The sequence below is a fragment of the Streptomyces sp. NPDC046197 genome (assembly GCF_040646295.1).
In the GTDB taxonomy this organism is placed as follows: Bacteria; Actinomycetota; Actinomycetes; order Streptomycetales; family Streptomycetaceae; genus Streptomyces.
On the sequence record NZ_JBEYZY010000002.1, the window covers coordinates 465,925 to 516,562 of the forward strand.

Here is a 50,638-nt window from a genome sequence, read left to right on the forward strand (position 1 = left end):
ATCGGCAGCTGGTCCGTGCGCCGGATGCGCCGGCACACCTCGAACCCGTCGATGCCGGGCAGCATCACGTCCAGCACGATGAGGTCCGGCCGCTGTTCGCGCAGCAGCTTCAGACCGTCCTCACCGCTGGCAGCGGTGGCCACCCGGTGTCCCTGGCGAGTCAGTGAGAGCTCCAGGGCCGTCCGGATGGCGTCGTCGTCCTCGATCAGCAACAGGGAAGGCACGGGGCTCATTCTGGCCCATGCCGGGTCGGGGTTTCGACACTTGGAGCGCTCCCACACATCTCCCGCAAATGATCAAGAGTGGTGCGTGCGTCTGCGTAGCCGTGGCGCTCTGCTCTGTGACCGCGCTGTGCCGCGGCCGGGCGGGCCCCTGTGACAGGTCTGTGACAGTCGGCGGACACGGCCATGAAGTGGCGGCGGCAAGCTTTTCGGCACAGGCAAGGAAGCAGGGCAACACCGGAAGTCCACGACGGGGGGCGCGAGATGAACACGCTGCACAGCACCAGCACCAGCGCTGTGGTCACGCGTCTGCACGACGTGACCCGGGGTTCCGAGAAGTCCGGCGCCGAGGGGGGTCCCTCCCGCACGAGCGTGTTCGAGCGTGGGGGAGGGCGGGGGTGCGCTCGCGGCGCCGGGCGTCAGCACGCCGCCTACATGACGGTGGTTGACGCCCACACGGGGGAAACACACGGGGGAAGCGCGTACGGGGAGGGCTCGGGGGAGCGTCGTCCGGCGGAGAGGGTGGATGCGGAAGCGGCGTTCACCGCCTACGTCCAGGAGCGCCGTGCCTCCCTGTACGCAACCGCCTACCACCTCACCGGTGACCGCTTCGAGGCCGAGGACCTGCTGCAGAGCGCGCTGTTCTCGACCTACCGGGCCTGGGACCGGATCAGCGACAAGGCGGCCGTCGGCGGATACCTCCGCCGCACCATGACGAACCTGCACATCAGCGCCTGGCGGCGCCGCAAGCTCAACGAGTACCCGACCGAGGAACTGCCGGAGACGCCCGGCGACACGGACGCGATGCGCGGCACCGAGCTGCGCGCGGTCCTGTGGCAGGCGCTGGCCCGGCTGCCCGAACTCCAGCGCACCATGCTGGTCCTGCGCTACTACGAGGGCCGCACGGACCCGGAGATCGCGGAGATCCTCGGCATCAGTGTCGGCACGGTGAAGTCCAGCATCTGGCGCTCGCTGCGCCGGCTGCGCGAGGACGAGGTCCTCGCCTTCGGCCGTGACGAGGAGGAGTCCTTCGGAGAGCTCGTCGCCTGAGCCGTCCGAAGGTCTGGGGGACCCCCCGGGGGGGACCTGGGGGGAAAGCACGGGGGAGCAGTACCGGGGGCCCACGGGGGGAACGGGGACCGCGGGGAAGTACGGGGGATGCAAGGGGGAGCACCAAGGAAGCGGGGCTGGAGGGCCGGGGGGTCCGTCCAGTCCCGCTTTTGCTTGAGGACCGCCCGTCGTGTCTGCGTCGTCCATGGCCGTCCCCGTGGAGCGGGCCGGGCCATTGCGGCGCCCTACGGCGGTGAGCGGGTGAGGACTTGCCGCTACGCCAGGTCAGGCCGCCGTCCGTGCCTGCACCTGTCGCCCGGCCGCAGCGGCGGTGAGCCGGCCCAGAGCCTCGTCCCGGTCGCACGGGTGGGCGCCCAGGGACACCTGGCGGGCGATGATCGACCGCTCGGCGCGCATCAGGCGCCAGCCGCGGCGCAGCAGGAACGGGACCGACTTGCGGCCCTCCTTCAGGTCCCGCAGGAAACGCCGGCGGAACGTGGTGACCGGCCCGCGCGTCAGGCACAGCGCGTCGGCCAGAACGCCCAGCTCCCGGCAGCGGTCCACGATTTCGGCGGCGAACACGCCCTCCGCGATGAACAGCGGGGTGCGTCCGATGTGCAGGCTCTCCTCGCCGGTCCGGGCGCTCAGCGAGATGTCGTACACCGGCACGTTCGTGCTGCCCGAGGCGCACAACCGGGTGATCGCCTCCACCGCGACGTCCGCGTCCCACGACCGCGGATGGTCCCAGTCGATGTCCGAACTCCCCGTCACCAGGGGCAGAGTCGGGTCGTCGCCCTCCTTGTAGAAGTCGTCGAGGCGCAGTACGGGCAACCCGGAGCGGGCCGCGACCAGGGACTTGCCCGAGCCCGAGGGGCCGCAGAGCAGCACGACGCGGGCGGGTGACGGGGGATGAAGGCTCACGGAACATCAGTTTGACGCATGGTGGACCCGCTGCCGACCCCGCGGGTCGGCTTTGGAACGTGCGTTACGTCTCAACTACTCTGTGTGCTGTTCTTGTTACCCTGTGCATCAGAAGGCGGCACCAGAAATGGCTCGACGCGAGTCCTTCCCCCACCCCACCGCCCGGCGTGCCCTGGTGACCCTGGCGACCGCCGGTGTCGCCCTGGGCGCGGGCGCGACGGCGGCCACGGCGGACATCCTCCCCCTCATGAGCGGCGCCGAGCACCGGCCCGTCTCCCTCGACCGGAACGACACCCGGGCGAGCCTGCGGGCACTGACCGGCTCGGCGCAGTACGTCACGGGACCGGTCACGGATCTCAAGCCCAACCCCCTGGCGGACACCGGCTCCGACCCGTTCAGCAACAGCGTCGCCACCGAGGTCGCCGACTTCCAGCCGATGGACTCCAGGATGGTGACCAGCCCGGTGGCGGAGGCGCCGACGATCGGGAGCATTCCGGGGCAGCTCGCGGGGCGGACGGGCGACGGCACGGACGGTCCGCGGGGCTGAACGGCCGCACCGCACGCGGAGAGCCGCGCCTCCCCCGGACGGAGGGGAGACGCGGCTCTCGTCTGTGGAGCGCCTCAGTAGGCGGAGCCGGAGGCGCCCAGTGACCCCGTCGGGTGCCAGACCGTCTTGGTTTCCAGGAAGGCCGTCAGCCGCTCGGTGCCCGGCGTCGCGAAGTAGTCCACAGGCTGTGGACGAAGGACGCGCTTGAGGTTGTCCGCCGCCGCGATCTCCAGCTCCTTCGCCAACTCCTCGTCGGCGCCCGCGAGGTCGATCGCGTTGACGTCCTGATGCGCGGCGAGCGGCGCCGCGATCTCCGCGGTACGGCCGGAGAGCACGTTGACGACGCCGCCGGGCAGGTCGGAGGTGGCGAGCACCTCGCCCAGCGACAGGGCGGGCAGCGGGGACTTCTCGCTCGCGATCACGACCGCGGTGTTGCCGGTGGCGATCACCGGGGCGATCACCGAGACCAGGCCCAGGAAGGACGACTCCTGCGGGGCCAGGACGGCGACCACGCCGGTCGGCTCGGGGGAGGACAGGTTGAAGAACGGCCCCGCGACCGGGTTGGCGCCGCCGATCACCTGGGCGATCTTGTCGGTCCAGCCCGCGTACCAGACCCAGCGGTCGATCGCCGCGTCCACGACCGCGCCCGCCCTGGACTTGGACAGGCCCTCGGCCTCGGCGATCTCCCGCACGAACTGCTCGCGGCGGCCCTCCAGCATCTCGGCGATCCGGTAGAGGATCTGACCGCGGTTGTACGCCGTCGCGCCCGACCAGGCACCGAACGCCTTGCGCGCGGCGACCACGGCGTCACGGGCGTCCTTGCGGGACGACTGCGGGGCGTTGGCCAGCCAGTTGCCCTTCGAGTCCGTCACCTCGTACACCCGGCCGCTCTCGGAACGCGGGAACTTCCCGCCGACGTACAGCTTGTAGGTCTTGAAGACAGTCAGTCGCTGCTCGATCTTCTCGATCTTCTCGATCTTCTCGGACTTCTCGGTCTTCTCGGTCTTCTCAGACATCGAGGTACGCCTCCAGGCCGTGGCGGCCGCCCTCGCGGCCGAAGCCCGACTCCTTGTAGCCGCCGAACGGTGAGGTCGGGTCGAACTTGTTGAACGTGTTGGACCACACCACACCGGCGCGCAGCTTGCCCGCGACGGCCAGGATCCGGGAGCCCTTCTCGGTCCAGATGCCGGCGGACAGGCCGTACGGGGTGTTGTTGGCCTTGGCGACGGCCTCGTCCGGGGTGCGGAAGGTGAGGACGGAGAGCACCGGTCCGAAGATCTCGTCACGGGCGATGGTGTGCGCCTGGCTGACGTTCGTGAACAGCGTCGGGGCGAACCAGTAGCCGGAGGAGGGCAGTTCGCAGGCAGGGGACCAGCGCTCGGCGCCCTCCGCCTCGCCCCGCTCGGCGAGCGCGGTGATCCGGGCCAGCTGCTCGGCGGAGTTGATCGCGCCGATGTCGGTGTTCTTGTCGAGCGGGTCGCCCAGGCGCAGGGTCGACAGACGGCGCTTGAGGGAGTCCAGCAGCTCGTCGTGGACCGACTCCTGGACCAGCAGGCGGGAGCCCGCGCAGCAGACCTGGCCCTGGTTGAAGAAGATGCCGTTCACGATGCCCTCGACGGCCTGGTCGATCGGGGCGTCGTCGAAGACGATGTTGGCGCCCTTGCCGCCCAGTTCGAGGGTGAGCTTCTTCCTCGTGCCCGCGACCGTGCGGGCGATCTCCTTGCCGACGGCCGTGGAGCCGGTGAAGGCGACCTTGTTCACGTCCGGGTGCGCGACGAGGGCGGCGCCCGCGTCACCGTAGCCCGGGAGGATGTTGACGACACCCTTGGGCAGGCCCGCCCGGCGGCAGATGTCCGCGAAGAACAGGGCGGACAGGGGAGTGGTCTCGGCGGGCTTCAGTACGACCGTGTTCCCGGTCGCCAGCGCCGGGGCGATCTTCCACGCCAGCATCAGCAGGGGGAAGTTCCACGGGATGACCTGGCCGGCCACGCCCAGTGGCTTCGGGCTCCGGCCGAATCCGGCGTGCTCCAGCTTGTCGGCCCAGCCCGCGTAGTAGAAGAAGTGCGCGGCGACCAGCGGCAGGTCGGCGTCGCGGGTCTCCTTGATGGGCTTGCCGTTGTCCAGCGTCTCCAGGACGGCCAGCTCGCGGCTGCGCTCCTGGATGATGCGGGCGATGCGGAACAGGTACTTGGCGCGCTCGGAGCCGGGCAGCGCCGACCACTTCCCGAAGGCCTTGCGGGCGGCCCTCACCGCGCGGTCCACGTCCGCCTCACCGGCCTGGGCGACCTCGGAGAGGACCTCCTCGGTGGACGGGCTGACGGTCTTGAAGACCTTGCCGTCGGCCGCCTCGGCGAACTCACCGTCGATGAACAGGCCGTAGGCGGGGGCGATGTCGACGATCGAGCGGGACTCGGGCGCCGGTGCGTACTCGAATGCGGATGACACGTTGTCCATGAGGGTCTCAGTCCACCGTCACGTAGTCGGGGCCGGAGTAACGGCCGGTGGCCAGCTTCTGGCGCTGCATCAGCAGGTCGTTCAGGAGCGAGGAGGCGCCGAAGCGGAACCAGTGGTTGTCCAGCCAGTCCGGCCCGGCGGTCTCGTTCACCAGGACGAGGAACTTGATCGCGTCCTTGCTGGTACGGATGCCGCCGGCGGGCTTCACGCCGACCTGGACGCCGGTCTGCGCGCGGAAGTCGCGCACCGCCTCCAGCATCAGCAGCGTGTTGGCCGGGGTCGCGTTGACGGCGACCTTGCCGGTGGAGGTCTTGATGAAGTCGGCACCCGCCAGCATGCCGAGCCAGCTCGCGCGGCGGATGTTGTCGTACGTGGACAGCTCGCCCGTCTCGAAGATGACCTTCAGACGGGCGGACGTCCCGCAGGCGTCCTTCACGGCGACGATCTCGTCGTACACCTTCAGGTAGTTGCCCGCGAGGAACGCGCCGCGGTCGATGACCATGTCGATCTCGTCGGCGCCGGCGGCGACGGCCTCGTGGACGTCGGCCAGCTTCACCGCGAGGGCGACACGGCCCGCCGGGAAGGCGGTGGCCACCGAGGCGACCTTCACGCCCGAGCCCGCGACGGCCTCCTTGGCGGTGGCCACCATGTCGGGGTAGACGCAGACCGCGGCCGTGGTGGGGGTCGTACGGTCCGTCGGGTCGGGGTGGACCGCCTTGGCGCCGAGCGCCCGGACCTTGCCCGGGGTGTCCGCGCCTTCCAGCGTCGTCAGGTCGACCATCGAGATGGCGAGGTCGATGGCGTACGCCTTCGCGGTGGTCTTGATGGATCGGGTGCCGAGCGAGGCGGCGCGCGCCTCCAGGCCGACCGCGTCGACGCCGGGCAGCCCGTGGAGGAAGCGGCGCAGCGTGCTGTCGGACGCGGTGACGTCACTGAGCGCGATGGGGGTACCACCCTGCTCGAGCGAAGCCGAGAGCTTGGGGGAGGATGCAGAGGTGGGCATGGTCACCAGGCGAGCATATCTACGCGCGTAGCGGCTGTACACCCCCGCGGCTCATCTCACATGTCCGGCGCGCAGACGAGCGGGGCGCGGGCAGTGGCGGCCGGGTCCGGAGAGGTGTGCCGGGGAGGTGGGGCACCGCGGGTGAGCGTCCGCGCGGCCGTCGGGCAGAATCGGGACCATGACGACGCCCGAGCACGAGTCACCAGCGCCGCAGCCGCCGGCCCCCGAGGCCGGGGACCGGGTGTACCGGTCGTCCGGAGGCATCGCGAGCGGTGTCCTGCTGCTCGCCGTCGTGGTGTGGCTGGGCTTCGACGCGCTGTTGCGCGGCCACGGCCGCACCCCATGGCTGGCACTCGCCGGGATGATCCTGATCGTGCCGCTCGTGGTGGCCTTCACCCTGCGGCCGGCCGTGTACGCCAACGACGAGCGGCTGCGCATCCGCAATCCCTTCCGCGTGATCGTGCTGCCCTGGGGGCAGGTCGCCACGCTGCGGTCCGGTTACTCGAACGAGGCCGTCGCCAAGTCCGGGACCAAGTACCAGATGTGGGCGGTGCCCGTGTCGATGCGGGCACGCAAGAGGGCCGTACGGCAGGAGACCCGGACCGCCGCGGCGGGGGACCCCGGGACGGGGGCTGGGCGCGGCGGCGGCACCTTCGGGCGCGGCGCCCCGGTCGGCGGCTCGCGCGGCGCCGCCGGGCAGACCGGGCCCGCCCGCGCCGCGACCGACCAGATCATGGACGACCTGCGCGAACTCCACGAGACCCGGGCCGACGCCAGGACGGCCCAGGGTGAGATCACGCTCCGCTGGGCCTACGAGATCCTGGGACCGGCGCTCGCCGGAGCCGTCGTACTGGCAATCCTGCTGGCAACGGGCTGACCGGAGCGGCCTCGACAAGGACGCGAACCGGTTGTGGATCGGGCGCGGTCCGCCCCGTCACTCGCGTGGGTGACACTCCCCAACTGTCGGCCTGTCCTTGTGCGGCGGCTGCCCGCCCGCGGGCGTCAAGGCCGCGGGCGGGGAAGCGGGGTCAGATGCCGGCGGCTGTCGACAGGTCGTGCTCGAGGGTTGTCAGCAGCTTTGCCGCCTTGGCCCGAGCTGCCGGGAGATCGGCGTGTGTCGCTGCGGGGACCACGACCTGGAGGTAGCACTTCAGCTTGGGCTCCGTGCCGCTGGGGCGCACGATGACGCGGGCGCCGTCGAGGGTGTAGCGCAGGCCGTCGGTGGGCGGCAGCTTGTCGGTGCCCTGCGTCAGGTCCTCCGCGCTGGTGATCGGCAGCCCGGCGAGGTGGGTCGGGGGCTGCTCGCGCAGGCGGCGCATCGCGTTCGCGATGACGGACAGGTCCTGGACGCGGACCGAGAGCTGGTCGGTGGCGTGCAGACCGTGTTCGACGGCCAGGTCGTCGAGCAGGTCGAGCAGGGTGCGGCCCTCCGACTTGAGCCGCGAGGCCAGTTCGGTGATCAGAAGGGCAGCGGTGATGCCGTCCTTGTCCCGGACGCCCTCGGGGTCGACGCAGTAGCCGAGGGCCTCCTCGTAGCCGTAGCGCAGGCCCTCGGCGCGCGCGATCCACTTGAAGCCCGTGAGGGTCTCCTCGTAGGGCAGGCCCGCCTTCTCGGCGATCCGGCCGAGGAGGGAGGAGGAGACGATCGACTCCGCGAACGTGCCGCGCGCGCCGCGCCCCACCAGGTGGGCGGCGAGCAGCGCGCCGACCTCGTCGCCGCGCAGCATGCGCCAGTCCTCGCCGTCCTTCACCGCCACCGCACAGCGGTCGGCGTCGGGGTCGTTGGCGATGACGAGGTCCGGGTCGGTCGCGCGGGCCGTGGCGAAGGCCAGGTCCATCGCGCCGGGCTCCTCGGGGTTGGGGAAGGCGACCGTCGGGAAGTCCGGGTCGGGGTCGGCCTGCTCGGTGACGAGAACGGGCGCCGGGAAACCGGCGCGCGCGAAGGCGGCGAGGAGGACGTCCCTGCCGACGCCGTGCATCGCCGTGTAGACGGTACGGGCGGTACGGGGTGAGCCGGGGGCGAGGACGGCGTCCGTGCGGGCGAGGTAGGCGTCGAGGACGCCCTCGTCGAGGGTTTCCCAGCCGGTGTCCGGGCGGGGGACGTCGTGCAGGGAGCGGATGGCGTCGATCTCGGCGGCGATCCCGGCGTCGGCGGGCGGGACGATCTGGGAGCCGTCCCCGAGGTAGACCTTGTAGCCGTTGTCCCGGGGCGGGTTGTGGCTGGCGGTGACCTCCACGCCGGCGACCGCGCCGAGGTGCCTGATGGCGAAGGCGAGGACGGGGGTGGGCAGGGGGCGCGGGAGGACCGCGGCGCGCAGGCCCGCGCCGGTCATCACGGCGGCGGTGTCGCGGGCGAAGTCGGCGGACTTGTGGCGGGCGTCGTAGCCGATGACGACGAGGCCGGCGTTCCCGTCCCCGTGCGGGGTCCCGTTCTTCTTCAGGTACGCGGCGAGGCCCGCGGCGGCGCGGATGACGACGGCGCGGTTCATGCGCATCGGGCCGGCGCCGAGTTCACCGCGCAGGCCCGCGGTGCCGAACTGGAGGGTGCCGCTGAAACGCGCGGCGAGCTCGTTGACGTCCCCGGCCTCGAAGAGCTCGGCGAGTTCCTCACGGGTCTCCGCGTCGGGGTCCTCGGCCAGCCACGCCTTGGCCCGTGCGATGAGGTCGTCGTGCACGTTCGGTCAGCCTCTCGTGTTGTGTGGGTTGGGGGAGAAGTGGCGCGCTGCGCCTCGTGCCGGTGGGTGGGGGAAGGGGCGTTGCGCCTCGTGCCGGTGGGTGGGGGAAGGGGCGTTGCGCCTCGTGCCGGTGGGTGGGGGAAGGGGCGTTGCGCCTCGTGCCGGTGGGTGGGTCGGGGTCGCGGTGTGCGTCCGGCCCGCCGCGGGTCGGGCGTACTGCGGTCCGGTGCACCGTTGCCGTCGGCAGGGACGAAGTGGGCGGCGGGCTGCGACGCACCACCGCGGCCCGCTCCCGCCGTCGGGCGGCCTTCCCGCCATCGTGGCGGGGAAAGCCCCGAGCGGCACCCGCCGGTGCGGGTCGACCCGCTTACGGCAGCGACGGCACGCGTGCCTTGAGCCCCGGGGCGCCCGCCTCGGCACCCGTCGGGCCGTGCCTTACAGGCGCCCCAGCACCTGGGCCAGCAGCGAGCCCATCCGGGTCGCGCTGTCCCGGCCCGCCTGGAGGACCTCCTCGTGGTTCAGGGGTTCCCCGGTCATGCCCGCGGCGAGGTTGGTGACCAGTGAGATGCCCAGGACCTCGGCGCCGGCCTCGCGTGCGGCGATCGCTTCGAGGACCGTGGACATGCCGACCAGGTCAGCGCCGATGACCCGGGCCATGCGGATCTCGGCCGGGGTCTCGTAGTGCGGGCCGGGGAACTGGGCGTAGACGCCCTCCTCCAGCGTGGGGTCGACCTCCTTGCACAGCGCGCGCAGGCGGGGCGAGTAGAGGTCGGTCAGGTCCACGAAGTTGGCGCCGACGATCGGCGAGGTCGCCGTGAGGTTGATGTGGTCGCTGATCAGGACCGGCTGGCCGGGACGCATGCCCTCGCGCAGACCGCCGCAGCCGTTGGTCAGGACCACGGTCTTGCAGCCGGCCGCGACGGCGGTGCGCACGCCGTGGGCGACGGCGGCCACACCGCGGCCCTCGTAGTAGTGGGTGCGGCCCAGGAAGACCAGGGCCCGCTTGTTCCCCATGGCGTACGAGCGGATCTTGCCGCCGTGGCCCGCGACCGCCGGCGGCGGGAATCCGGGCAGCTCGGTGACCTGGAGCTCGGCGTCGGGGGTGCCCAGGGCGTCGACGGCCGGTGCCCAGCCGGAGCCCATCACGAGAGCCACGTCGTGGGTCTCGGCGCCGGTGAGTTCACGCAGGCGCGCGGCGGCGGCGTCGGCGGCGGCGTAGGGGTCGCCCTGGATGTCGTCCGGAAGAAGAGATGCGTTCACGCGGTCGAGGGTAGCCGGTCTGGGCCTACGCGCGTAGATGACGGAGGTCACGGCAATGCGATCGTTGTCTTGTCGTTTCCCACGACGCGACGGGACGGTGCCCGGCGGTACCGGAGGGGGGACCCGGGGGCCGGCGGGCGGCCGAGGGGGCCGAGAGGGGATCAGCCCTCGTCAGGGATGAGGACGTCCTTGTCGTTGAAGACCTCGACGATGAAGATCAGCAGCCGTCCCCGGCTGACCGTGTACTCCACCAGGATGTTCTGGGTGAGCCGGATCGTGCGGTCGTCCCCGGTCGAGCTTATGGGACGGGACACCGAGAGGAAGGGATCGCGGGCCAGGAGCGAGATGCCCTTGTCGAAGGCGATGCGCTGCTGGTCGTCCAGCCGGTCGCGGGCCGCGGCGGCCTGTTCGGTGTAGTAGACGTCGTACGTGGCGATGGGGGCCATGGCGTCTCCCCTCGGTCCGGCAATCGGCCCAATTTTATGGCCGCTCCGCCTCAGCACGGCCTCTTGCGCAGTTCCATCACGTAATCGTGTGGTGCCCCGGCGGACTCCGCCGCGTCGGCGATCTCGCCGAGGTAGCGGGCCGAGGGCAGGCCGCCCTCGTAGGCGTTCAGGACGAAGGCCCACGCCGGTTCCTCGCCGTCCAGAGTGTGCACCCTGACCCGCAGCCGCCGGTAGACGCCGAGCCCCACGCCCTCCCAGCGGTCCAGGGACTCCTCGTCCATGGGGGCGATGTCGTAGAGCGCGACGAAGACCTGGGAGAGCGGGTCCTCGACGACCGTCGCCAGCGCGCCCTCCCAGCCCATGTGCTCGCCGCCGAAGGTCAGCCGCCAGCCGTTCAGCCAGCCCGTGGCGCGCAACGGCGAGTGCGGGGCGCGGCGGGACATCAGCCGCGCGTCGAGATTGCCGGCGTACGCGGCGTAGAGCGACATGGGTCGAGGGTACGGCAGGGGCGCGTGCGTCTCTCGGGTCCCAGAGGTAACAGAACGGGCCCGGCCCCGCCCCCAAGGCGTTAGCACCTTGAGCCGTGCGGGACAATGGGGTACGTGACTCGGATCGTGATCATCGGTGGCGGACCCGGCGGATACGAAGCGGCGCTGGTCGCGGCGCAGCTCGGCGCGGAGGTGACCGTCGTCGACTGCGACGGTCTGGGCGGAGCGTCGGTGCTGACCGACTGCGTGCCCTCGAAGACGCTCATCGCGACGGCCGAGGTGATGACCACCTTCGACTCGTCGTACGAGGAGCTGGGCATCATCGTCGCGGACGACACCCCGCACATCGAGCAGGCCGCCCGGGTCGTGGGCGTGGACCTCGGCAAGGTCAACCGACGGGTCAAGCGGCTGGCGCTCGCCCAGTCGCACGACATCACCGCGTCCGTGACGCGGGCCGGGGCCCGGGTCATGCGCGGACGCGGACGGCTGGAGGGCATGCAGGCCCTCGACGGCTCGCGGAAGGTCGTCGTCACGGCCGCCGACGGCACCGAGGAGACGCTCACGGCCGACGCCGTCCTGATCGCGACCGGCGGACACCCCCGCGAACTGCCCGACGCACAGCCCGACGGCGAGCGCATCCTCAACTGGACCCAGGTCTACGACCTCAACGAGCTGCCCGAGGAGCTCATCGTGGTCGGGTCGGGTGTGACCGGTGCCGAGTTCGCGGGCGCCTACCAGGCGCTCGGTTCGGAGGTCACCCTCGTGTCGTCGCGCGACCGGGTGCTGCCGGGCGAGGACCCGGACGCGGCGGCCGTCCTGGAGGACGTCTTCCGCCGCCGCGGGATGAACGTCATGGCCCGGTCGCGGGCCGCTGCGGCCAAGCGGGTCGGGGACCGGGTGGAGGTCACCCTGTCGGACGGGCGGGTCATCACCGGCACCCACTGCCTGATGGCCGTCGGCGCCATCCCCAACAGTGCGGGGCTGGGCCTGGAGGAGGCGGGCGTCAAGCTGCGCGAGTCGGGCCACATCTGGACCGACAAGGTCTCCAGGACGACGGCTCCGGGTGTGTACGCGGCCGGTGACGTGACCGGTGTCTTCGCCCTCGCGTCCGTCGCGGCCATGCAGGGACGTATCGCCATGTACCACTTCCTCGGCGACGCGGTGGCCCCGCTGAACCTGAAGACGGTCTCCTCCAACGTCTTCACCGACCCGGAGATCGCCACCGTCGGCTACAGCCAGGCCGACGTCGACGCCGGCAAGATCGACGCCCGCTGCGTGAAGCTGCCGCTGCTGCGCAACCCGCGCGCCAAGATGCAGGGCATCCGGGACGGCTTCGTGAAGATCTTCTGCCGTCCGGGCACCGGGATCGTGGTCGGCGGTGTCGTGGTCGCGCCGCGCGCCTCGGAACTCATCCACCCCATCTCGATCGCCGTCGACAACAATCTGACGGTCGAACAGATCGCGAACGCGTTCACCGTGTACCCCTCCCTTTCGGGGTCGATCGCCGAGGTGGCACGACAGCTCCACACCCGCAAGACGACCGCCGAGTTCTGACCGGGCGGCCCGACTCCCCGCTGGTCACGGGGAGTTGTCGACCATGCGTACGGCATAGGCGGCGCGACTAGGTCCCTATACCACTTCCCGTCCTGCTGTACGAACAACTTCTGTTATTCGGCGCAAACTGCTGAAAGCAGACGGTCGCTGGGGTTACTGTCAGTTTCGTGTTCGCTGCTGAACGTCGCCAATTGATCCTCGAAATGGTGCGAGCGAACGGTGCGGTATCGCTCCGTGAACTCGCCCGCGTCGTCCAGACCTCCGAAGTGACCGTACGGCGGGACGTGCGGGCACTGGAGGCAGAAGGACTCCTCGACCGCCGGCACGGCGGTGCGGTACTGCCGGGCGGGTTCACGCGGGAGTCCGGCTTTCCGCAGAAGTCCCATCTCGCGACCGCGGAGAAGACGGCCATCGCCGACCTCGCCGCGGGCCTCGTCGAAGAGGGCGAGGCGATCGTCGTCGGGGCGGGGACGACCACGCAGGAGCTGGCGCGCCGGCTCGCCCGGGTCCCCGGCCTGACCGTCGTCACCAACTCCCTCCTGGTCGCTCAGGCGTTGGCCCACGCCAACCGCGTGGAGGTCGTGATGACCGGCGGTACCCTGCGCGGCTCCAACTACGCCCTCGTCGGCTCCGGCGCCGAACAGTCGCTCCAGGGGCTGCGGGTCTCCAAGGCCTTCCTCTCGGGGAGCGGCCTGACCGCCGAGCGCGGGCTGTCCACGTCCAACATGCTGTCGGCGTCCGTGGACCGGGCCCTGGTCCAGGCGGCGGCGGAGGTGGTGGTCCTCGCCGACCACACCAAGCTCGGCACGGACACGATGTTCCAGACGGTGCCGACCGATCTGATCACCCGCCTGGTGACGGACGAGCCTCCGGCCCATGACGACCGTGCGGCGACCGAGCTCCAGGCGCTCGCCGACCAGGGTGTGCAGATCGCCGTGGCCGGCGCGGCGGGAGCCCCGGGAGGCGATCCGGGCCCGGCGCGCGAACGGCGCCGGGAGGTTCCCCTGCCCGGCCCCCGCCGCAGCCAGGGCCCCGGCCCGGGCCTCCGCTCCGCGACACTCGGCGAACAGCCGGGTACGGAGCGAGCCCGGGTGGCGGACCTTCGCAGGCGCTGAGGCGGGATTGGCGCCCCGCCCCGCGCCGCGCTGAGCGTCGTGCCGCGGTGGGGTGGGTGCCGAGGGCAGCGCTGACGCCGTTGGCGCGGCCGGGCGATGCCGAGTGGCGCGATCGGGTGGTTGCCCGGCGCCGGCTTGAGCCTGGGCCGCGGTCGGGTCGTTGCCCGGGGCAGCGCTGACAGACGTGGGCGCGGCCGGGCGATTGCGGGGTCGCGTCGTGTTCACGGTGTCTGTGGACACGAGCGTGACGCACACGAACGCCGTCGGCCGCTCAGCCGCGCGCGAGAGCCCATGACGCGAGGCGCCCGGCGGACCGGTTCACCGGTCCGCCGGGCGCCTCGGGACGTCGTACCGCTCAGTCCTTGATCTCGCAGATCGCGGCGCCGGACGTGACGGAGGCGCCCACCTCCGCGGACAGGCCCTTGATGGTGCCGGACTTGTGGGCGTTGAGCGGCTGCTCCATCTTCATGGCCTCCAGGACGACCACCAGGTCGCCCTCCTTGACCTCCTGGCCCTCCTCGACGGCCACCTTGACGATGGTGCCCTGCATCGGGGAGGCGAGGGTGTCGCCGGAGGCCACGGGGCCGGACTTCTTGGCCGCGCGGCGCTTGGGCTTGGCGCCCGCCGCCAGGCCGGTGCGGGCCAGCGACATGCCCAGGGAGCTGGGCAGGGAGACCTCCAGCCGCTTGCCGCCGACCTCGACGACGACCGTCTCACGGCCCGGCTCCTCGTCCGTCTCCGCGTCGGCGGGGGCGGTGAAGGGCTTGATGTCGTTGACGAACTCGGTCTCGATCCAGCGGGTGTGCACCGTGAAGGCCTGGTCGGAGCCGGAGAGTTCGGGGGCGAACGCCGGGTCCGTGACCACCTTGCGGTGGAACGGGATGGCGGTGGCCATGCCCTCGACCTGGAACTCCTCCAGGGCACGGGCGGCGCGCTCCAGCGCCTCCCTGCGGGTACGGCCGGTGATGATCAGCTTGGCCAGCAGGGAGTCCCAGGCCGGACCGATGACCGAGCCGGACTCCACGCCCGCGTCCAGGCGGACGCCGGGACCGGCCGGCGGGTCGAACCGGGTCACCGTGCCGGGGGCCGGGAGGAAGTTGCGGCCCGGGTCCTCACCGTTGATGCGGAACTCGAAGGAGTGGCCGCGCAGCGCCGGGTCGTCGTATCCGAGCTCCTCACCGTCGGCGATGCGGAACATCTCGCGCACCAGGTCGATGCCGGCGACCTCCTCGGTGACCGGGTGCTCGACCTGGAGCCGGGTGTTGACCTCCAGGAAGGAGATCGTGCCGTCCTGGCCGACGAGGAACTCGCAGGTGCCGGCGCCCACGTAGCCGGCCTCCTTCAGGATGGCCTTCGAGGCGCGGTACAGCTCGGCGACCTGCTCCTCGGAGAGGAAGGGCGCGGGGGCCTCCTCGACGAGCTTCTGGTGGCGGCGCTGCAGCGAGCAGTCACGGGTGGAGACGACGACCACGTTGCCGTGCTGGTCGGCCAGGCACTGGGTCTCCACGTGGCGGGGACGGTCCAGGTAGCGCTCGACGAAGCACTCACCGCGGCCGAAGGCGGCCACTGCCTCGCGCACCGCGGACTCGTACAGCTCGGGGACCTCTTCGAGGGTGCGGGCGACCTTCAGGCCGCGGCCGCCACCGCCGAAGGCGGCCTTGATGGCGATCGGCAGGCCGTTGGCCTCGGCGAAGGCGACCACCTCGTCGGCGCCGCTCACCGGGTCGGGCGTACCGGCCACCAGCGGCGCACCGGCGCGCTGGGCGATGTGCCGGGCGGCGACCTTGTCGCCGAGGTCGCGGATGGCCTGCGGCGGCGGGCCGATCCAGATCAGGTCCGCGTCCAGGACCGCCTGGGCGAATTCGGCGTTCTCCGAGAGGAAGCCGTAGCCGGGGTGGATGGCGTCCGCGCCCGACTCCTTCGCGGCCTTCAGGACCTTCTCGATGTCCAGGTAACTGGTGGCCGGAGTGTCACCGCCCAGGGCGAACGCCTCATCCGCGGCGCGGACATGCAGAGCGTCCCGGTCCGGGTCGGCGTAGACGGCCACGCTCGCGATCCCGGCGTCCCGGCAGGCCCGGGCCACGCGGACAGCGATTTCGCCACGGTTGGCGATGAGCACCTTGCGCACGATTGAGGCTCCCTCCTTGAAACAAGCCGAGTTTAGGGACTGCCGACACGGCACTTCGACCCGTCCCCAGTGGTGAGCTTGCCCACACGGAGCGTGATTCGAGGCTCGCTCGACCTGCGAAATCCCTTGTCGCATCGCTGTACGCAGGACTCCTCGGGCAAACCCTAGCCCTCCTGTGTGGTCAAGGTCTCTGTGAGGGCGTGCTGCGGCCCACTTCGTTTCTTTGTGGAGTCCCTACGAATGGCCCAATGATTCTTTGCCGTTCGCAGGACCCTTGTCCCTGGGTTTACCCGTTAGTAGCGTTCGCGATGTATCGAACGTACCTGGGGTAACCGAGGCTCGCGCGGATGCGTGGAGCGGCAGTCGGAAGTGGGTGGGGCCGGTGGTGCGCAGACCGGTGGCGTGGGTCGTGGCGGTCGTGCTCTTCGCCGAGGCGTTCGGCGTTGCGGCACTGAACTGGTTCCTCGGGACGGTCGTCCATCGGCAGCGGATGTCCCTGGCCGGCCTGGACCCGAACATGATGTCGACCTCGTCGAAGGCCGGCGGAGTGCTCTTCGGCCTCTACTTCGCCCTGTGCGGGCTGGTCGCCCTGCTGGTCGCCGTACGCGGCCGCCGGCCGGCCGGCTTCGGCCGCATCCTGCTGATCAGCGCGGCCGTGGTGCACGGGCTGCTGGGTGCGTTCGCCTGGGGGCTCGTGGGCTGGCGCGCGTTCCTGTTCATGGTGGTGGTGCTGGGGCTCATCGTGCTGCTGCTGATGACGTACGACCGTGAGGAGGGGCCGTCCGGGGTGGCGCACGACGGCGGCCCCCGGGGCACGGGCGACCCGTCCGGCGGCGGTACGCCCGACGGCGGACCCGCGGACGAGGGACACCCCACGACCGACGGCGGCCCGTCCGGTGAGGGCGGTCCGGTGCAGGGGGATCCTGCGTCCGCCGGTCCGGTGAAGGGGGCGCCGCGCTTGGCGGTCCGGTGCAGGGGGATCCTGCGTCCGCCGGTCCGGTGAAGGGGGCGCCGCGCTTGGCGGTCCGGTGAAGGGGGATCCTTGCGTCCGCCGGTCCGGTGAAGGGGGCGCCGCGCTTGGCGGTCCGGTGAAGGGAGACCTTGCGTCCGCCGGTCCGGTGAAGGGGGACCTCGCGCCCGGCGGTTCGGTCGCAGAACACCCTGCGCTCGTCGGTCCCGCGCAGGACGGTCCCGCGCCGCTCACCTCCGCGGCGCCGGCCGGTGCCCGCTGATCACTTCTCGGCCGCGGCCCACAGTTCGGTGATGCCGACGCCCAGTTCGGCGAGCAGTCGCCGGATCAGTGGCAGGCTGATGCCGATGACGTTGCCGTGGTCGCCGTCGATGCCCTCGATGAACGGGGCCGAACGGCCGTCCAGGGTGAAGGCACCGGCGACGTGGAGGGGCTCGCCGGAGGCGACGTACGCGGCGATCTCCTCGTCCGTCGGTTCGCCGAAGCGGACGACGGTGGAGGCGGTGGCGGAGGCGTACCGCTCGGTTCTCGTGTCCCAGACGCAGTGACCGGTCTGGAGCGTCCCGGCCCGGCCGCGCATCGCCTTCCATCGGGCGGTGGCCTCCTCGGCGTCGCCCGGCTTGCCGAGGGCCTGGCCGTCGAGATCGAGCACCGAGTCGCAGCCGATCACCAGCGCACCCTGCACCTCGGGCTTCGCCGCGACCACGGAGGCCTTCGCCTCGGCGAGTGCGAGCGCCAGCTCGGCGGGGGTGGGGGCCGTGATCGCGTCCTCGTCGACGCCGCTCACGATCACCTCGGGATCGAGTCCGGCCTGCCGGAGCAGTCCGAGCCGGGCGGGGGACTGGGAGGCCAGGACGAGTCGGCGGCGCGGCTGATCTGTCATGTGGTCAGCGTATCGGCGCGGACGGGCGGGTTCCCAGTGAGTCGATCTTCTCCTCACCGCAGTCCGATCACGATCATGGCGAGCACCATGGCCAGCGCCATGAGAACGCCCAGCCGCCGCATCATGTCCTGCGTCTCGCGCAAGTCCTCCGGCGGCTCGTTGTCGGGGTCGGACCACAGCATGCCTTCGATCGTCCGGCCGTGACCGGCTCCGGCGCCTGAGTACGCGTACTCAACTTGGCTGCCCCCGGCCTGCGACTTCGGCGACCACCCGCACCGGAGCGACGCGGATGACGAGGTCATGGCCGAAGTCGCGGGTCGGAAGTGGAGGCCGGATCGCAGGCCACGAGGCGAGGGCCGGAGCCGCGGCCCCGGTACGATCCGGAAGACAGGCTCAGCCCGGCCAGTAGGTCCGGGTCCACGCCGACGGGCTGGGCCGGGGGACCCGGTGCCCGGCGATCCGGGCCGGGTCGGCCCAGGAGTCACGCGGAACGGGCGCGCCGGACGCCGCGGCGGACGCCACCGCGGCGCGGGCCCGGACCACCGCCAGGGCGGCGGCGAGCTCCTCCGGGGTCGGATTGCCTCGTACGACCTTGATCGTCATGTTCGTCAACCAATCGTCGGTCAGGGCCTAGAGGGGGATGTTGCCGTGCTTCTTCGGGGGCAGTGATTCCCGCTTGGTGCGCAGCTGACGCAGGCCGCGCACGATGTGGGCGCGGGTGTCGGACGGCTTGATCACCGCGTCGATGTAGCCGCGCTCGGCCGCGATGTAGGGGTTGAGCAGGGCGTCCTCGTACTCCTGGATCAGCCGGGCGCGGACCGCCTCGACGTCCTGCCCGCTCGCCTCCGCCTCGGCGATGGTCCGGCGGTGCAGGATGTTGACCGCGCCCTGGGCGCCCATGACGGCGATCTGCGCGGTGGGCCAGGCCAGGTTGAGGTCGGCCCCCAGGTGCTTGGAGCCCATGACGTCGTACGCGCCGCCGAACGCCTTGCGGGTGATCACCGTGATCAGCGGGACGGTCGCCTCGGCGTAGGCGTAGATCAGCTTGGCGCCGCGCCGGATGATGCCGGTGTGCTCCTGGTCGACGCCCGGCAGGAAGCCCGGCACGTCGACGAAGGTGAGCACCGGGACGTTGAAGGCGTCGCAGGTGCGCACGAACCGTGCGGCCTTCTCGCTGGCGTCGATGTCCAGGCAGCCGGCGAACTGCATCGGCTGGTTGGCCACGACACCGACCGGGTGACCCTCGACCCGGCCGAAGCCGGTGAGGATGTTCGGCGCGAACAGCGGCTGGGTCTCGAAGAACTCGGCGTCGTCCAGCACGTGTTCGATCACGGTGTGCATGTCGTACGGCTGGTTCGCGCTGTCCGGGACGAGGGTGTCCAGCTCCAGGTCCTCGTCGGTGACGGAGAGGTCGGCCTCCTCCGGGAAGACCGGCGCCTCGCTGAGGTTGTTGGACGGCAGGTACGACAGCAGCTGCTTGACGTACTCGATGGCGTCCTTCTCGTCCCCCGCCATGTGGTGGGCCACGCCGGAGGCGGTGTTGTGGGTGCGGGCGCCGCCCAGCTCCTCGAAGCCGACGTCCTCGCCGGTGACGGTCTTGATGACGTCCGGACCGGTGATGAACATGTGCGAGGTCTGGTCGACCATGACCGTGAAGTCGGTGATGGCCGGCGAGTACACCGCACCGCCCGCGCAGGGCCCGACGACCAGCGAGATCTGCGGGATGACACCGGAGGCGTGCGTGTTGCGCCGGAAGATCTCCCCGTACGCGCCGAGGGAGGCGACCCCCTCCTGGATGCGGGCGCCGCCGGAGTCGTTGACCCCGACGACCGGGCAGCCGGTCTTGAGGGCGAAGTCCATCACCTTGACGATCTTCTGCCCGTAGACCTCGCCGAGGGCCCCGCCGAAGACGGTGAAGTCCTGCGAGAAGACGGCGACCGGACGTCCGTCCACGGTGCCGTATCCGGTCACGACCCCGTCCCCGTACGGGCGGTTCTTCTCCAGCCCGAAGTTGGTGGACCGGTGCCGGGCGAACTCGTCCAGCTCGACGAAGGACCCTTCGTCCAGCAGGAGCTCGATCCGCTCGCGAGCCGTCAGCTTGCCTTTGGCGTGCTGCTTCTCCACGGCGCGTTCCGAGCCGGCGTGCGTCGCCTCCTCGATACGGCGCTGCAGATCCGCGAGTTTCCCCGCGGTCGTGTGAATGTCGATCTCTTCCGGCTCGGACATCGGGATCGCGGCTCCCTGCCTGCTCAAAAGGGGGGACGGTTACTCATCCGTAGCGTAGTGCGCTGCCTCCGCATCAGCAGTGCGGCGTTTACCACACCTAGGGTGGCTTGCATGACGCCGCAAGATGCACCAGACGAGAACCCGGACAACTCTTCGGACTCCGCGCCTGGCGGCCGGTGGTCCGACCTGGACCGTCCGCCCCTCAACGCCGCCGCGCTGCGGCGCGGGCTGGTGCGGCAGGGCGGGCTGTGGTCCCAGGTGGAGGTGGTGCAGCGCACCGGGTCCACCAACGCGGATCTGGTCGCCCGGGCCGCCGAGGGCAAGGCAGCGGAGGGCGCCGTCCTGATCGCCGAGGAGCAGACCGCGGGCCGGGGCCGCCTGGACCGCCAGTGGACCGCCCCCGCCCGCTCCGGCCTCTTCTTCTCGGTGCTGCTGCGGCCCAGCGAGGTGCCGGTGGCCCGCTGGGGCTGGCTGCCACTGCTGACCGGGGTCGCGGTGGCCACCGGCCTTGCGCGGGCGGCCGGCGTCGACACGACCCTCAAATGGCCCAACGACCTGCTGGTGACCGTCGGCGGCGAGGAGCGCAAGGCCGGCGGCATCCTGGCCGAGCGGGCCGGGGACGACGCCGTGGTCGTCGGGGTCGGCATCAACGTCACGCTGCGCGAGGACGAGCTGCCGGTGCCGCAGGCCGGGTCGCTGGCGCTGGCCGACGCCGTCAGCACGGACCGGGACCCGCTGCTGCGGGCGGTACTGCGGTCCCTGGAGGACTGGTACGAGCGGTGGCGGGCGGCCGCCGGTGATCCGGTGGTCAGCGGCCTGCAGGAGAAGTACGCGGCGGGCTGCGCGACGCTCGGGCGGGTGGTGCGCGCCGAGCTGCCGGGGAACCGGTCGGTGGTCGGGGAGGCGGTCGCGGTGGACGGGGACGGCCGACTGGTTCTGGCCACGGCGGAGGGCGTGCAGGAGCCGGTGGGGGCGGGTGACATCGTGCACCTGAGGCCCGCGTGATCACAGTGGTCAACGCCGGTCGGCGCACCCGTCGGCTCACCTCACGGAGTGAGCTGGCGCACACCTGCCGTAGAGTTGAGGCCGGTCGATACCTGACCGTGGCAGATCGGAAGGGCAGCAGGCGTGACCGTCGACGACTCGGGCTCCGGCGCGGACGCGGACGGCCGGGTGGACCCTCCCCCACCCTCGGATTCGTTCGAGGGGGAGGACCCCCACGCCGCCGAATCCGGTGAGGACCCGCTCGCGCTGCGTCTCGAACACCTCATCCTGGGCGCCGAGCGGCGCTACACCCCCTTCCAGGCGGCGCGCAGCGCCGGCGTCTCGATGGAGCTGGCGTCCCGGTTCTGGCGGGCCATGGGTTTCGCCGACATAGGCCAGGCCAAGGCGCTGACCGAGGCCGACGTACTGGCCCTGCGGCGCCTGGCCGGCCTCGTCGAGGCCGGGCTGCTCAGCGAGGCCATGGCCGTGCAGGTGGCCCGGTCCACGGGGCAGACCACCGCCCGGCTGGCCGAATGGCAGATGGACTCCTTCCTGGAGGGCCTGACCGAGCCGCCCGAGCCGGGGATGACCCGCACCGAGGTCACGTATCCGATCGTCGAGCTGCTGCTGCCCGAGCTGGAGGAGTTCCTCGTCTACGTCTGGCGCCGCCAGCTGGCCGCCTCCGCGGGCCGGGTCGTGCAGGCCGCCGACGACGAGGAGATGGTCGACCGTCGGCTCGCCGTCGGCTTCGCCGACCTCGTCGGCTTCACGCGGCTGACCCGTCGTATGGAGGAGGAGGAACTCGGCGAACTGGTCGAGGCCTTCGAGACGACCGCCGCCGACCTGGTGGCCGCGCGCGGCGGGCGGCTGATCAAGACCCTCGGCGACGAGGTGCTGTACGCCGCCGACGACGCCGGTACGGCCGCGGACATCGCCCTGCGTCTGGTGGAGACGATGGCGAACGACGAGACCATGCCCGAGCTGCGCGTGGGCATGGCCTTCGGCACGGTGACCACCCGAATGGGTGATGTGTTCGGTACGACCGTCAATCTGGCCTCCCGGCTCACCTCCATAGCCCCGCGTGACGCCGTCCTCGTCGACAGCGCCTTCGCCGAGGAGCTGATCCGCACCGCTGAGGCACCGGCCAGCGAGGCCGAGGCGGCCGAGGCCGCGGCGGCCGCCGAGAAGGAGGGGAAGGAACCTCCGACGTACCGCTTCGCACTGCAGCCGATGTGGCAGCGACCGGTGCGCGGACTGGGCGTGGTCGAGCCCTGGCTGCTCACCCGGCGGGACGACGCGACACCGTAACCGTCCGCGGTCCGTCGCGCGCGCCCCGCGGGGCCGCCGTTCACCGGTCCGGTCCCCCCTGGGCGCTCACGCACAGCCCGATGATCGGCACGCACAGCCCCGGTTGGCTCCGTTGCGGGGCCGGAGTGTGTGTGCTGTGGGTCGGTGCCGGGGTCGGCCGCGGGGCGGGGTGCGTGGTGGCGGGCGGCCGGGCCGATGTGCCGGTCGCCGGGTGGTCCGGCGGGTTGGTGGCCTCCGGGATGGTCGTGGGGACGGTTGCGGTGCCGGGCGGGGCCTTCGGCGGGGAGCCGCCGTTCGCGGACGGTGACGCCGTCGGTGCGGGGGCCGTGCCGGAGGCGGGTGTGGCGCTCACCCCGCCCATTGGGAGGGACGCCGAGGGCAGGGCCGTGGGACCGGGCCCGGTGGTCGCGGCCGTGTTGGTGGAGTCGCCGGTGGTGGTCCCCGCTTCCGGGTGCGGCTCGGCCTCCGCGGTGCCCAGGCCGCCGACCCCCGACTCGGGCGCCAGCCGGACGAGGCTCAGCACTCCGGCGGCGAGCGCGAGTCCGCCGGCCGCGAGCAGCACCTTCCGTGGCCGGGGCCGCCGATGCCGCCCCCGAGCCCCCCAGACGCGAACCCCCACCGGGGCAACCCCAGGGCCGACCCCGTCCCCGACATGGCTTCCGCCTCCGCTCCCGGCCGACCTGTCTTCAGATGCGGTCCCGTCCGACCCGGCTTCAGCTGCGGTCCCGGCTGCCCCGGCGTCGGCCGGGGCAGTGGGTTCGGTCGTGGCGTCGGCCGGGGCAGTGGGTTCGGCTGCGGCGTCGGCCGGGCCGGCGGGTTCGGTCGTGGCGTCGGTGTCGGCGTCGGCGCCGGGACCGGTATTGGCGGGACCGGTATTGGAGTGTTCGGCCCGGGATTTCTTGGGGCCGGGCTCGGTCGTTGTGCTGGTCGTTGCTTCGGCGTTCCTGGTTTCCCGCTGCGCCCTGGTCGTGTTCGTCGTCATCGCGATCCCTCCCCGATGCGCTCGCGCCCCCAATGCGCCGTGGCGGAGGCACGTTATGCGCTCCCGTGGGGGTTCGGCAGGACTTGCACGGGATGTCACTCGAACGGGGTGCCGGATGTGGACGTCCGGTCCGAAGGCCCTTTCCCCGCGCGGGCGCGGCTGCGATGATCGGGGCAGGTGTTGTTAACCCGCGTTAACCGGGAGGGTGTCATGAGCGAGGAGCGGTTCGGGGAGTTCGTACTGGTGCGACGGCACGAGTACGTGGCGGAGCTCGTCCTCGACCGGCCCAAGGCCATGAACGCCGTGTCGACCGACATGGCCCGCTCGATCGCAGGCGCGTGCACCGCGCTCGCCGCCGACCGGGACGCGCGCGTGGTCGTCCTGACCTCCTCCCACGAGCGGGCGTTCTGCGTCGGAGCCGACCTGAAGGAGCGCAACTCCTTCAGTGACGCCGACCTGGTGAGGCAGCGGCCGGTCGCCCGCGGGGCGTACACGGGCGTACTGGAGCTGCCGATGCCGACGATCGCGGCGGTGCACGGCTTCGCCCTCGGCGGCGGGTTCGAACTGGCGCTGTCCTGCGATGTGATCGTGGCCGACCCCACGGCGGTCGTCGGGTTGCCGGAGGTGTCGGTCGGCGTGATTCCGGGAGGCGGCGGTACGCAGTTGCTGCCGCGGCGGGTGGGGGCGGCGCGGGCGGCCGAGCTGATCTTCACGGCCCGCAGGCTGGAGGCCGGGGAGGCGCGCGAGCTGGGGCTGGTGGACCACCTGGTGGAGGAGGGCCGGGACCGGGAGGAGGCGCTGGGACTGGCCGCCCGGATGGCGGCGAACTCGCCGATCGGCCTGCGCGCGGCCAAGCGGGCTCTGCGGCTCGGGCACGGCCTCGACCTGCGGGCCGGGCTGGAGGTGGAGGACGCGGCGTGGCGGTCGGTGGCGTTCTCCGCGGACCGGGCGGAAGGGGTGGCCGCCTTCAACGAGAAGCGTGCGCCTCGGTGGCCCGGGGAGTGAAGGAGCCCCGTGCGCGCGGTGGCCCGGGGGGTGAAGGAGCCCCGTGCGCGCGGTGGCCCGGGGGGTGAAGGAGCCCCGTGCGCGCGGTGGCCCGGGGAGTGAAGGAGCCCCGTGCGCGCGGTGGCCCTGGGAGTGAAGAAGCCCCGGGGACGGTCGTCCCGGACGGCCCGTGCCCTCACCCGGCCCCCCGACAGCCGTACCAATGTCCCGAATCGCACAGAACATCCCTAGCCTGGGGTAATGGGCGAGAACAGGCGGCTGGCGGCGGTCGTGGCGCTGGCGCAGGGCATGGCCGCGGCGCACAGCCCGCGTGAGTCATGGCGGGCGGCGGCACTCGGCGCGTGCCGGGCGCTCGCCGGGAGCTTCGCCGCGCTCTCCGTGTGGGAGCGGGACCGCGGCCGGCTGCGTGTCCTGGCGAACGTGGGGGACCGGGCGCCGGAAGAGGCGGAGTTCCCCGAGGACGAGACGTATCCCGTGCACCAGTTCCCGGAGATCACCGAGTTCCTGCACGAGCGGTGGGCCGCCGGCGGTGAGCCGAACGCCTGGGTGGAGACCGCCGGAGGGCCCGCCGCCGGTCACCCCGGCTACTGCCACCAGCGGGTCGCGGCGCTGCGGCGGCGCGGGCGTGGCTGCTGCGTGGTCGCGCCGATCGTGCAGCACGGCCGCGCCTGGGGCGAGCTCTACGTCGCCCGTTCCGCCGGTGCCCCCGTCTTCGACCGGGCCGACGCCGACTTCGCCACGGTGCTGGCCGCGGTCGTGGCCGCCGGGCTCGCCCAGACGGAGCGGCTGCAGGAGGCCCGCAGGCTGGCGTTCACGGACGCGCTCACCGGACTCGCCAACCGCCGCGCCGTCGACGTACGGCTCGACGAGGCGGTCGACCGGCATCGCAGGGAGGGGGTCGTCGTCAGCCTCGTCGTCTGTGATCTCAACGGACTCAAGCGGGTCAACGACACCCTCGGCCACGCCGTCGGCGACCGGCTCCTCGAGCGGTTCGGGTCCGTGCTGTCGCTGTGCGGGGCCATGGTGCCCGGGGCGCTCGTGGCGAGGCTCGGCGGGGACGAGTTCTGTCTGCTCGCGGTGGGGCCGCCCGCCGACGAGATCGTCAAGGCGGCCGACGAACTGTGCCGGCGTGCGGCCGAGCTGGAGCTGGGCGACGGGGTCTCCTGCGGGGTGGCCTCGACCGAGGACGCGATCGGGACGGTGCGGTCCGCCCGCCGGCTGTTCCGGCTGGCCGACGCGGCGCAGTACCGGGCGAAGGCGCTGCGCGCGGACCGGCCGGTGGTCGCCGGACGGGAGGGTCCCGACGACCCGGTCGTCCGGCTGGCCGACGAGCCCTCCCCGCAGCCCCCGGCGGAACGGCGCCGTTTCCGCGGGCGCCGGCCGTGAGGTGGCCCGTCCGGTGAGCTACCTCCGGGTAAGGGTCACTCCCGCTCCCCACTAGTGACATCGCCGCATTCACTGCGTACGCTCCTGAATATGGATATGCACACTGTGGTGGTGGGGACGTCCGGTGTCACCGCGTCCGACGTTCTCGCCGTGGCGCGCGGCGGCGCACGGATCGAGCTCTCCGGGGAGGCGGTGGCCGCCCTCGCGGCGGCCCGGGAGATCGTGGAGGCGCTGGCGGCCAAGCCCGACCCCGTATATGGCGTCAGCACGGGCTTCGGCGCACTGGCGACCCGGCACATCAGCCAGGAGCTGCGCACCCAGCTGCAGCGGAACATCGTCCGCTCGCACGCCGCCGGTATGGGGCCGCGGGTCGAGCGTGAGGTCGTCCGCGCGCTGATGTTCCTCCGGCTGAAGACCGTCTGCTCCGGCCACACCGGCGTCCGGCCCGAGGTCGCGCAGACGATGGCCGACGTCCTCAATGCGGGGATCACCCCGGTCGTGCACGAATACGGCTCCCTGGGCTGCTCCGGCGACCTCGCGCCGCTCTCCCACTGCGCCCTCACGCTCATGGGCGAGGGGGACGCCGAGGGACCCGACGGGGTCGTGCGCCCGGCCGGCGAGCTTCTCGCCGCGCACGGCATCCAGCCCGTCGAACTGCGCGAGAAGGAGGGTCTCGCCCTCCTCAACGGCACCGACGGCATGCTCGGCATGCTGGTCATGGCTCTCGCCGACCTGGACACGCTGTACAAGTCCGCCGACGTCACCGCCGCCCTCAGTCTGGAGGCGCTCCTCGGCACCGACAAGGTCCTCGCCCCCGAGCTGCACGCCATCCGCCCGCACCCGGGCCAGGGCGCCTCCGCCGCCAACATGCTGGCCGTGCTCAAGGGTTCGCAGCTCACCGGTCACCACCAGGACGACGCGCCCCGCGTCCAGGACGCCTACTCCGTGCGCTGCGCCCCGCAGGTCGCGGGCGCCGGCCGGGACACCCTCGCGCACGCCCGGCTGGTCGCCGAGCGCGAGCTCGCCTCCGCCGTCGACAACCCGGTCGTACTGCCCGACGGCCGCGTCGAGTCCAACGGCAACTTCCACGGCGCCCCGGTCGCCTACGTCCTCGACTTCCTGGCGATCGCCGCCGCCGACCTCGGCTCCGTCGCCGAGCGCCGCACCGACCGGCTGCTCGACAAGAACCGCAGCCACGGCCTGCCGCCCTTCCTCGCCGACGACGCCGGCGTCGACTCGGGCCTGATGATCGCCCAGTACACGCAGGCAGCCCTGGTCAGCGAGATGAAGCGGCTGGCGGTCCCCGCCTCCGCGGACTCGATCCCCTCCTCCGCGATGCAGGAGGACCACGTCTCCATGGGCTGGTCGGCGGCGCGCAAGCTGCGGACCGCCGTCGACAACCTGACCAGGATCATCGCGATCGAGCTGTACGCCGCCACGCGCGCGGTGCAGCTGCGCGAGGGGCTGACTCCGGCACCGGCCACCCAGGCGGTCATCGAGGCCGTGCGGGAGGCGGGGGTGCGCGGGCCCGGCCCGGACCGGTTCCTGGCGCCCGACCTCGCCGCCGCCGACGCCTTCGTGCGCGAGGGCAGGCTCGTCGCGGCGGCGGAGAGCGTCACCGGTCCGTTGCAGTGAGGCGGTCGGCCCGCCGCGGTGCGGCGGGCCGGTGAGACGTCAGGGGCCCTGTCGGTGACAGGGCCCCGGCCGGTCAACTGCCATCGGAAGCCGAGGCGTTACGGACCTTCAGAAACCCAGGCGTTCCCGGCGTACCGAATACACCACGAAGCCGGCGCCGACCCCGAGGAACAGCGTGCCGCCGACCACGTAGGGAGTGGTGTCCACGCTTCCGGTGTCGGCGAGTTCGGTCTCGCTCTCGGCCTGGGGCCGGGCCTGGAATCCGGAGGTGTCCCCGACGGTGGACGCCGCCCGCGCCTGCTCCGTGATCCGCGTCGTCGGCGCCGCCGAGGTCTCCGCTCTCGCCGGTGTGTCCACCGTCGCGTTCGCGGAGGGGACGAACCACAGGGCGCCCAGCAGGGTGCCTGCTGCGGTGGCGGTCAGCAACGTTCGGCGAGCGGATGACACGGAATATCGATCCCCCTTGTGGCGCTGACGAATTGGCTGTGTGGGGCGATGTTAGTGAAAGTCGTGGGTCACGGGAAAGTCACGGGAGGTTTGGACCGTACGCTCCGGCCATGAGCACTCCAGAGACATCACGTTATGTACGGCTTCGCGTGGAGCTGGTCCTCGAAATCGACGACGAGGCCGCCGTGACCGAGGCGGCGCGGCAGCGGATCGCCGAGGAGGCAAAGGAGGGTATGCCCGACGGTGAGCGGGTACACGCCGAAGGTGCTGTGACGGAAGACACCGCGGAGGCCCTGGCGTATCTGGTGGACCCTTTCGGGCTGGTCAGCCAAGTGCCCGGAGTGGAACTGCAGCAGGCGTCCTGGTCGAGCGAGCGGGTCGAGTACGACCCCGACTCGCCGGACTGGGATCTTGGCGAGGATGATGTCGACGGAGACTACGAAGAGGAATGCGAAGAGGACGGCACCGGGCACCACGGGTACCCCGGCTGACGTCGCCCCGGGTCGTCGGCGGCCCCGGGTGGCAACCGCCGTCCGGGGTTTCGTCGTCTCACGGGGTACGCAGGCCGACATCCGCCCCGCCCGCCTCGGCGGACGTGGTGAGTCCCACATCCGTAGATCATGGGAAATGGGACGTAACGGTCGTAGCGTGGATGATTCGTGACGGGGGACTTGAGGGGTTTGGGGATTCGGCAAGCGATGGAGAAGCGTGTGATAACGGACGGTAAGCGGCGCAGGCGTCTCATGACCGCGTCCGCACTGCTCGGCGGTGTGCTGGCGCTCTCGGCCTGTTCGAGCGGCGGCAGCGCCTCAGGCGCCGGCAGCGACACCTCCCAGGCGAAGGCCGACAAGGCGGCCGCACAGGAGACGTCGGACGCCCAGATCAAGATCACGCCGGCGGACGGCTCCGACAACGCCTCCATCAACAACTCCGCCGCCGTCACCGTGGCCAAGGGCACGCTGACGAGCGTCACCATGACCACCTCCGACGGAAAGGCCGTCGCCGGCCAGATATCCGCCGACAAGACGAGCTGGAAGCCCAGCGGCCGGCTGGAACGCGCCACCACCTACAAGGTGGCGGCGACCGCCAAGGACGCCAAGGGCCGTGCCGCCCACGAGAACGCCTCGTTCACCACGGTCGCCCCGGCGCACAGCTTCATCGGCTCCTACACGCCGGACAACGGCACCACCGTCGGGGTCGGCATGCCGGTGTCGATCAACTTCGACAAGGCGATCACCAACAAGGCGGCCGTCCAGAAGGGCATCACCGTCACCTCCAGCAGCGGCCAGGAGGTCGTCGGCCACTGGTTCAACGGCAACCGCCTGGACTTCCGGCCCGAGCAGTACTGGAAGGCCGGCTCCACCGTCACCCTGAAGCTCAACCTCGACGGCGTCCAGGGCGCGCAGGGCGTCTACGGCGTCCAGCAGAAGACGGTCACCTTCCACATCGGCCGCAACCAGGTCTCCTACGTCGACGCGAAGACCAAGGAGATGAAGGTCACCCAGGACGGCAAGGTCGTCAAGACCATCCCGATCTCGGCCGGCGCCCCCGAACACACCACGTACGCGGGCCAGATGGTCATCTCGGAGAAGTTCGAGCAGACCCGGATGAACGGCGCCACGGTCGGCTTCACCGACTCCGACGGCAAGGGCGAGTACGACATCAAGGACGTGCCGCACGCCATGCGCCTGACCACCTCCGGCACCTTCATCCACGGCAACTACTGGGGCGGCCCCTCGGTCTTCGGCAGCGTCAACACCAGCCACGGCTGCGTGGGCCTGCAGGACAAGAAGGGCGCGGGCGACCCGAACATGCCGGCCGCGTGGTTCTACGACCACTCGATCGTCGGTGACGTCGTGGTCCTCTCCAACACCGGCGACAAGACGGTGGCCCCGGACAACGGCCTCAACGGCTGGAACATGAGCTGGGCGCAGTGGAAGGCGGGTTCGGCCGTCTGACGCCCGTCCCACTGCGGTCGCACCCTCCGGTGTGACGCCTCCTCAAGCGACCTGCCGATGCCGCCCCTCGGGGCGGCATCGGTGTTTGGCCTGCGTCGGCCCCAACCACGCGGAGGAGCAACGGAGTTCGCGCGGGCACGTAACAGTCGTACGGCCCCCCTCTTACCCTTCTCTCATCTATTGAGCGGCTGATCACCCCCCGGCATACTGCGTGTTCCCGGGGGGCGTACGCGCATCAGTACGACACTGCCCCCGGCCGGGTGAACGGGGAATTCGCCCGGTACTCCATCCCCAGGGGGAGTTTTGCGCAGACAAGTGAAGAGAGCGTGCGCCGCCACCGTTGCCATGGCGGCGGCCGTGGCCCTCGCCTCGGGCATGACCGGCCCGGCGTCGGCGAGGCCCCAGCAACGCTCGGCCGGCGCTGCTCAGCTCACGTCCCAGCACCTCATCACCCTCATCACCGGCGACCGGGTCGAGGTGGACGCCCAAGGGCGCGTGGCCGGTCTGGAGCGGGCCAGGGGGCGGGAGCACATACCCGTTCAGGTCCGCACGGCGGGCGGGCACACGCTCGTCGTCCCGGCCGACGCGGCCCGCCTGGTCGCCACTGGCAAGCTGGACCAGCGGCTGTTCGACATCACCGAGCTGAACACGTCCGCCACCCGCAAGTCCCTCCGCAACGGCCTGAAGGTCATCGTCGGTTATCAGGGCGCCGCCATGGCCGTCAGGGCCGGCGTCCGCGAGACGGGAACACTGCGCCGGACGCTGAAGGCCCTGAACGCGGACGCGGTGCAGACCCCGGTCAAGGACACGCACGAGCTGTGGGACGCGGTCACCGACGGGGAGCGGACCGCCTCCGGCATCGCGCACGTCTGGCTCGACGGCGTCCGCAGGGCCGACCTCGACAAGTCCGTCCCGCAGATCGGCGCCCCGACGGCGTGGCGGGCCGGATACACCGGCCGGGGCGTGAAGATCGCCGTCCTGGACACCGGTGTGGACGCCACCCACCCGGACCTGAGGAACCAGGTGATCGCGGCCAGGAACTTCTCCACCGCGGCCGACGCCACCGACCACTTCGGCCACGGCACGCACGTCGCGTCCATCGCGGCGGGCACCGGAGCCAAGTCGCACGGCAAGTACAAGGGCGTGGCTCCCGGTGCCAGGATCCTCAACGGCAAGGTGCTCGACGACACCGGCTCCGGCGACGACTCCGGCATCCTCGCCGGCATGGAGTGGGCGGCACAGCAGGGCGCCGACATCGTCAACCTCAGCCTGGGCGGCCCGGACGCGCCGGGGATCGACCCGCTGGAGGCGGAGGTCGGCAAGCTCTCCGCCGAGAAGGGCATCCTCTTCGCGATCGCCGCGGGCAACGACGGCCCCGAGTCGATCGGTTCGCCCGGCAGCGCGGACGCCGCGATCACCGTGGGCGCGGTCGACAAGAAGGACGAGCTGGCCGGCTTCTCCTCCACCGGGCCGCGCATCGGCGACAGCGCCGTCAAGCCGGACGTCACCGCGCCCGGTGTGGGCATCACGGCCGCCGCGGCCAAGGGCAGCGCCATCGACCAGGAGACCGGCGAGAAGCCCGCCGGCTACCTCACCCTCTCGGGCACGTCGATGGCGACCCCGCACGTCGCGGGCGCCGCCGCGCTCCTGAAGCAGGAGCACCCGAAGTGGGGTTACGCCGAACTGAAGGGCGCGCTGACCGGCTCCGCCAAGGGCGGCGCCTACACCGCGTTCCAGCAGGGAGCGGGCCGGATCGCCGTGGACCGGGCGATCAGGCAGTCGGTGGTCGCCGACCCGGTGTCGGTGGGCTTCGGGGTGCAGCAGTGGCCGCACGGCGACGACACCCCGGTCACCCGGCAGCTGACGTACCGCAATCTCGGCACCAAGGACGTCACGCTCTCCCTCTCCGTGACGGCGACCGACCCCAAGGGGCGGGCCGCCCCGCCGGGCTTCTTCACGCTCGGCGCGCACACGGCGACCGTCCCCGCGGGCGGCAGGGCCTCCGTCGCCCTCACCGTCGACACCAAGCTGGGCGGCACCCTGGACGGCGGGTACTCGGCGTACGTGACGGCGACCGGCGGCGGGCAGAGCGTCCGCACGGCCGCGGCGGTGGTGCGCGAGGTCGAGTCGTACGACCTCACGCTGAAGTTCATCGGCCGTGACGGCAGGCCGGCGAAGAACTACAACGCCTCCCTGTCCGGACTCACCGGCCTCGGCGCAGGCAAGGAGTACGCCCCTTACGACAGCTCTGGGACCGTCAAGGTGCGGGTGCCCAGGGGCGGTTACCTCCTCGACTCGGTCGTCCTCGTGAACCCCGGCGACCCGGCCAAGGGGCTCGACTGGCTGGCCCAGCCGAAGCTGACCGTCACCAGGAACCAGACGATCACGCTGGACGCCCGCAAGGCGGAGCAGGTGGACATCACCGTTCCGGACAGAGCCGCCAAGCCGGTCTTCGCGGCGCCGTCCTACACCGTCGAGGCGGCGGGCGGCGAGTACTTCCACGCCCTCTGGCTGGACACGTACGACAACGTCCGCACGGCCCACCTCGGCCCGCAGATCACCGACGGTTCACTCACCCAGCAGTGGGACGGGCACTGGACCAAGGGCGGCGACGAGCAGTACGACACCGCCCTGTCCGCCCGGGTCAGACAGCTGGCCACCGGCTACACCAGGCACTACAAGACCGCCGACCTGGCCACGGTGAAGGCCCGCCTGGGCGCCGCGGCCGGCGGCAAGAAGGGCGCGATCACCCCCACCGGCTTCCTGCCCGGCAGCTTCGCCGGCACCGGCTTCTCGGCTCCTCAGGCGCTGCCCGGCGTCCGGACGCTGCACCTGTCCGCGCAGGACGGGGTGAGGTGGGGGCTCGACTTCGACCAGTACGGCGGGGTCGACCAGGACGGCTTCCCGGTCTCCGACGCCCACTACACCCTCGGCGAGCCGCAGACCTTCACGGCCGGCCGAAGCTACACGAAGACCTTCAACACGGCCGTGTTCGGACCGCACCTGGGCGCGGACTTCGGACTGTTCCGCAGCAGCGACGGCATCTACGGGGTGCTGCCGCTGTTCGCCGACGCCGACGCGCACGCCGGTTCGTCGGCGTTCCGCTCGGTCACCACGACGCTGTACCGCAACGGCGCCAGGGTCGGCTCGAACGACGACCCGCTCTTCGGCGACAAGGTGTTCAGGGTCCCGGCCGGTGCCGCCGAGTACCGGCTGACCACCTCCGTCGTGCGCAGCGTCAAGGTCGCGGCGGCCTCCACCCGGATCGACGCGAGCTGGACCTTCCACTCGAGTAAGCCGTCCGGCTCGGACCCGGTCCGGCTGCCGGCCTCCACGGTCCGCTTCCAGGCGGCCACCGACCTGGACAGCCGGGTCGCGGCGGGCAGAACGGTCACGTTCCCGGTCACCGTGGAGGGCACGGCAGCGGGCCGCAACCTCGCGTCGCTGTCCGTGTGGGTTTCCTACGACTACGGCCAGACCTGGAAGAAGACCGAGGTCAGGAACGGCAGGATCACCGTCGGGAACCCGGCGAAGGGACAGGCCGTCTCCTTCCACGCCAAGATCACCGACAGGCAGGGCAACAGGTCGACGCTCTCGATCTACAACGCGTACCACGGCAAGTGAGCCGTTGTCGGACGGCCCGCCGGAAGTGTGTCTTCCGGCGGGCCGTCGCCGTTCAGGCGGACGGTGGCGAACTCCCGGCCCCCGCGCGCCGTGCGTCCGCGCCCCAGCTGGCCAGCAGGCGCAGGGCCTCTGCCGAGGGGGAGGACGGCTCGGCGTGGTAGACGAGCAGGGACTGCTCGCTGTCGTCGGCGGGTTTGAAGGACTCGTACTGCAGGGCCAGTTCGCCGACCAGGGGATGTCGCAGGCGCTTGACGCCGTGGCTCTTCTCCTTGACGTCGTGCGTGGCCCACAGCCGGCCGAAGTCCTCGCTCTTCACCGACAGCTCGCCGACCAGAGCCGACAGCCGGGGGTCGTCCGGGTAGCAGCCGGCCTCCATGCGCAACGCGCAGACGATGTCGATCGCCTTCTGCTCCCAGTCCACGAAGAGATCACGGTAGTCGGGCCGCAGGAAGACCAGGCGCGCCCAGTTCCGCTCCTGCGCGGGCAGCTCCGACCAGTCGCCGAAGACGGCCGCCGCCATCCGGTTCCACGCCAGGATCTCCGCGCGCCGCCCCACGACGTACGCCGGGATCCCGTCCATCGTGTCCAGCAGCTGCCGCAGCGAGGACCGCACCTGCTGGGTACGGAACGTCTGCTTCTTCTTGTGCTTCGGCTTCGCCAGATGCGTCAGGTGCGCGTGCTCGGCGTCGGTCAGCCGGAGCGCGCGGGCGATCGAGTCGAGCACCTCGGCCGACACATTGCGTCCGTTGCCCTGTTCCAGGCGGGTGTAGTAGGCCACCGACACCCCGGCCAGCCGGGCCAGTTCCTCACGGCGCAGCCCCGGCACCCTGCGCTGCCGGCCGTAGTCCGGCAGCCCCACGTCCTCCGGCTTCAGCCGGGCGCGCCGGGTGCGCAGGAACTCGCTGAGCTCGGCACGCCGGTCCAGCCCCGCACCGGCACCGGCCTGCGCACCGGTGTCCGCGGCGGGGCCCCCTGCGGCGTCGGGCTGTTCGTCCATGCGTCCAGTATTCACGGTCGTACGCACCCGAACCTGACCCCGCCAGTGGTAGGCACGGGGAACGTAGGCAGAAGTGTGACCTGGGTGGATACGGGTTCCGCGGGCAGGCTGGAGGCCGTGTCCCGGCCGGAAGGCAGCCGGCCCCGAACGACCGCTAGGAGAACCCCGGCATGACCACTGTCGCCGCGTACGCCGCACCCGTTGCCAAGGCTCCGCTGGAGCGCACCACCATCGAGCGCCGTGCGGTCGGCGAGTTCGATGTGCTGATCGACATCAAATTCGCCGGAATCTGCCATTCCGACATCCATCAGGCCCGCGAGGGCTGGGGCGAGGCGATCTTCCCGATGGTCCCGGGCCACGAGATCGCCGGCGTCGTCTCCGAGGTGGGCCCCGGCGTCACCCGGTTCAAGACCGGCGACCGCGTGGGCGTCGGCTGCATGGTCGACTCCTGCCGCGAGTGCGAGAACTGCAAGGCCGGCCTGGAGCAGTACTGCGTCAACGGCGCGACCATGACGTACAACGGGATCGGCAGGGACGGCGAGCCGACCCACGGCGGCTACTCGGAGAAGATCGTCGTCGACCAGAACTACGTCGTGCGCATCCCCGACGGCCTGTCCCTCGACGTCGCCGCACCGCTGCTGTGCGCCGGCATCACCACGTACTCCCCGCTCAGGCACTGGAACGCGGGCCCGGGCAAGAAGGTCGCCGTCCTCGGCATGGGCGGCCTCGGCCACATGGCCGTCAAGATCGCCCACGCGCTCGGCGCCGAGGTGACCGTGCTGTCCCAGTCCCTGCGCAAGAAGGACGACGGGCTGGGGCTGGGCGCCGACCACTACCACGCCACCAGCGACCCGCGGACCTTCGAGGACCTGCGGGGCACCTTCGACCTGATCGTCTCCACGGTGTCCGCGCCGCTGGACTTCGGGGCGTTCCTGTCGCTGCTGAAGACCGACGGCGCGCTGGTGAACGTCGGCGCCCCGGAGGAGCCCGTCTCCCTCAACCTCTTCTCGGTGATCGCCGGCCGCAAGACGCTGGCCGGCTCCAGCATCGGCGGTATCGCCGAGACCCAGGAGATGCTCGACTTCTGCGCCGAGCACGGCATCGGCGCCGAGATCGAACTGATCGCCGCGTCCGAGATCAACGACGCCTACGAGCGGGTGCTGAACAGCGATGTGCGCTACCGCTTCGTGATCGACAGCGCCACGATCTGATCCCGCCGTCCACAGGGCCCCGGCGGCACCGCGCCCCGGGGCCCTCGGCGCGTCCCGCGGCGACCGGGCGGCCCACGCCCTACAGGCGGCTCAGCATGAGGGAGAGGGCGGCGGCCGCGGCGCTGCGATTGCCGTCCCGCTTGGCCGTGCGCACGACGTACGACTGCATCAGGTACTTCCCTTTGCGGCCACTGAGATACGTGTAGTAGTTGTCCGCCGTCCGGCCCTTCTCGTCGGTGACCCGGTGACCCTCCTCGGTCGCCACTTCGTCGAATCCCCTCAGCGCGGGAACGTCCACCGCGTGGACGTCCTCCCACCGCGCCTTGCCGGCGGCGTCGTGTTCCGTACGGCAGTGATCCGTGTCCGCGCGCAACCGGGCGATGTCGGCCCGGGCCGAAGCGGCGTCCCGGTAGACCACCAGCCGCGCATAGGCGACCACCGTCCGGTCCGGTGTGCCGACGGTGCGCTGCAGGGCCGCCAGCGCACCGGCGATCGGCTGCGCCAGGTACGCGCAGTTCCGGTCGGTGAGGCCCTGGGCCATCTCGGTGTTCTCGTAGGCGGCGCCGCGTACGAAGCCCGCGCCCCAGTCCGAGGGCGACAGCGTCACACGCCTGGCGAGACCGCGCGCTGCCGCGGGCGTGCCGACGTCCTGCCGCCCACCGCCCATGGAGATGACCAGGAGCGCCACCGCGATCGCCACGACCACGGCCCCGGCGCCGACGAGCGCGGGGAGCGAGCGCCACCAGCGACGACGCCGAGGGACCGGCGGACCGGGCTTCGCGCCCCCGTGCAGCGGGCCGTGCGGCGGGCCGTGCGGGCGAGTGCTCACGTCGCTCCTGTACCACCCGGGGGCGCGGCGCCCTCCGGCCGGGAACGGGGATCACCTGACTGACCGGCGAGCCCGCCTCAGAGCCGGCTGTACTTCTCGATGTCCTCGGTGAACTCCTCGATCGCCTGCCCGGTGAGCGTGGGCCGGGTGTCGGCGATCGCGGCCATGTAGTCCTCGGTGGTGGCGGCCCGGCCCTTGCGGTACGTGACCTCGCGCTCGAACGCCGCCTGCGCGCCCTTGCGCGCCGCGAACTCGATGTCGGCCGGGGTGAACAGCTCACTGGCGGCGACCAGCCGGGTGACGTCGACCGAATCGGCGGCGGGACCGAGGTAGCGGGACCAGATCGCCGCGCGGGCGGTGGGATCGGGCGGCCCGATCGGGATGACGTAGTCGAACCGGCCCGGCCGCAGGAACGCCGCGTCGAGCAGGCGCACCGAGTTGGTCGCGCAGGTCAGCAGCCGGGCGTCGTGCTCCCGGAAGCCGGGGATCAGTTTCAGCAACTCGTTGGTCACGCCGTGCCCCGGGTCGACCGCCCGTCCGGACCGTGCGCCGGCGATCTCCTCGACCTCGTCGATGAACAGCACCACCGAGTCGAGCTCCGCCAGGTCCGCGAACGCGGACCGCAGCGCGGCGGCCAGCCCCTCGTTGGTGTCGGCCGCGAGCCGGGACGGGAAGAGTTCCACGAACGGCCAGCCGAGCCGCGAGGCCACCGCCTTGGCGAAGCTGGTCTTCCCAGTGCCGGGCGGGCCGAACAGGATGACCGCCTTCGGCGGGGCGACGCCGAAGCGGTCGGCCAGCGCCGGCTCCGTCAGCGGAAGCACGACACGGCGTTCCACGACCTGCTTCTCCTGCTCCATGCCCGCCATGGCACCCCAGAGCCCCTCGGGCAGCATGCGCCCGCCCAGCGCCGAGAGGACACCGGCGTGGGTGGCGTCCCGCGGTTCGAGCTTCTCGTAATAGGTCAGGTCGCCGCGGAACTGGTAGCCGGAGTGCTCCAGAGCCCTCGTGCCCGCCGCGCCCGCGGGCAGCAGGGCACTGATGCGGCGCACGCCCTGTGCCCGCAGGCGCCGTTCCAGCTCGGCGAGGAGCGCGCTGCCGATACCGCGCTCGCGCCAGCGGGAGGCGAGCGCGACCAGAAGAACCCAGCCCCGCTTGCCCTGCGCCTGCGCCACGGCCATCCCCACCAGCTCGTCCCCGACCACCGCGACCACCGCCATCTGCCCGGCCTGAGCGGTCGCCATCACCTCGGCGAGTGGAAAGACCGGCTTCTCGTCGGTCAGGCGGCTCTGCTCCCAGATCTGGATCGCCTGGTCGAGGTCGTCGTCGTGATAGTCACGCAGCTGCCACGCGGGCATCACCACCACCTCGCCCGACTCGGGACTCCCATTCTTCCCGCTCCGGGCTCGCCCGACGAACCGAGCAAACCGGGTGAATCGTGCGAGCCGTCCCGCGTGGTCCTGTGTGCGGCTCTCGGCGGGGCCGAGGCGACGGATCGCAGCAGCCCGGCCGGTGGCAAGTGCTGCTCACTCGATTGGCGGCGCACTCCTCGCCGGGGTGAGTCAGGTCCCCGCGCGGTCGTCCGGTGCGCAGACGGTGCCGTGGGCCCTGCGCGGCAAGGGCGAAAGCGTGCTGTTCCGGTCGGCACCCCTGTCGTGAGTACCCCCGAGCGCGGGCGGAGCCGATTGCGGCCGACGCGAGGCCACCTTAGCTTCAGGGCGTCGGATTCTTCCGATAAGCCCGACATAGGTATATGTGTCGGCTTTTCGTGGTGACATCGAATGGAGCATTCATGTCGGTCATGACCGGTACCCAACCCCTGCAGCAGTACGGCCCGCAGATCGGCGGCCCGCAGATGGGCGGTCCGCAGCAGCAGATCGCGCAGGTGGTCCAGCAGTCGATCCAGCAGGCCTGCCAGCAGGCGAGCCAGCAGATCGCCCAGCGCATGCAGCAGTCGCTGCAGCAGATCCAGCAGGTTCAGCAGCAGCTCCAGCAGCAGGGCATGGCCCAGCAGGCGCACCCGTACCTCGCTCTCGCGCTGCACCAGACGCTGCAGACGGGCATCCGTCACGCGGTGGAGCAGTCCGTGCAGCAGGCGCTGCCGACCGCGATCGTGACTCTGCTGCAGCAGAGCCAGCAGGGCCAGCAGGGCCAGCACCAGTGGGGTGGCGGGTACGGCCAGTCCTTCGGCCAGCAGTTCCCGCAGTACCAGCAGCCTGGCTTCGGCCCGATGGGTCAGCCCTTCGGCATCGGCTGATCCCTGGGCGGCGCGTGATGCGGTGTGCCCCGGAGTGGTTTCCGGGCACACCGCATCACCGTGGAAGCGCGGGTCTCGCGTGAACGCGAGCCTCACGTGATGCGCGGGTCTCACCGTGGAAGCGCGAGCCGCCCGTCGCCGGATCAGAAGCGCGAGCAGGAGTACGAGCAGGAGCACGAGTCGGACGTAGGCGTGGTGAAGGTGGACGTAATGGTCAAGGAAAGGCCCGAAATCAACCGCGAGAGCGGGTCCGAGGGCGCGGGGGCGGGTGGGCCGGCACCCGAGGGCAAGGAGACGGCGCCACGCAAGAAGGGCGCCCAGTCACCGGTCACGGTGCGGCCGCGCCGCGAGCGCTACCTGGTGACGCCGGTGCCGCGGCATCTGCTCCCGCCGGGAGTGCCCGAACTCAGCATGGACGCGGTGTGCGACCGGCTGGACCGGATGCCCGAGGCCAAAGTGATCCGCAGACTGCAGCCGTCGGAGAAGCTCCGGTCGGCCGGACTGAACCCCTCCTGCCCGGAAGTCGCGGTCGTCGAGGCGGCCGAGGCCCAGGTACCGGCGATGCGGTCGTTGCCCGTGCACATCGAGCCGGACCTGCCGCTGTCCGGCACCGGACCCGCCGCCGCTGCGACCGCGGGGGTTCTGCCACTGCGCGATCCGGGGCTGGTCCTGCCGCTGGAAGAGCCCGTGGACATCACCTTGCGCGTCTGCGGCCCGGACGGCGAACCGGTGGCCGGCGCGGGGGTGTTCCTGATCGGCGAGACCTGGCCGAGCCAGGGCATCACAGGACCCGACGGAACCGTCACCATCACGTCGGCGACGGAGACCGCGCAGTCACTGCAGTCCCTGTACGTCCGGCCCAGGAGCGGTTACACGGACCGCTGGATCCAACGCCCGGACCTGTCGAGTACCCGGGAGAACCTCGTCACCCTCACCCCCCTGGCCCAGGTGTACCCGGAGCTGGAGCAGCGGCAGCAGTACGGCTGGGGTCAGCAGGCCATGCGGCTGGACCGGCTGCCGCCCACGTTCCGCGCCTTCGGTGTCAAGATCGCGGTCATCGGTTCGGGCGTCAGTGCCGAACACCCCGATCTGAAACAACGGGTGGCTTCCGGGATCGATCTCGTTCGCGGTACGGACAAGGAGGCGTGGGCCCGTGACGTGGTGGGGAGCGGCACCCACACGGCGGGCATCATCGTCGGTGCCGACACCGGCAAGGGCATCATCGGCATCGCGGTCGACGCCGAGCTCGAGGTCTGCCAGGTGATGCCCGACGGACATTTCAGCGACCTGATCGCCGCCCTGGACCACTGCATCGAACGCGAGATCGACATCGCCCACATCGCCGTGGCGACCCCGTACTCGTCGGCCCTGGTCGCACGCAAACTCGCGGACGCCGGGGCGGCGGGCATCGCCTGCGTCGCACCGGCCGGTGACACCGGCGGGCCGGTCGCCTTCCCCGGCTCGTTGCCCACCGTGTTCGCCGTGGGCGCGCTGGGCGCCTTGGGTACGTACCCGCCGGACACCTCCCACGGCACCCATTCCGGTGCGCAGCTGACACCGGAGGGACTGTTCGCCGCACCGTTCAGCTGCTACGGCCCCGGTGTCGACGCGGCCGCCCCCGGCGTCGCCGTCCTGTCCTGCGCGCCCCAGGACGGATACGCGGTCCTGGACGGCACCGGCGCCGCCGCGGCCCACGTGGCCGGCCTCGCGGCCCTCGTGCTCGCTCACCACGAGGACTTCCACGGTCAGCTGCTGCCGCGCGGACCTGGCCGGGTGCAGCATCTCTTCGAGATCATCGCCGCCAGCTGCCGTCTGCCGGCCACCCCGGGCACGGCGGAGGCGGCCCGCCTCGGACGCGGCCTGCCCGACGCCCTCGTAGCCCTCGGCCTGGCCCCCGCGGTACTACTCGCCCCTGGCCTGTCGCACTACGCGCCGTCCATGGCCGGTTAGTTCTCCTCTCCGGCAGCTCCACAGAACGGCACCCGTCCGGCGAGCCGGGTGCCGTTCCTTCGTTCGGTCGGCCTGAAGTCACAGCCATGTGGTCGCGGGCCAGATGCCACATGGCCACCGGTCGGACTGAAGATCCGCGCCTCCGTACAGGTGTTGCCCGCCCTGGCCGCAGCGCTGCGGTTCGACCGGCACGAGCGCGATCACCTTGTCCGGCTTGCAGAACCGCCCCGATTGCTCAGTGCGGCAGTGTCGCCGGGCTGCCGCCGTTCGCCTCGTAGCCCGCCACCGCCAGGGCCCGGTAGACGGCGAACTCCGCCGCCGGGTCCTCGCCCAGCGTCCAGGGCAGGGCGCCCACGTGACCGTCGACGTGTATCAGCTGGTCCATGGCCTCGGCCCACCGCTCGGAGCGGACCAGGAAGAAGACCAGCAGGTGGCGCACGTGCGCCGACATCGGGTCGTCGGGGCTTGCCGCGTGCACCGCGAAGAGCGCGCCGTGGATCGCCTTCGTCACCACCTCGCTCTGGTAGAAGCTGCTGACCAGGTTGACCTCGGGCAGGTGCTCGAAGACCGCGAACAGGGGCAGTGCCGCCAGCAGCGAGCCCTGGGGTGCGCGGGCCGCCGCGGCCTGAGCGAAGGACATCGCCAGCTCGCGCGAGCCGTGCCACTTCTCGCACCAGTAGTGCAGGGCCGCCAGGTGCGCCCCCATGTGGGTCGGCGCGCGGTCCAGGATCTTGAGCCAGAGCTTTTCGAACTCCGGCTGCGAGTACGCGAGTCCGCGCGCCACCGACAGCTCGATGATGTACGGGATCGGGTCGCCGGGAGCCAGCAGTGCCGCTTGGCCGCACGCGTCCCTGGCCTCCTCCATGATGATGCGGAACTCGTCCGTCCCCGGCGTCGACGTCCGCCATGCCTGCTGCACCAGGAACTCGGCGTGCACCGCCGCGCCGCCCGGGTCCTTGGGCGCCTCGGCCCGCCACACCCGCAGCCACTGCCCGCCGGGCGTCTCGTGGATCCCGCCGGGCCGCTGCTGCAGCTCCAGCGCCGCGGCACCCGCGAAGGCCTGCACGCGCTGCCAGCGCCGCTCGCTCTCCGTCTCCGTGCCCGCAAGGAGCTGGGCGGCCGCGCGGTGGTCCTGGGTGCGCTGGACGAGCTCCAGGACGTCCAGCAGGTCCTGGTCGGGGCCGGGCATGCGGACGTCCAGCTCCTCCTGCCGCACGAATCCGTAGTTCGCCGGGTCCGCGGCGTCAGGGTGTCCCGGCGGAACCTGCTCGATCATCCCGCGCCTGCGCCTGAGGAACGGAAGCAGCACGACGCTCAGCATGACCAGCGCCATCAGGACCCAGAGAATCTCCATGCCTCAAGCGAACCAGACGGCGCCGACACTTGGCCAACGTGTTCGACGGGCCTGTGGAAAACCCCCTCCGCGCGTCGTCCGAGCCCCGCCGTCCGTCACCGGTCGCGCGGGCGCACTACCCTCGGTGGTCATGAGCGACAGGCATATGAGTCAGCACTTCGAGACACGTGCGATCCATGCGGGCAACACCGCCGATCCCCTCACCGGCGCCGTCGTCCCGCCGATCTACCAGGTTTCGACCTACAAGCAGGACGGCGTGGGCGGTCTGCGCGGCGGTTACGAGTACAGCCGCAGCGCCAACCCGACGAGGACCGCCCTGGAGGAGAACCTCGCCGCCCTGGAGGGCGGCCGCCGGGGGCTCGCGTTCGCGTCCGGACTGGCGGCCGAGGACTGCCTGTTGCGTACGCTGCTCGCCCCGGGCGACCACGTGGTGATCCCCAACGACGCGTACGGCGGCACGTTCCGTCTCTTCGCCAAGGTCGTCTCCCGGTGGGGCGTGGAGTGGTCGGTGGCCAACACCAGCGACCCGGCCGCCGTGCGGGACGCCATCACGCCGAGGACCAAGGCCGTATGGGTGGAGACCCCCTCCAACCCGCTGCTCGGCATCACCGACATCGCCGCCCTCGCTCAGGTCGCCCGGGACGCGGGCGCGAAGCTCGTCGTCGACAACACCTTCGCCACGCCGTACCTGCAGCAGCCGCTCTCGCTCGGCGCGGACGTCGTCGTGCACTCGCTCACCAAGTACATGGGCGGCCACTCGGACGTCGTCGGCGGCGCGCTGATCGTCAACGACGCCGGGCTGGGCGACGAGCTGGCGTACCACCAGAACGCGATGGGCGCGGTCGCGGGCCCCTTCGACTCCTGGCTGGTGCTGCGCGGCACCAAGACGCTCGCGGTGCGCATGGACCGGCACAGCGCGAACGCCGTCAAGGTCGCCGACATGCTGTCCCGGCACGCGCGCGTGACGCGCGTCCTGTATCCGGGGCTGCCGGAGCACCCCGGTCACGAGATCGCCGCCAAGCAGATGAAGGCGTTCGGCGGCATGGTGTCCTTCCAGGTCGAGGGCGGCGAGGAGGCGGCCGTCGAGGTCTGCAACCGCGCCAAGGTGTTCACGCTCGGCGAGTCCCTGGGCGGCGTCGAGTCGCTGATCGAGCACCCGGGCCGTATGACCCACGCCTCCGCGGCCGGCTCCGCCCTGGAGGTCCCCGCCGACCTGGTCCGGCTGTCCGTGGGCATCGAGAACGTCGACGACCTGCTGGAGGACCTGCAGCAGGCCCTCGGCTAGCGATCAGGCCGAGCACACACCCGCGCGCGGGCGCCGTGTTCTCACCAGCCGGTCAGGGGTGGGGTCGTCTGCGACGGCGGCTCCACCCAGGGTCGTACCGTCACCGCCCACACGACGAAGGCCACGGTCGCGGCGAGAAGCAGCAGCCACATCACGCGACGGACGGCCGTCCGGCGGCGCAGCATGCGGCCGCCGCGTCGTACGACGTCCTCGTACAGGTCCGGCGGCACCTGCGGCGGCGTCTGCTCCAGCAGCCGCCGCACGGCCGCCTCACGCTCGGTCCGGTTCATTCCCGTCTCCTCCCACGGTCCGCGCTCAGCCGGCGCGGCCGGCGCGGCCGGCCACCCGCAACGGGCATCCGGTGCCCACGCGCGCGTGGAGGTCGGCCCGCAGGGCCGCCAGTTCGGCCATACGGGTGGCGATGACCGGGATCTTGTCCCCGTACAGTGCGGACAACGCCTCGGCCCGGTCGGGCGCGTCGCGCAGTTCCTCACCGTGCCGGGCGATCTCCGCGAGCGTGAACCCCGGCGTCTGGGCGGTTCGGACGCAGTGCAGCCGCGTCACCGCCTCGAGCGGGAAGTCGCGGTAGCCGCCCGCCGCCCGCCGCCCCGTGACGAGGCCGGCCTTCTCGTAGAAGCGGATGCTGTCCTTCGTCATGCCCGCTCGTGCGGCCAGTTCCCCGATGTGCATGGCACTCCCCCGGGACCGTCGGCTTGACCGTGGAGCGTACTCCACTGTTCAGCGTGAGGCGTCGCTTCAGCGTGAGGCATCGCTGCCGCCGGGACCGGCGGGAGCCCTGTCGTGATCCGTCATTTCGCGCCCACCGGCCTTCCTGCCTTCGCGTCGTACGCGCCAGTGCCTGGTACGACCTCCTCGCAACGGCGGCCCTCCCGACGCCGTGGACGTACGTGCTGGTGCACGACGGGCTGTCGTCGGCGGATGCCGCGCTCGGGCTGGGCGGCCTGCCGGTGGCAGGTGTACGCCCTGGCCCACGGCGCCACGCGGCTGCTGTGGCCGTTCTTCTTCGTGGAGGCGGCGTTCGGCGTCGTCCAGCTGGTGCTGCGGTGGCGGGCCCGGCGCACCGGCCCGTTCACGACGGGGCCATCTTGGGGCCGCGCACCGCGGGTGCGGGGTGACGCGACGGGTGGGTGAGGGTGGTGATCGCCCGGTCGCAGATGACGCGGACGCGTTCCACGGGCAGGCCGAGCAGTGCCGCCGCCTGCTCCTCGGCGACTCCCTCGTACAAGCGCAGGACGAGGACCAGACGCTCGCGGGGGGTAAGACCGGCCAGGGTGCCGACGGGGCGCCTACGGGTGCGGCCGAAACCGCCGTACCGGTGCCACGCCTCGCGCGCGAAGCGGGTGGCCAGGTACTGGCGGGCGCGGTCGTACGGATCCTCGCCGCGCAGCCGGTCCCAGCACGCGTACGTGTGGGCGAGGGCCAGCGTCAGCAGGCGCCGCGCGCGCGGGTTGTCGTCCGGTGCCTCCGCGGTGAGGAGCGTGGCGGCATGCAGCAGCCGCCCGGCCGCGCCCGCGACGAACGCCTCGAACTCCCGGGCCCGGCGAGCGCCTTGGGACGCCTGCCGTTCTCGCACCGTGCCTCCCGCCGAGGGCACCCTGAGGAAACGGGACCCCGCGCGCGTGCCGGACTCGAACGGCGTACGACGGGGGTCCGGTCTCATCTGAGGCCAGGGGTGGCCTTTCGGTCAAGAGCCGCGCGGGTGGTTCGAGGCCTCCGGCCGGCTCAGGACGCCGGCGGTGCCTCCGGCACCGGCATGCCCTGGGTGGCCTGGCGGGCGGAGAGGGCGTGGTTGAAGCGGGTCAGGAGGGTGCAGAAGGCCTCGCGCTCCTCGGGCGCCCAGTCCTGGGTCAGCTCGGCCATCAGCCGGCGCCTCGACGAGCGGACCTCCTCCAGACGCGCCAGCCCGCGCGGGGACAACTGCAGTACGACCGCACGCCCGTCCTCGGGGTGCGAGGTGCGCCTGACGAGCCCGGTGTCGACGAGCGGAGCCACCTGCCGGGTGACCGTGGAGGAGTCGATGCCCATGCTCGCGGCCAGCGCCTTGACGCCCATCGGGCCCTCCTTGTCCAGGCGGTTGAGCAGCAAGTATGCGGCGCGGTCCATGGAGTTGCGCACCTGACCGACCCCGCCGAGACGGGTCTGTTCCGCACGGCGGGCGAACACCGCCACCTCGTGCTGGAGGGTGTCGAGAAGACCGGTGTCACCGGCGGTCGTCATGTCCATCGACATTTCAGGTGTTGTGGGCATGGCCGGGGGCTCACTTCTGAAGGGCTGCTGGGTTGGGGGACAGGGTACGCGGCCGGGGGGCAGGTCGTACCGGCGCTGCACAAACCGGTCTCGGAGGTTGGTCACACCAGTCTGCAGCGTCTGTGAACTGCGAGACTTGAGTCATGAGCTACAGCACGGCTGACTCCTTGCGGCCCGTCACCCTCGACGACGTGCGCGGGGCCCAGAAGATGCTCTCGGGCATCGCGCGGGTGACCGCGATGGAGGGCAGCAGGCACCTGTCCCAGCAGGTGGGCGCGCCGGTGCACCTCAAGTGCGAGAACCTCCAGCGGACCGGATCCTTCAAGCTGCGCGGCGGCTACGTCCGGATCGCCGGCCTGCTGCCGGAGGAACGTGCCGCCGGGGTGGTGGCCGCCAGCGCCGGCAACCACGCCCAGGGCGTGGCGCTGGCGTCGTCGCTGCTCGGCGTGCACGCCACGGTGTTCATGCCGAAGGGCGCACCGCTGCCGAAGATCAGCGCCACCCAGGACTACGGCGCCGAGGTGCGCCTGCACGGCCAGGTGGTCGACGAGACGCTGGCCGCCGCCCAGGAGTACGCGGCCGAGACGGGCGCGGTGTTCATCCATCCGTTCGACCACCCCGACATCATCGCGGGGCAGGGCACGGTCGGGCTGGAGATCCTGGAGCAGTGCCCGGAGGTGCGGACGATCGTCGTAGGGATCGGCGGCGGCGGGCTCGCGGCGGGTATCGCGGTCGCGGTGAAGGCGCTCAGGCCGGACGTGCGGATCGTGGGGGTGCAGGCGGCGGGGTCGGCGGCGTATCCGCCCTCGCTGACCGCGGGGCGGCCGGTGACGATCGAGAACCCGGCGACGATGGCCGACGGCATCAAGGTCGGCCGGCCGGGCGACGTGCCGTTCGCAATCATCCGCGACCTGGTGGACGAGATCCGCACGGTCACCGAGGACCAGCTGTCCGCCGCGCTGCTGCTGTGTCTGGAGCGGGCCAAGCTGGTCGTCGAGCCGGCCGGGGCGAGCCCGGTCGCCGCGCTGCTGGGCGGGGCGGAGAGCGTCGAGGGACCGGTCGTGGCGGTGCTGTCCGGGGGCAATGTCGACCCGGTGCTGCTCCAGCGCGTGCTGCGGCACGGCATGGCCGCGCAGGGCCGGTACCTGGCCGTTCGGCTGCGCCTGACGGACCGGCCGGGGGCTCTGGCCACACTGCTCGGGGTGTTGTCAGTGGTCGACGCTAACGTCCTCGACGTGAGCCATGTACGGACCGACCCACGGCTCGGGCTCACGGAGGCGGAGGTGGAGCTGCACCTGGAGACGAAGGGCCCGGCGCACTGCGCCGAGGTCGGCCAGGCCCTGCGCGACGCCGGTTACACGGTCATCGACTGAGGGCGCCGGAGCGGCGGAACACCGAGGTCAGGCCCCTCTTCGTCACTCATTCGGGAAAGACCGTTGAGACACGCGATACATCGCGTTATGGTGTGTCTCGCATTCACCCCTCACGCGCAGCACCCCAGACCACAACTGATCTTTTTCAACCCGACGACGTGGAGACTCATATGCCAGGCGCCATCTATGCCGAGGGTCTGGTGAAGACCTTCGGCGATGTAAGGGCTCTGGACGGCGTCGACCTCGACGTGCCCGAAGGCACGGTGCTGGGACTGCTCGGGCCGAACGGCGCGGGCAAGACCACCACGGTCCGCTGCCTGACGACCCTGTTGCGCCCCGACAGCGGCAAGGCCGTCGTCGCGGGCATCGACGTGCTCAAACAACCCAACGAGGTGAGGCGGTCCATCGGCCTGTCCGGCCAGTTCGCCGCGGTCGACGAGTACCTGACCGGCCGCGAGAACCTACAGATGGTCGGCCGGTTGTACCAGATGAAGGCCAGGGCCGCCAAGGCCCGTGCCGCGGAGCTGCTGGAGCAGTTCAACCTCGCGGACGCCGCCGACCGGCCCACCAAGACCTACTCCGGCGGCATGCGCCGCCGGCTCGACCTGGCGGCCGCACTTGTCGTCTCCCCGCCGGTGATGTTCATGGACGAGCCGACGACCGGCCTCGACCCGCGCAACCGCCAGCAGCTGTGGGAGGTCATCAAGCAACTGGTCTCCGGCGGCACCACCCTGCTGCTGACCACCCAGTACCTGGAGGAGGCCGACCATCTCGCCCACGACATAGCGGTGGTCGACCAGGGCCGGGTGATCGCCCGTGGCACCTCCGACCAGCTCAAGGCCCGCACCGGCGGCGAGCGCGTCGAGGTCGTGGTGCACGAGCGCGAGCACATCGCGACCGCCTCCGAGGTGCTGCGCGGCTTCGGCAAGGGCGACACCACCGTCGAGGAGCACACCCGCAAGCTCACCGTGCCCGTCACCGGCGGCGCCAAGCTGCTGGCCGAGGTCATCCGCGAGCTCGACACCCGCGGCATCGAGATCGACGACATCGGGCTGCGCCGCCCGACCCTCGACGACGTCTTCCTCTCCCTGACCGGCCATGTGGCGGAGGTCAAGGACGAGGACAACGGCGCGACGGGTGCCAAGGGCGCCAAGGGCGCCAAGGGCACGGACGTCAAGGACCACAAGGGCGCCAAGGAGGCCGTCAAGTGAGTGCCGTCAGCGACACCGCGCGGGTGGCCGCGCCCGGCAACGCCGTCAGCCAGTCGATCCGTGACTCACTGGTCGTTGCGCAACGCAACCTGATTCGTATGTCGCGGATCCCGGAGATGGTGATCTTCGGACTCATTCAGCCGATCATGTTCGTAGTGCTGTTCTCCTACGTCTTCGGCGGCTCCATGCGGATCGGCAACACCACCGACCCGACCGCCTACAAGAACTTCCTGATGGCGGGCATCTTCGCGCAGACCGTCACGTTCGCCACCGCCAGCTCCGGCGCGGGCATCGCCGACGACATGCACAAGGGCCTCATCGACCGCTTCCGCTCGCTGCCCATGGCGCGCGGCGCGGTGCTCACCGGGCGCACCTTCGCGGACCTGGTGCAGACGGCGCTCACACTGCTCGTCCTCGCCGTCGTCGCCCTGCTGGTCGGCTGGCGCGTCGGGTCGAACGGCGACACGAACGTCGGCAAGGTCCTGGGCGCCTTCGGCCTGCTCCTGCTGCTCGGCTACGCGTTCACCTGGATCGGTGCGCTGATCGGCCTGACGGTCCGTACGCCCGAGGCGGCCACCTCGGGCGGACTGATCTGGCTGTTCCCGGTGACCTTCATCTCCAACGCTTTCGTGGACTCCGGCAACATGACGCCGTGGCTGCGCCACATCGCGGAGTGGAACCCCTTCAGCGCCACCGTCCAGGCCTGCCGGGTGCTCTTCGCCAACCCCGGCCAGTCCCACTCGACCGCCTGGCCCATGCAGCACCCGGTCTGGGCCTCCCTGATCTACTCGGTCCTGATCATCCTGATATTCCGCACACTCGCGGTCCGCAAGTACCGCCGGGCGGCCGGTTGACGCCTCCGGGCAGGACGTCCATACCGCGAGTTCGTCGAGATCGCAGCCGACTCAGCTGTTGGATTCTTACCCTTCCCCAGAAAAAGACAAGTTGCTTCAAATGGGCAATAAGTCTCGATTTTTCGCTCACCCAAAGTGAGGGTAGGGGCTCCCAGTAATAACCCACTGCAAGTAGCGGAACCCGCACTGCTACGATTTGCAGTATGGGACCTTTGAATCCACCCCGCCCCGAGCTCATCGTCGGCTTAATCTGTTTCTTCTCGGTCGTCGGAGTCTTTGCGAAGCTGCTGGTTCCACGCATCCAGAAGACGCTCACGGAACGCGAAGATGCGATCGAGGGCACCATCGGGCGCGCGGAAGCGATCCACGACGAAGCCCGGCGTATTTACGCCGAGTACCAAGCGGAACTCAGCGCGGCTCGTCACGAGGCGGCACAGGTTCGCCAAACCGCCAAGGAGGAGGGAGCTGCCCTCCTGGCTACCCTGCGCGCCGAGGGGCAGAAGCAGCGAGAGCATCTTGTGGCGGCAGCCAAGACGCAGCTGGAGGCGGACCGGATCATCGCTGAGGCAGAACTGCGCGAGGACGTCTTCACCTTGGCGACCGAACTTGCAGGTCGCATCGTCGGTGAACCGCTCAATGACTTGCCGAGGGCACGCGTCATCGCAGATGACTTCTTCACCAAGGTGGATGTCGAGATTTCGACGAAGAAGTGAACCGATTGGTGCACGGTCTTCGGTAGGGGACACCAATCACAGCTCGCGGACCGTCGCAGGGACCAGATCACAACGATCTGGGCCCTGCTTTTTTTGTCTTTTCGCCGCCTCGCAAGTGCTGCTTACCAAGTTGTCTCTGGGGAGGGATCTGCTGGTAAACAGGCGACTCCGCCGGGAAGTCTGCCGGTCGGATTGCCTGGTCCAAGATCGCCACTCCGACAAGGATGAGGAGCGAGGTAACTAGGCCCTGATGACGCTGACGGCGGATCAATTGAGGTGAAAGAATGAGACAGGCGAAATTCTGCAGCTGTCGGCCAGGAATGACCGTCTGGCTCACGGGTCTGCCGAGTGCCGGCAAGACCACGATCGCCCACGAGTTGGCGGCGCGGCTGCGTGCGGACGAGCGCCGTGTCGAGGTGCTCGACGGTGACGAGGTCCGTAGGTCCGTCCCGGCGGGCCTCGGCTTCAGCCCCGAGGACCGGCACACCAACGTGCAACGTGTCGGAGTACTCGCAGAAGTGCTGGCCCGAAACGGCATCGCGGTCCTTGTTCCAGTCGTCGCCCCATACGCAGACAGCCGTGACGCCGTGCGCAAGCGGCACGAGGACGCGGGCGCTGCATACGTTGAGGTACATGTGGCAACTCCCCTCGAGGTCTGCCGTGAACGGGACGTCAAGGGGCTGTACGCCAAGCAGGGGACGGGCGAGATATCCGGGCTGACCGGGGTCGACGACCCGTACGAGGAGCCCGTCGCTCCCGACCTACGGATCGCGGGCCGCCCTCAAAGCGTCGAGGAGTCGGTGGACGAGGTCTGGCAACTACTTGCCGCCCGGGAATTGGTGTGACGGCGGCCTCACTGCACAATGCCCTGCCGGCGTCGCAGCGTTTCAGCACCCGGGACGGCGACGCAGGAACCGGTCAGGTCGTCCGTCTGCCGCACCTGGATGCGCTGGAGTCCGATGCGGTGCACATCTTGAGCGGGACGTCTTCCGGCGGGGCGGGATGTGGCTGACCGCGGGTGAGTGGGGCGGTGCCCGGCAGGGGGAGCGGGTGGAGAGGCGGCGGGTGC

At 71.3% G+C, this 50,638-nt stretch carries 47 protein-coding genes and 3 pseudogenes (1 of these 50 cut by a window edge); 26 read left to right on the top strand and 24 right to left on the bottom strand.

Features of this window, described 5'->3' with window-relative positions:
- Window positions 1-224 carry the 5' end (the start) of a two-component system response regulator AfsQ1 gene (gene afsQ1, locus AB0A61_RS04865; RefSeq protein ID WP_361286065.1) on the bottom strand. 454 nt of this gene lie to the left of the window's left edge, so 224 of the gene's 678 nt are visible here — the first part of the coding sequence; the start codon lies at window positions 222-224; its stop codon lies beyond the left edge, outside the window.
- A gap of 261 nt (window positions 225-485) precedes the next feature.
- Between afsQ1 and AB0A61_RS04870 the strand changes: the two genes are divergently transcribed.
- On the top strand, window positions 486-1,271 hold the full coding sequence (locus AB0A61_RS04870) for a SigE family RNA polymerase sigma factor (RefSeq protein WP_361286068.1): 786 nt from the start codon (window positions 486-488) through the stop codon (window positions 1,269-1,271).
- 285 nt (window positions 1,272-1,556) lie between these two features.
- On the opposite strand, the gene AB0A61_RS04875 is transcribed toward AB0A61_RS04870, so the two are convergent.
- Window positions 1,557-2,192, bottom strand: coding sequence for a uridine kinase (locus AB0A61_RS04875; RefSeq protein ID WP_361286071.1), 636 nt, complete (start codon window positions 2,190-2,192; stop codon window positions 1,557-1,559).
- A 127-nt stretch (window positions 2,193-2,319) separates the two neighbouring features.
- Between AB0A61_RS04875 and AB0A61_RS04880 the strand changes: the two genes are divergently transcribed.
- Complete coding sequence (locus AB0A61_RS04880; RefSeq protein WP_361286074.1) at window positions 2,320-2,739, top strand: hypothetical protein; 420 nt, start codon at window positions 2,320-2,322, stop codon at window positions 2,737-2,739.
- 74 nt (window positions 2,740-2,813) lie between these two features.
- Here the strand turns inward: AB0A61_RS04880 and AB0A61_RS04885 are convergent, their stop codons facing one another.
- Genes AB0A61_RS04885 through deoC form a run of 3 tightly spaced genes read right to left on the bottom strand, consistent with a single transcriptional unit; the run spans window position 2,814 to window position 6,196 of the window.
- Window positions 2,814-3,755 carry an aldehyde dehydrogenase family protein gene (locus AB0A61_RS04885; protein ID WP_361286077.1) on the bottom strand — a complete coding sequence of 314 codons (942 nt, stop codon included), beginning with the start codon at window positions 3,753-3,755 and terminating at the stop codon, window positions 2,814-2,816.
- Window positions 3,748-5,184, bottom strand: coding sequence for an aldehyde dehydrogenase family protein (locus tag AB0A61_RS04890; protein ID WP_361286265.1), 1,437 nt, complete (start codon window positions 5,182-5,184; stop codon window positions 3,748-3,750). The genes AB0A61_RS04885 and AB0A61_RS04890 overlap by 8 nt, the downstream gene beginning before the upstream one ends.
- A gap of 16 nt (window positions 5,185-5,200) precedes the next feature.
- A complete protein-coding gene (gene deoC, locus AB0A61_RS04895) occupies window positions 5,201-6,196 on the bottom strand; it encodes a deoxyribose-phosphate aldolase (RefSeq protein ID WP_361286080.1) in 996 nt (331 codons plus the stop codon).
- Window positions 6,197-6,374: 178 nt separating this feature from the next.
- Here deoC and AB0A61_RS04900 point away from each other — a divergent pair, with 178 nt between their 5' ends.
- A complete protein-coding gene (locus AB0A61_RS04900; protein ID WP_361286083.1) occupies window positions 6,375-7,073 on the top strand; it encodes a PH domain-containing protein in 699 nt (232 codons plus the stop codon).
- 151 nt (window positions 7,074-7,224) lie between these two features.
- Here the strand turns inward: AB0A61_RS04900 and AB0A61_RS04905 are convergent, their stop codons facing one another.
- The 4 genes from AB0A61_RS04905 to AB0A61_RS04920 form a co-directional block, all read right to left on the bottom strand.
- Window positions 7,225-8,871, bottom strand: a complete 1,647-nt coding sequence (locus AB0A61_RS04905) for a phospho-sugar mutase (protein ID WP_361286086.1) — start codon at window positions 8,869-8,871, stop codon at window positions 7,225-7,227.
- Between the two features lie 435 nt (window positions 8,872-9,306).
- Entirely contained in the window at window positions 9,307-10,131 is an 825-nt protein-coding gene (locus AB0A61_RS04910; protein WP_361286089.1) for a purine-nucleoside phosphorylase, read from the bottom strand.
- Window positions 10,132-10,292: 161 nt separating this feature from the next.
- Window positions 10,293-10,577 carry a hypothetical protein gene (locus tag AB0A61_RS04915; RefSeq protein ID WP_361286092.1) on the bottom strand — a complete coding sequence of 95 codons (285 nt, stop codon included), beginning with the start codon at window positions 10,575-10,577 and terminating at the stop codon, window positions 10,293-10,295.
- A 50-nt stretch (window positions 10,578-10,627) separates the two neighbouring features.
- Complete coding sequence (locus tag AB0A61_RS04920; protein ID WP_361286095.1) at window positions 10,628-11,065, bottom strand: gamma-glutamylcyclotransferase; 438 nt, start codon at window positions 11,063-11,065, stop codon at window positions 10,628-10,630.
- Window positions 11,066-11,170: 105 nt separating this feature from the next.
- On the opposite strand from AB0A61_RS04920, the gene AB0A61_RS04925 reads away from it, so the two are divergent.
- On the top strand, window positions 11,171-12,619 hold the full coding sequence (locus AB0A61_RS04925; RefSeq protein WP_361286098.1) for an NAD(P)H-quinone dehydrogenase: 1,449 nt from the start codon (window positions 11,171-11,173) through the stop codon (window positions 12,617-12,619).
- Window positions 12,620-12,786: 167 nt separating this feature from the next.
- Window positions 12,787-13,734: a DeoR/GlpR family DNA-binding transcription regulator gene (locus tag AB0A61_RS04930; RefSeq protein ID WP_361286101.1), complete on the top strand. Its 948-nt coding sequence runs from the start codon at window positions 12,787-12,789 to the stop codon at window positions 13,732-13,734.
- Window positions 13,735-14,089: 355 nt separating this feature from the next.
- Here AB0A61_RS04930 and AB0A61_RS04935 read toward each other — a convergent pair whose 3' ends face one another.
- Complete coding sequence (locus tag AB0A61_RS04935; protein ID WP_361286104.1) at window positions 14,090-15,862, bottom strand: biotin carboxylase N-terminal domain-containing protein; 1,773 nt, start codon at window positions 15,860-15,862, stop codon at window positions 14,090-14,092.
- A 382-nt stretch (window positions 15,863-16,244) separates the two neighbouring features.
- Here AB0A61_RS04935 and AB0A61_RS04940 point away from each other — a divergent pair, with 382 nt between their 5' ends.
- A complete protein-coding gene (locus tag AB0A61_RS04940; protein WP_361286108.1) occupies window positions 16,245-16,865 on the top strand; it encodes a hypothetical protein in 621 nt (206 codons plus the stop codon).
- 229 nt (window positions 16,866-17,094) lie between these two features.
- Here AB0A61_RS04940 and AB0A61_RS04945 read toward each other — a convergent pair whose 3' ends face one another.
- The 4 genes from AB0A61_RS04945 to AB0A61_RS04960 form a co-directional block, all read right to left on the bottom strand.
- A complete protein-coding gene (locus AB0A61_RS04945; protein WP_361286111.1) occupies window positions 17,095-17,715 on the bottom strand; it encodes a nucleoside triphosphate pyrophosphatase in 621 nt (206 codons plus the stop codon).
- Window positions 17,716-17,768: 53 nt separating this feature from the next.
- A complete protein-coding gene (locus tag AB0A61_RS04950; protein ID WP_361286114.1) occupies window positions 17,769-17,897 on the bottom strand; it encodes a hypothetical protein in 129 nt (42 codons plus the stop codon).
- 211 nt (window positions 17,898-18,108) lie between these two features.
- Window positions 18,109-18,318 carry an acyl-CoA carboxylase epsilon subunit gene (locus AB0A61_RS04955; protein WP_361286117.1) on the bottom strand — a complete coding sequence of 70 codons (210 nt, stop codon included), beginning with the start codon at window positions 18,316-18,318 and terminating at the stop codon, window positions 18,109-18,111.
- 27 nt (window positions 18,319-18,345) lie between these two features.
- The gene (locus tag AB0A61_RS04960) at window positions 18,346-19,941 is read right to left on the bottom strand and encodes an acyl-CoA carboxylase subunit beta (protein ID WP_361286120.1); all 1,596 of its coding nucleotides are present in this window, start codon (window positions 19,939-19,941) and stop codon (window positions 18,346-18,348) included.
- 111 nt (window positions 19,942-20,052) lie between these two features.
- Here AB0A61_RS04960 and AB0A61_RS04965 point away from each other — a divergent pair, with 111 nt between their 5' ends.
- Both AB0A61_RS04965 and AB0A61_RS04970 read left to right on the top strand, forming a co-directional pair.
- The gene (locus tag AB0A61_RS04965) at window positions 20,053-20,946 is read left to right on the top strand and encodes a biotin--[acetyl-CoA-carboxylase] ligase (RefSeq protein WP_361286123.1); all 894 of its coding nucleotides are present in this window, start codon (window positions 20,053-20,055) and stop codon (window positions 20,944-20,946) included.
- Window positions 20,947-21,069: 123 nt separating this feature from the next.
- Window positions 21,070-22,233: an adenylate/guanylate cyclase domain-containing protein gene (locus AB0A61_RS04970; RefSeq protein WP_361286125.1), complete on the top strand. Its 1,164-nt coding sequence runs from the start codon at window positions 21,070-21,072 to the stop codon at window positions 22,231-22,233.
- A 40-nt stretch (window positions 22,234-22,273) separates the two neighbouring features.
- On the opposite strand, the gene AB0A61_RS04975 is transcribed toward AB0A61_RS04970, so the two are convergent.
- Window positions 22,274-22,795, bottom strand: a complete 522-nt coding sequence (locus AB0A61_RS04975; RefSeq protein ID WP_361286128.1) for a hypothetical protein — start codon at window positions 22,793-22,795, stop codon at window positions 22,274-22,276.
- Between the two features lie 630 nt (window positions 22,796-23,425).
- Here AB0A61_RS04975 and AB0A61_RS04980 point away from each other — a divergent pair.
- From AB0A61_RS04980 to hutH, 3 genes are all read left to right on the top strand, one after another.
- The gene (locus tag AB0A61_RS04980; RefSeq protein ID WP_361286131.1) at window positions 23,426-24,220 is read left to right on the top strand and encodes an enoyl-CoA hydratase-related protein; all 795 of its coding nucleotides are present in this window, start codon (window positions 23,426-23,428) and stop codon (window positions 24,218-24,220) included.
- Between the two features lie 240 nt (window positions 24,221-24,460).
- Complete coding sequence (locus AB0A61_RS04985; RefSeq protein ID WP_361286134.1) at window positions 24,461-25,606, top strand: GGDEF domain-containing protein; 1,146 nt, start codon at window positions 24,461-24,463, stop codon at window positions 25,604-25,606.
- A gap of 96 nt (window positions 25,607-25,702) precedes the next feature.
- Entirely contained in the window at window positions 25,703-27,241 is a 1,539-nt protein-coding gene (gene hutH / locus AB0A61_RS04990) for a histidine ammonia-lyase (protein WP_361286268.1), read from the top strand.
- 108 nt (window positions 27,242-27,349) lie between these two features.
- On the opposite strand, the gene AB0A61_RS04995 is transcribed toward hutH, so the two are convergent.
- Window positions 27,350-27,688, bottom strand: a complete 339-nt coding sequence (locus tag AB0A61_RS04995) for a hypothetical protein (protein WP_361286137.1) — start codon at window positions 27,686-27,688, stop codon at window positions 27,350-27,352.
- Window positions 27,689-27,798: 110 nt separating this feature from the next.
- Here AB0A61_RS04995 and AB0A61_RS05000 point away from each other — a divergent pair, with 110 nt between their 5' ends.
- The 3 genes from AB0A61_RS05000 (at window position 27,799) to AB0A61_RS05010 (ending at window position 33,270) form a co-directional block, all read left to right on the top strand.
- Window positions 27,799-28,179 carry a hypothetical protein gene (locus AB0A61_RS05000; protein WP_361286140.1) on the top strand — a complete coding sequence of 127 codons (381 nt, stop codon included), beginning with the start codon at window positions 27,799-27,801 and terminating at the stop codon, window positions 28,177-28,179.
- A gap of 252 nt (window positions 28,180-28,431) precedes the next feature.
- Complete coding sequence (locus tag AB0A61_RS05005; protein WP_361286143.1) at window positions 28,432-29,646, top strand: Ig-like domain-containing protein; 1,215 nt, start codon at window positions 28,432-28,434, stop codon at window positions 29,644-29,646.
- Window positions 29,647-29,991: 345 nt separating this feature from the next.
- A complete protein-coding gene (locus AB0A61_RS05010) occupies window positions 29,992-33,270 on the top strand; it encodes a S8 family peptidase (protein WP_361286146.1) in 3,279 nt (1,092 codons plus the stop codon).
- Between the two features lie 52 nt (window positions 33,271-33,322).
- Here AB0A61_RS05010 and AB0A61_RS05015 read toward each other — a convergent pair whose 3' ends face one another.
- Window positions 33,323-34,267, bottom strand: coding sequence for a helix-turn-helix transcriptional regulator (locus tag AB0A61_RS05015; protein WP_361286149.1), 945 nt, complete (start codon window positions 34,265-34,267; stop codon window positions 33,323-33,325).
- A gap of 170 nt (window positions 34,268-34,437) precedes the next feature.
- Here AB0A61_RS05015 and AB0A61_RS05020 point away from each other — a divergent pair, with 170 nt between their 5' ends.
- Window positions 34,438-35,478 carry an NAD(P)-dependent alcohol dehydrogenase gene (locus tag AB0A61_RS05020; protein WP_361286152.1) on the top strand — a complete coding sequence of 347 codons (1,041 nt, stop codon included), beginning with the start codon at window positions 34,438-34,440 and terminating at the stop codon, window positions 35,476-35,478.
- Window positions 35,479-35,557: 79 nt separating this feature from the next.
- On the opposite strand, the gene AB0A61_RS05025 is transcribed toward AB0A61_RS05020, so the two are convergent.
- Window positions 35,558-36,307 (bottom strand): hypothetical protein, encoded by a 750-nt coding sequence (locus AB0A61_RS05025; RefSeq protein ID WP_361286155.1) that lies wholly within the window; start codon window positions 36,305-36,307, stop codon window positions 35,558-35,560.
- 77 nt (window positions 36,308-36,384) lie between these two features.
- A complete protein-coding gene (locus tag AB0A61_RS05030) occupies window positions 36,385-37,662 on the bottom strand; it encodes a GNAT family N-acetyltransferase (protein ID WP_361286158.1) in 1,278 nt (425 codons plus the stop codon).
- A 443-nt stretch (window positions 37,663-38,105) separates the two neighbouring features.
- Here AB0A61_RS05030 and AB0A61_RS05035 point away from each other — a divergent pair, with 443 nt between their 5' ends.
- The 3 genes and pseudogenes from AB0A61_RS05035 to AB0A61_RS05045 form a co-directional block, all read left to right on the top strand.
- A complete protein-coding gene (locus tag AB0A61_RS05035; protein WP_361286161.1) occupies window positions 38,106-38,561 on the top strand; it encodes a hypothetical protein in 456 nt (151 codons plus the stop codon).
- A gap of 99 nt (window positions 38,562-38,660) precedes the next feature.
- Window positions 38,661-40,511 (top strand): S8 family serine peptidase, encoded by a 1,851-nt coding sequence (locus AB0A61_RS05040; protein ID WP_361286164.1) that lies wholly within the window; start codon window positions 38,661-38,663, stop codon window positions 40,509-40,511.
- 123 nt (window positions 40,512-40,634) lie between these two features.
- Window positions 40,635-40,730 (top strand): annotated as a pseudogene (locus tag AB0A61_RS05045) (transcriptional regulator); the annotation flags it as partial.
- A gap of 16 nt (window positions 40,731-40,746) precedes the next feature.
- Here the strand turns inward: AB0A61_RS05045 and AB0A61_RS05050 are convergent.
- The gene (locus tag AB0A61_RS05050) at window positions 40,747-41,865 is read right to left on the bottom strand and encodes a hypothetical protein (protein WP_361286167.1); all 1,119 of its coding nucleotides are present in this window, start codon (window positions 41,863-41,865) and stop codon (window positions 40,747-40,749) included.
- 130 nt (window positions 41,866-41,995) lie between these two features.
- Here AB0A61_RS05050 and AB0A61_RS05055 point away from each other — a divergent pair, with 130 nt between their 5' ends.
- Window positions 41,996-43,150: a cystathionine gamma-synthase gene (locus AB0A61_RS05055; RefSeq protein ID WP_361286170.1), complete on the top strand. Its 1,155-nt coding sequence runs from the start codon at window positions 41,996-41,998 to the stop codon at window positions 43,148-43,150.
- Window positions 43,151-43,191: 41 nt separating this feature from the next.
- Here AB0A61_RS05055 and AB0A61_RS05060 read toward each other — a convergent pair whose 3' ends face one another.
- Together AB0A61_RS05060 and AB0A61_RS05065 are read right to left on the bottom strand one after the other, a co-directional pair.
- Window positions 43,192-43,440 carry a hypothetical protein gene (locus AB0A61_RS05060; protein WP_361286173.1) on the bottom strand — a complete coding sequence of 83 codons (249 nt, stop codon included), beginning with the start codon at window positions 43,438-43,440 and terminating at the stop codon, window positions 43,192-43,194.
- A gap of 25 nt (window positions 43,441-43,465) precedes the next feature.
- Window positions 43,466-43,840 carry a MerR family transcriptional regulator gene (locus tag AB0A61_RS05065; RefSeq protein WP_361286176.1) on the bottom strand — a complete coding sequence of 125 codons (375 nt, stop codon included), beginning with the start codon at window positions 43,838-43,840 and terminating at the stop codon, window positions 43,466-43,468.
- Between the two features lie 71 nt (window positions 43,841-43,911).
- On the opposite strand from AB0A61_RS05065, the pseudogene AB0A61_RS05070 reads away from it, so the two are divergent.
- Window positions 43,912-44,302 (top strand): annotated as a pseudogene (locus tag AB0A61_RS05070) (hypothetical protein).
- Here AB0A61_RS05070 and AB0A61_RS05075 read toward each other — a convergent pair.
- Both AB0A61_RS05075 and AB0A61_RS05080 read right to left on the bottom strand, forming a co-directional pair.
- A complete protein-coding gene (locus AB0A61_RS05075) occupies window positions 44,241-44,744 on the bottom strand; it encodes a sigma factor-like helix-turn-helix DNA-binding protein (RefSeq protein ID WP_361286179.1) in 504 nt (167 codons plus the stop codon). The pseudogene AB0A61_RS05070 and the gene AB0A61_RS05075 overlap by 62 nt on opposite strands.
- A 149-nt stretch (window positions 44,745-44,893) precedes the next feature.
- On the bottom strand, window positions 44,894-45,418 hold the full coding sequence (locus AB0A61_RS05080) for a MarR family transcriptional regulator (protein ID WP_361286182.1): 525 nt from the start codon (window positions 45,416-45,418) through the stop codon (window positions 44,894-44,896).
- 143 nt (window positions 45,419-45,561) lie between these two features.
- On the opposite strand from AB0A61_RS05080, the gene ilvA reads away from it, so the two are divergent.
- From ilvA to AB0A61_RS05110, 6 genes and pseudogenes are all read left to right on the top strand, one after another.
- Complete coding sequence (gene ilvA, locus AB0A61_RS05085) at window positions 45,562-46,791, top strand: threonine ammonia-lyase (protein WP_361286185.1); 1,230 nt, start codon at window positions 45,562-45,564, stop codon at window positions 46,789-46,791.
- Window positions 46,792-46,961: 170 nt separating this feature from the next.
- Window positions 46,962-48,002 (top strand): ATP-binding cassette domain-containing protein, encoded by a 1,041-nt coding sequence (locus AB0A61_RS05090; RefSeq protein WP_361286188.1) that lies wholly within the window; start codon window positions 46,962-46,964, stop codon window positions 48,000-48,002.
- Window positions 47,999-48,856, top strand: coding sequence for an ABC transporter permease (locus AB0A61_RS05095; protein ID WP_361286191.1), 858 nt, complete (start codon window positions 47,999-48,001; stop codon window positions 48,854-48,856). The genes AB0A61_RS05090 and AB0A61_RS05095 overlap by 4 nt, the downstream gene beginning before the upstream one ends.
- A 203-nt stretch (window positions 48,857-49,059) precedes the next feature.
- On the top strand, window positions 49,060-49,569 hold the full coding sequence (locus tag AB0A61_RS05100) for a F0F1 ATP synthase subunit B (RefSeq protein WP_361286194.1): 510 nt from the start codon (window positions 49,060-49,062) through the stop codon (window positions 49,567-49,569).
- A gap of 284 nt (window positions 49,570-49,853) precedes the next feature.
- Window positions 49,854-50,414: an adenylyl-sulfate kinase gene (gene cysC, locus AB0A61_RS05105; protein ID WP_361286197.1), complete on the top strand. Its 561-nt coding sequence runs from the start codon at window positions 49,854-49,856 to the stop codon at window positions 50,412-50,414.
- Between the two features lie 121 nt (window positions 50,415-50,535).
- Window positions 50,536-50,638 (top strand): annotated as a pseudogene (locus tag AB0A61_RS05110) (sulfate adenylyltransferase small subunit); the annotation flags it as partial.

Bases quoted from the DNA above. Each gene is read 5' to 3' on its own strand.
- AB0A61_RS04870 (WP_361286068.1), top strand. From the start codon at position 486: ATGAACACGCTGCACAGCACCAGCACCAGCGCTGTGGTCACGCGTCTG.
- AB0A61_RS04880 (WP_361286074.1), top strand. From the start codon at position 2,320: ATGGCTCGACGCGAGTCCTTCCCCCACCCCACCGCCCGGCGTGCCCTG.
- AB0A61_RS04885 (WP_361286077.1), bottom strand. From the start codon at position 3,755: ATGTCTGAGAAGACCGAGAAGACCGAGAAGTCCGAGAAGATCGAGAAG.
- deoC (WP_361286080.1), bottom strand. From the start codon at position 6,196: ATGCCCACCTCTGCATCCTCCCCCAAGCTCTCGGCTTCGCTCGAGCAG.
- AB0A61_RS04900 (WP_361286083.1), top strand. From the start codon at position 6,375: ATGACGACGCCCGAGCACGAGTCACCAGCGCCGCAGCCGCCGGCCCCC.
- AB0A61_RS04915 (WP_361286092.1), bottom strand. From the start codon at position 10,577: ATGGCCCCCATCGCCACGTACGACGTCTACTACACCGAACAGGCCGCC.
- AB0A61_RS04920 (WP_361286095.1), bottom strand. From the start codon at position 11,065: ATGTCGCTCTACGCCGCGTACGCCGGCAATCTCGACGCGCGGCTGATG.
- AB0A61_RS04925 (WP_361286098.1), top strand. From the start codon at position 11,171: ATGGGGTACGTGACTCGGATCGTGATCATCGGTGGCGGACCCGGCGGA.
- AB0A61_RS04945 (WP_361286111.1), bottom strand. From the start codon at position 17,715: ATGACAGATCAGCCGCGCCGCCGACTCGTCCTGGCCTCCCAGTCCCCC.
- AB0A61_RS04950 (WP_361286114.1), bottom strand. From the start codon at position 17,897: ATGCTGTGGTCCGACCCCGACAACGAGCCGCCGGAGGACTTGCGCGAG.
- AB0A61_RS04955 (WP_361286117.1), bottom strand. From the start codon at position 18,318: ATGACGATCAAGGTCGTACGAGGCAATCCGACCCCGGAGGAGCTCGCC.
- AB0A61_RS04960 (WP_361286120.1), bottom strand. From the start codon at position 19,941: ATGTCCGAGCCGGAAGAGATCGACATTCACACGACCGCGGGGAAACTC.
- AB0A61_RS04965 (WP_361286123.1), top strand. From the start codon at position 20,053: ATGACGCCGCAAGATGCACCAGACGAGAACCCGGACAACTCTTCGGAC.
- AB0A61_RS04980 (WP_361286131.1), top strand. From the start codon at position 23,426: ATGAGCGAGGAGCGGTTCGGGGAGTTCGTACTGGTGCGACGGCACGAG.
- AB0A61_RS04985 (WP_361286134.1), top strand. From the start codon at position 24,461: ATGGGCGAGAACAGGCGGCTGGCGGCGGTCGTGGCGCTGGCGCAGGGC.
- hutH (WP_361286268.1), top strand. From the start codon at position 25,703: ATGCACACTGTGGTGGTGGGGACGTCCGGTGTCACCGCGTCCGACGTT.
- AB0A61_RS05000 (WP_361286140.1), top strand. From the start codon at position 27,799: ATGAGCACTCCAGAGACATCACGTTATGTACGGCTTCGCGTGGAGCTG.
- AB0A61_RS05005 (WP_361286143.1), top strand. From the start codon at position 28,432: ATGACCGCGTCCGCACTGCTCGGCGGTGTGCTGGCGCTCTCGGCCTGT.
- AB0A61_RS05010 (WP_361286146.1), top strand. From the start codon at position 29,992: ATGGCGGCGGCCGTGGCCCTCGCCTCGGGCATGACCGGCCCGGCGTCG.
- AB0A61_RS05015 (WP_361286149.1), bottom strand. From the start codon at position 34,267: ATGGACGAACAGCCCGACGCCGCAGGGGGCCCCGCCGCGGACACCGGT.
- AB0A61_RS05020 (WP_361286152.1), top strand. From the start codon at position 34,438: ATGACCACTGTCGCCGCGTACGCCGCACCCGTTGCCAAGGCTCCGCTG.
- AB0A61_RS05030 (WP_361286158.1), bottom strand. From the start codon at position 37,662: ATGCCCGCGTGGCAGCTGCGTGACTATCACGACGACGACCTCGACCAG.
- AB0A61_RS05035 (WP_361286161.1), top strand. From the start codon at position 38,106: ATGACCGGTACCCAACCCCTGCAGCAGTACGGCCCGCAGATCGGCGGC.
- AB0A61_RS05040 (WP_361286164.1), top strand. From the start codon at position 38,661: ATGCGCGGGTCTCACCGTGGAAGCGCGAGCCGCCCGTCGCCGGATCAG.
- AB0A61_RS05050 (WP_361286167.1), bottom strand. From the start codon at position 41,865: ATGGAGATTCTCTGGGTCCTGATGGCGCTGGTCATGCTGAGCGTCGTG.
- AB0A61_RS05055 (WP_361286170.1), top strand. From the start codon at position 41,996: ATGAGCGACAGGCATATGAGTCAGCACTTCGAGACACGTGCGATCCAT.
- AB0A61_RS05060 (WP_361286173.1), bottom strand. From the start codon at position 43,440: ATGAACCGGACCGAGCGTGAGGCGGCCGTGCGGCGGCTGCTGGAGCAG.
- AB0A61_RS05065 (WP_361286176.1), bottom strand. From the start codon at position 43,840: ATGCACATCGGGGAACTGGCCGCACGAGCGGGCATGACGAAGGACAGC.
- AB0A61_RS05080 (WP_361286182.1), bottom strand. From the start codon at position 45,418: ATGCCCACAACACCTGAAATGTCGATGGACATGACGACCGCCGGTGAC.
- ilvA (WP_361286185.1), top strand. From the start codon at position 45,562: ATGAGCTACAGCACGGCTGACTCCTTGCGGCCCGTCACCCTCGACGAC.
- AB0A61_RS05090 (WP_361286188.1), top strand. From the start codon at position 46,962: ATGCCAGGCGCCATCTATGCCGAGGGTCTGGTGAAGACCTTCGGCGAT.
- AB0A61_RS05100 (WP_361286194.1), top strand. From the start codon at position 49,060: ATGGGACCTTTGAATCCACCCCGCCCCGAGCTCATCGTCGGCTTAATC.
- cysC (WP_361286197.1), top strand. From the start codon at position 49,854: ATGAGACAGGCGAAATTCTGCAGCTGTCGGCCAGGAATGACCGTCTGG.